Source organism: Okeania sp. KiyG1 (assembly GCF_014132355.1).
Taxonomy (GTDB): domain Bacteria; phylum Cyanobacteriota; class Cyanobacteriia; order Cyanobacteriales; family Microcoleaceae; genus Okeania.
In genome coordinates, this window is sequence record NZ_BLZO01000188.1 from 1 (window position 1) to 57,671 (window position 57,671).

The window sequence follows — 57,671 nt, forward strand, 5'->3', positions numbered from 1 at the left end:
AGTTCAAATTCACCCTAGACAATGCCTATAACAAAATGCCATGTAGAAAATAATTCATATATTAAAACTGGCATGAGTCCTGAAGAGTATTGTCAAATATGGGTCCCTGTACTTTACAACACTTTACCAGAACAGCGAGGATACAAAGCTCGCTGTATCGAAGAGTTAGCAAAAGTCACAGGTTTTACCGAGCAATCTATAAAAAACTGGGGAGCTGATTTCAAAGGGCATCCAGACTATGTCAAGGTCATGCTAAAACAGGCCAACATCATCAACGAATTCCGTCAGTTATTCAAAAAACACTTTGTTGATGGTACTTGACTTAATAGTAATACCTGGTTACTTTTAAGCTAAATAAAAACTACAAGGAAGTTACAAGCTTCCCTATAGCCAAAAAAGATAATTAAAAAATTCTTGAACCATGAATATAGCACATTTCGAGGATATAAATCCAGCCTCCCTACTTTTGCAATTCCAGTGGCTATCCCAAACGCAACTAGCAAAAGCCCTGGGAGTCAATCCATCTGCCGTATCGAGATGGATGTGTGGCGCAACAAACCCAAGCCGGACTATTCAACGACTAGCCTGGGAACTTTTACAGATTTTAAATAAGTGGCCACTGCCGTTCCCTCCAAAAATCGAAACAGCAGAATTGGACCCACTACAACTGCTAACAAAATTTAATATTTCCCGTTTTACATTAGCTGAAGCTCTAGGAGTTTCGGTTCGAGCTATTGGCCACTGGATTAATGGCCAGAACAAACCATCTCGAAAAGTACGCCGATTGGCCCATCAACTGAATCAAAAGTGGGTTGTACTAACCGGATAGGATGTAGTGATCGCTCCCCCGTGTAATCAAGTGCAGTTAGTTGCACTTGAGCCGAGCATCACTCCATCCGTACTTCCGTTGCATCATAGTAATATTGCATTCATGTTAAAAATCTTGAACTGCGATCGATCGTTCAAAAAATACCAAACTATACTGTATATAGCTGCAGTTGTGTTATTTCAGATCGCGAATCGTATATACAAGATTTTCAATTAACCCCCGCAACCCACCACTCTCTGATGTACACGGAATTCCCACTGTCTGCAACCAGGAAATTCTGTAAACGATATCAATAAAATTCATTATGATACATCTACAAAGCCAACAAGAGCTGGTGAGAATTCTTCAAGTCCAGCTACAGCAAGAACAAGAACGTCTAGAAGACATGAGTAATGCGGATACAAAAATTTCCGCATTAACAGGAGAGTTGGCTCCAATACTCGAAAAGTATCCCGTATATCGAGCCGATGTTGCCGAGCAACTCGGATTAATCTTACCAACATTACCGTCACCAACACTGCGAGTAATTGAAATAGTTGATGGCGATTATCGAAAAGACGAACAAAAAATGTAGTCTCGGACACAAAACCCTCAAAATATACCGAAAGTAGTAATTGTCTAGATGATAATAGTCTAGACAATCAGACAGAACTGCCTGCAACAGAGAACGCATCAAAAGATGTTGATGTAACTTGGTACAACTCCATCAGTGGAGAAGTAAGTGCAGGGAACGAACGAAGGTATTTTCGGGTACTTTGGAACAACAAACAAAATCAACATCAAGTAGGTCTCAAAAAATCTGAATCCGCCAAGAGGTGGAGTAAAGATATCAATCCCACTACTCAACCCTTAATAGATAGGGTGGAGAAAGAATTCAAACTAGGAAAACCTGCTGAAAATTTTCGACAGAAATTGTACGAAGCAGCAGAGGAAGTAGGAGGTAAGTTTACTGCTTCTTTATGTAATTTAGGTACTTCCGGCACTTTCCATCTAAATGAAACTTTTGGCGTTTTTCAGATCGAGAATGAAGATATCGAGGTAGGTCATAACGACGGTAACTTTTGGTATATCCGTCCTGGTCGCAACAAAGTTTACTGTTCTGGCGACCTTCTTGCCTTTGCTGAAATATTGAAAGGTATAAAAACGGATATAGTTTTAGCGGAGCAGAAATCAAAAGATAGCATAACTCCTCAGCTTAAGGCAGCAGAAAATACCCAAATAGACACTGCTGAGATAGTAGATGTAGCTACGGTTCCTACTGTCACTTGGTACAACAGCAGTACCGGAGAAGTAAAAAAAGGTTCTTTTAAAAGGTATTTCCGGATAATTCCGGACGATATCAAAGATGAGCATGAAATCAAGTTTAAACAAAAAACCAACTCAGGAAACTGGATTCAACCAGATAACTCTACTAAACTATTTGCGGAGGCTATCTGGGAAGAATTCAAAGCAGGTAAACCCGATGCAGTAGAAGCCATTCTACAGAGATTGTACAATGTGCCAGAAAAAGTAGGAGGTAAGTTTGTCAAAAGTCATTCAAGCTGTACTGTAGGTAAGTTGGGCACTTCTTATATCCCAAATCAAGAAAGTATTGAAGTAGGCTATAACGACGGTAGTTATTGGTATTTTCGTCCTGGGTATGAAAAAGTTTACTATTCGGGAGATGTTCATGAGTTTGCTGAAATCTTAACAGGTTTAGTAAAAAAAGAGCCACCAATATCCAATTCTTCAAAAATAGAAACAGCTAAACCAAAATCCTCAGACTGTTGGTACACACCACCAGAGATTGTTGAATTAGTAGAACTTGTGTTAGGAAAAATAGACCTAGACCCCTGTTCTGACGACGGAAAACACATACCAGCAAAATACCACAAAACCATAAGAGAAGATGGACTTGCTTGTGTATGGTTTGGGAAAGTATTCATCAACCCACCCTATAGCTGTCCTGGTAAATGGATAGAGAAACTGATTTCAGAAGTTAATGACAGTAACGTCACAGAAGCGATCGCTCTCTTGCCAGCATCAACAGATACTAAATGGTTTAAACCACTGTGGAATCAACCCATCTGTTTTTGGAAAGGAAGGATTAAATTCCTAGACGTTAATTACCAACCAAAACTACCCGCACGTCAGTCACATTGTCTAGTCTATTGGGGAGAAAATATAGAGAAATTTAGACAAGTATTTTCTCAGTTTGGAGAAGTAAAGTTACCAACAAAAAACGAATCTACACAGGTTGAAGTTGAAGTTGACCCCAAAGAAGTAGAAAAACATTAACACTCACAGAAAGAATCACACCATTACTATTAGAAAATTGGGTAATAAAAACCATAGATAATAATCAAATATTTATCTACTCATCAGACACACAAAACAGTAGTAATTGGGTAAAAGTAACTGATATTTCTCACACAGAACATGGGAAAACCTTCCCCTTCCTAGTCTCCCACGAAACCCGATTTATCAACGATGTCAAGACGATAGAAGAAGCGATCGAAAGAGCAACTTGGTGGTTTGACTGCCCTATCATTGACAACCTTGAATTGTTGATGGACACCATTAACAGTTACGACACGGACTTACTTAAAATAACTAGGGAAGAAAACTCAAACACAGCTCATATCCTGTCGGGAGAAAATCAATTAGGCACAATCTTTCTCAAAAGCAATGATACGTTAGAAATTCCAGAACGCGAATACCACCTACTCGAAGACTTGTACAGCATCGACATAGGTACTTTAATCGAAGACATCGAAAAACAAAAGCTAGGTAATTATCGTGATTATCTAACAGGAGTAAGTAGTTTAGAACAAGAATTGAACCATCTAGACACTCTCCAAAATGCACTCCACTGCCTCTCTAATCATTTGAATTTCATCGTCATCCGTCAAGGAGAAATATTTAAAGCTTACAACGGTAAAGAATGGTTAGAAAATTACTTAGGCTCCGTCAAAGTTAATGATTTAGAAATCAAACCAGACGAAGAGTTGATTAATAATCTATTAGAACAATATTCATTTCTACTCAATCAACTAACCATTGATATTATCAAAGGTGAACAATCAATTGAAATAGAAAATTACATCATCACTTCGGAACCCATCAAAGAATTACTAATTAAAGAAACCTGGAATGAACAAGACTTGGAAACTGCCAATAATCTACTCAATAAACTTGTAGAATCAACTCCACCCTGGAACGAATTGACAGAAACTATACGCCATAAACATCAAAAAATATTTGAAAAGGACCCCGAACAAACTGATGATAATGACACTAATAATGGAGGCTCCATTACTCCGACTCCCTCTCCCAAAAACCCTAACAATAATGGCAGTCAGACAATTGAATCAACAAAAGAAGAATTAGACACATTATTTTCAGCAATCCAATCATACCAAACCGACTTAAACATTCAAAAAAACAACAACAAATTAACCTTCTATCAACAGAAATACAGACTAGGTTCTGTCGAACTAAATCCAAATAAATTAGTAGCAGAAGAAGGCTTAATAGCAAACCTCAAAATCTCCTACGGAATCGACATCAAAGGTTTAATTGAATCGATAGAATTCGCATCACTTGATAATTGCTTTGAACTAGACCCATTCGAGCATATTGGCAAAAGTAATCCAGCCATCTTTATCCCTGGATGCGTCGTCGCTCCCACTTGGAAAGAGGGACGCGGACTACAAGGAGTACTACAGTTAGTCAATGGACAAGTAGCCACTATTCAATGGCTGAACTCCTTAGACCACGGGGATAATGTGCCAGAACAAGTAAACATTGGTTTGCTCCGTTATATTGCAGCTCAACAGACAGCTAAAAATGACAGCCTTCACACTGAAGCATTAAGCGATGAACCCACAGCAGAAAACTTTGCTGCACTGAAATTTGGCGGTCTGATAGCAGCAACTACTGTTAACAACACTAATACCAACAAAGAAAACTCAGAAGTCGTTGAAAATACTACTGCTTCTAGCTTTCCTGATGACAACGAAGACCTAATCTGGGAAGACCTGACCTGGATGGATGCCATCAAAGTAAAACTCGAAAAGCTCGAAGGTTTTACGGTAAGCCATGATGAGGTAGACCTCACTGCATGGCATTACGGTACAAAAGTAGGTAGCATCCACCACAACGAGGAAAACGAACTAGAAATAGAACAAAAATTAATTGGTGAACTGGCTAAATATAACTTCGACCTAGAAGCATTTTTAGTAAATCTTAATATCCCCTATAAGTTCTATCACCTCAAACCAGTCGTCATCACACCAACAACCGAACGCTCTGATCTTCAAACCTCTGAACAGGAATCTAGCAGTGAGCAAAAAATGACAAAAAAGCCTCCAGTAGAGGAATTAAACTATCAAGTAAATGGCAAAAGTATCAGCTTCGGTTTAACCCTACCACAGCTACTATCAGAACAAAAAACAGTCACGCGGAGGATGTGGAAAGATAGCTACGCCAAACGCTTCCTTAATGACTGGAATGCCAGACCGGGAGAGTTTCTCTACCCTGCACTAACGAAAAGCTATCGAGTTGGTGGTAAGCAAGTTGGTTACATCAAACTCACCCATCAACCTTACCAAGAAAAATTAGCCGATATACCCACTTCTGACTTAGCAGCAGAAGGTTTTCCAGAACTATCACGCGCAGAATTCATCAACAAATTCTTTGATGGTAACGACCAACAAATAGCATGGGTAATTCGGTTTGATTTTATCCCTAATAAGGAAAAGCCTGAAAATAACGCAGAGCAAATAGGTGAAAACTCACCATTACCATTAGACCTGCTCGACCAAATGACTGCTGTATTTGATGGGTTAGAGAGCATCCGTACCTCTCGCTCTGGAAACGTACTTTGGTTTTACCGTGGGTCTGAAAACCTCTATCCCTGTTCAATGAAAACCTTTGATGATAATACTTCCACACTTTTCCCTACTGTCAAGTTGAACGACAAAATGAAAGAACTATATGGTATTGATATAGATCGAGTCTGTTATGACTTAGAAACAGGTAAAGAGGTTAATATCAATAATTATATTGACCATAGCGTTTTGGAGCAAACAATTAAAGACAGCCACAAAAACAATGATACTATCACTTGGCAAGACTTATTAAATAATGCTGCCTACTTAGATATTACTGATAGTCAAACTTCTGATGAGTTGAACACATCCACAACCACAGAACAGTCACAGACCAATACAGAAGAACATCCTGAAAGACTACATTGGCTCAAAGACACATCAATGTTTAACCGTAGTGAGACTTACATAGTTTGGAACGGAACGCAGAAATGCGGGAAAATCAACCTTTGCAATAAAAGCAAAAACAAAGCAGGATTTGGCAAATGGTACGTCAGTCCCAACGTTTTCGGACCATACTACGACACCATCGAAAAAGCAGCGACAGCGTGTTGGCAAGACTTTATTTCCCAAAATGCTGAACAGACGGCAACACAAGAAGACTTAATACCTTTCTAAAACAATTAATAATTAACAATTAATAATTAATAATTAGGAATTAAAAATCATGGAAAAAATAATGTAATCCAAAACAAATCTTTCAAATTTGCACTACGAATAGTTAAGTTATCACAATATCTAAACCAGGATAAAAAAGAGTATGTTTTATCAAAACAAATACTTCGGAGTGGTACAGCAATTGGTGCTTTAGTGCGTGAATCTGAATATGCGGAAAGCCGTGCTGACTTTGTGCATCAACTGCGGATTGCCATCAAAGAAGCTAACGAAACGCAATATTGGTTAGAGCTATTACATCAAGCTGATTACATTAATAAAAAAGGTTTTAAATCAATTAATCAAGACTGTATTGAAGTCATAAAAATCTTAATCGCAATCATCAAATCAACAACAAAAAATAATTATTAATTGTTAATTACTAATTGTTAATTATTAACAGGAGTGCCAAAGTCAAATGAATCCACATTTTATTAACAATACCAACGTCAACAACAATTCCGACAACACGACAGAAACAGAATCACAACAATGTATGAGTGATAGCGTTACCAAATCTTATAACACCTTTTCCGGTGACGAGCATCTACCCGAAGGCCATATAACAACCCATCCCTTTAGTCTTACTCTAGAGGAACTTTCAAGCTTGCTTAACAATGGCCAGGAATCCAGTGAAAGTGTAACTACGAAACCAGAGGCAATTTCTCAAAACCTACGAGTCACCCACCATCAGGATTGTAGCGGTTCCACAGAGGACTCTAGGGAACTGTCACAGTCCAAACCAGCAGAAAACAGTGAATGCCTCAATCAATCAACAATCCCTGGCCTAATTCAAGATGGCCTACCAAAACAAAAAAAATCTGAAACTCTACAAACCAGACTTAATCAGGACTCTAGGGTTTCTACTGAGTACTCTATAGAAAAATCTCCCAACAAACCAGTTGGGGGCAGTAGAAAAAACAACAAATCCACATCTGTTGGCCAATTATCTGATAGTCCAATTAATTGTGAAAAAGCTCAACTTCTGAAAACTTTACCAAACAAAGACTCTAGGGTTTCTACTGAGTACTCTATAGAAAAATCTCCCAACAAACCAGTTGGGGGCAGTAGAAAAACAACAAATCCACATCTGTTGGCCAATTATCTGATAGTCCAATTAATTGTGAAAAAGCTCAACTTCTGAAAACTTTACCAAACAAAGACTCTAGGGTTTCTACTGAGTACTCTATAGAAAAATCTCCCAACAAACCAGTTGGGGGCAGTGGATGGCTTCATAAATACACAAAATTAATCGAAACAAAGACTGGAGTTGTTGAATATCCCCGTGTCAAAGAAGGTCAACGTTCTCAATACAATCCTAAACACTGGTATTGGAACTACTGCTGGCATAAGAAAGGGAAAAACGGTAAACCTTTGTACAAAAAGGGCAAAGCAGTAGTCTCCTCAGTCGGATGTCCGATCAAAAGGTAAGAGCAGCTAGTAGTGCGATCGCTGCCAAACTACCACATCGCCAAATTTTAGAAATAATCAAAGGCGACAACTCCCCACCCACATAGACTTTCACCATTATACATCTTAATACAACAACCCATCACTTCTGAAAATTTTTTAATCACTGAAAACTTATGAATTTACCATCAGTAGCATCTCAAACAAAACTGCTGCAACCCTCATTGTTACAGCAGCATACTCAAAAACCTGGAAGAAGATCAACAATTATCTCTAAACCTCATTATAGCATCATCACAAATTCCCCAACTCAGAGATTACCAGCTCCAAGTTATTGACGATCTATACAAGTTCATCAAGCACAACCACCGCCGAATATTAATTGTCGCCCCTACTGGAGCAGGGAAAACTATAATTGCTGCTTCCTTCATACATCAAGAATATTCCAGTGGTAAAACTATATTGTTCATCGTTCATCGTGATGTGCTTATCAAGCAAACACTAAATAAATTTGCTAACTTCGGCATTGAATGTGGAGTCATTGCTGGAGGCTACAAAGAAACTCGCTCTGCCAAAGTTCAGATAGCCAGCGCACAAACTCTCAGTCGAAGGAAAATCAATTGGTTTGCTCCTGACATTGTATTAATAGATGAAGCACATCAAACCGCCTGGAACAAAGTAGTAAAGAGACAATTAGAAAATTACCAAGGTGAATTTGGCAATACCACCTTTATAGGTCTCACCGCTACTCCCTGGAGACTTTCAAAACGAGAAGCAATGTCAGACCTATTCGATACCCTCATTGCAGCTCCAACTCCAGGCGAACTTATCCTCAAAGGATACTTGACACCCCCAATTTACTACAGTGTTGATGGTGCTGACCTCAAAGGAGTGCGGACTGTAGCAGGTGATTATGATAACTCTGAGTTAGTAGTACGTTGCAATGTGCCAAAGGTCGTCGAAACTCTAGTCTCCGAATGGAAGCGATTAGCCAACGGTAGATTAACCATTGGCTTTGCTGTAAATGTAGCACACGCAAAAGCGATCGCCACTGCCTTCAATCAAGCTGGCATCCCCGCAGCAAGTGTAGACGGCACCATGCCCACAAAAATGCGAGAAGTAATTTATTCACAATTACAATCAGGACTCATCAAAGTCTTAGCAAGTTGTGAGGCATTGGGAGAAGGTTTTGATGTCCCTGCCATTTCTTGCGTTTTATTATGTCGTCCCACTAAATCTAAGGCTAAGGCATGGCAACAGATAGGCCGTGCAGCAAGACGCTTTAAGGGTAAACATGACTTCTTAATTCTAGACCAAGCAGGGATAATCGCACGATTTGGTTTCATTGAGGATACCACAATATTTACCCTGGGGAAATCCGACAACACCCCCACTGGTGTAGCTCCCACAAAAATTTGTCCGAGTTGTAACGCCATAAATCGCAATTTCGACAAGGTGTGTAGCTGTTGTGGCTATCAATATCCAGCAGCACCATTACCTAAACTTTTACCTACTCAAGAGTTCAAACTATTACGCTGCACGGCAGATAAGGTCAAGCAATATCGCCATTACCATGAACTGCTCACAGAAGCTTACCATCGAGGACTAAAATCTAATTGGGCAGATAAACAATACCAAATTCATTATGGATACTGGCCTCCCTACAAATGGATGCACGGTGCCATATTTGGTTCGCAACCTACTGTGGCTGACAAAGTTGCGTATCAAAAATATTTACTCCGCCTGATGAAAGCCGACGGTCAGTGCATAGGTTGGGTTGAACACCACATGAAGATGATTTTTGGCGATCAAACATCCGTTCCGCTCCGCGATAACTATGTTTAGCTACGCTATCGCGTGTGAAGATAAGGCTTGAAAAGAAAAAAAACTACGGGACTAACACCCCCGTAGAGAAAACAAACAAAAATGAAAAAACTTATGAACAAATTATTGCACAAACATCAAAATTCTGCAACTACTACCCTAATCTCCGCTGTCAAAACTTCTTTACAGGAGGAAGTGTAAAATGGATTGGAAAATATTTAATCGCCACCCCAGAGCCTCAGAAATAGCAGAAGGTTTAGGAATTATCCCTCCTAACTTGGCATTAACACCAGTAAGAGAAAAACGCCCCTATAGAAGTAACTGGCAACATGAAGAGCCAGTTAGTAGGGAAGCGATCACTACTGCCATAACCCAAGGGCAAGATTTAGTCAGTAAAAAAGGTAAACCATATACAGCTTTTGATTCTGGATATGGGGTAAGACTAGGTGAGATATCCGATGGACTGCTGGCCATAGATGTAGATGGCGCTAGTGCCGAACCTATTCTCAAGGCTATTTGTCCAGATTTACCTAAATCTGTAAGTTGGACATCAGGAAAACCAGGACGGTATCAAATAGCATTTCAAATCCCGCCGGAGTATAGGGAAAAATTAGCCAACTTTACCCGAGCTGTAGTCCGAGAGTGGAAGGGCTTAAAAACTGACACAGACGAACTTTTAGAATTTCGTTATAATTATTGCCAGTCCGTTCTGCCGCCCTCCTACCATCCAACAACTGGTAGATATAGCTGGGTAAATTCCCCAGCAGATACAGAAGTAGCGATTGCCCCACAACCTATCCTAGATGTACTCCTAGAACTAGCCGACAAGGAAGCTAAGGCCACCACTGAAGCTGAGGTGAAAAAGGCAGAACGCGCGCGGTACTTAGAGCAACGTAAACTAGAAAGACAAGCCTTACCTACTCTCAGCACTGCTGACTCCTTAGCCGATATCCTAGAGCTGGACATCCTCCCCAGGCTAAATACAGAAGATATATATAATTGGAGCGAGCATCAATTTAAAAAGCATGGGCCCAATAAATTAGTTGGTTACTGTCCACAACACAACGGGTCTAGCGGTACGGCATTTCAAGTAAATACAAAAGACAATTCCTGGTATTGTCATGGTTGTCAGGAAGGCGGTCATCCTGTTCAATATCGTTGGTTTTTGAAAGGTGAGCATGGCACACCTACAGGCAAGGATTTTGTGGAGATAGTTGAAGAGTTGGCTGACGATGCTGGCGTAGAACTGCCGGAGTGGAAACCACCGCAGAAACAAAGTCAGTCTAAATTAATACCTGAAACTGAATACAACTTCAAACACAAGTTCCCACGTCTACTAAAAGATACAGTCAGTAATCTGGCTCAAGATCTTAAAGATAAGGTAGCCAGACCTGCTTATAAGTATTTCCGTCGGAATGGCAAACTACCACCCGCGCCAGAGCTACACCCCAAAGAAAAACAACGTATTCGTCAAGCGAATGTTGCAGAAGCAAAACATTTAGCAGAAACTACTACAGCAATAGTTAAATGGGAACCGCCTTTACTATTAGGTAAAATTCAAATTAGATTAGGAGATGATCCTAATAACTGGAATGTACCAACAGACTTTGAAGATTGGAAAAATCAAGGTAGTCCAGCTTATGTAGTTCCTCCAGGGATGAGGAATATTTTTGAAGCTCTTATGGTCAAACGCGGTATCAAAAATTTGTTTGACTCTAGTGGTACTGGTACTGGCAAAAGCCATGACACAGGTAATTTACCACCTTATTTGGGAATCAATCCCCATACACAAAAAAAATCTGAAGACGACCCTACTCTCTACTATATTTGTGACGACCCGCGTAACCCCACTACAGAAAGCATTGAGAGTAATTCGGTTGTTTTGCCATCTCGTCATAGTGGTTTAGTTGAAGATACTACCAAGCAAACGCCTTTGGGATACCCTCATATCCGCCGACCTAAAGGTAAGGAAGAGCCTACTATAGAAGCATCTTGCATCAGAGAAGCTATATTTAGATATTTCCCCGAATTTAAAAATCGGACTCTATTCGGCGGTAAAGCTTCTGCTGGATGCCAAGGATGTCCCAAGTTGTTGAATGAGGACGGTAAAGTAGTTTGTCCACTGCTGGTTGGGCGCTGGAAAACTAAACAATACGCACCATTTATCCGTTCTCATCCTCAACAGCTCTCTACACTATCTGAAACAGATATTGCAGTAGTAGATGAAGCTGCCAAGATTCTTAAATCAACAAAGGACATATTTGTAGGTAGTGAATCATTAAATGAAGCTTTCTATGAATTAGGAACTAACCTCATAAAGCATCAAGTAGATGGCCTGCATTATGGCAATGCTATCTTCCGCGCTCTCTCTCCTTTAATCCAAATAATGAAGGAAATGATGGTATTTATAGATTCCACTCCCAACATTAAGAAAAATGGATTGAATCATAATGAGTTTATTAATTTAATGTTTGAGAAGTTAGCCGATCTTTATTGTAGTCATGGTCTAATTACAGAGCAAGAAAAAACGCTTTTTTTAGAAGCTAAATCAGGCAATTCTAATTCCAGTGATGTACTTCAATTAAAAAGTATTAAAGGTTCATGGATAGAAAAATTAATTAATCGTGCTTTGTGGAATTTATCTGCTGTTGAATTTTTAACTAAAACTGATACAAATATTTGGGGAGAAGTTCGGGTATTTGGAAATAAGGATATTAGGGTTGTCAATGTAAGTCCTACTGTTGAAGATGTAGTTCAAATCCTCAAAGAAGTATATAAACCAAACTTAGAAAATTTGATTGAGGATGATAATTTGCCTTGGGAAATCCAACGAAAACGGATTGATGAAAAGTGTAAATTAAACTTTGTTACTCCACTACTAAATGTTCTGACTGGAAGTAGGGGATATATCCAAGCTAAAAGCTATGGGTTTTATATAACTCAGTCAGATAACCATGTAAAGCGGAGTCTTTTCAATGCTCAGAGTATTATCTATAAGGACGCAACAGCACGACCTGAAGATATAGCTATGCGTATAGGTGTTGATTCTGAGGATATCCTGGAATATAAAGTCGCTACACCTGCTGCTACTAATTTAGTTATTAAATTAGTAGGTGGTTTCGGTAGTTGTGGAGCACAACGGGATAGTAAGGAACAGAGAGAAAAGGGATTGAGTGAAGCTTCGCTACCAAAACGATTAATCAAAGGTGTAGAAAAAATTATAGCGGATTCCATATCTCTTACAGCACAGCTTGGTAAAAAGGCGAAAATAGCTTTGATTGATTTTCAGGGGCAACTCTCTAATTATAAAGATATACAAGGGATTGATTATTTTGGTTATTGGTGGCGAGATAACCGAGGAACTAATATACTCCAGGACTATGACGTAATCATCGCTATAGGCAACCCTACGGCAAATCTAGGTGCTAAGGCGGCTTCCTTTAGAACTTTGACTGGTAAGTATGCTAATCCTGCTAACCCTACTGAGGAGTTTAAGGAGTATATCCAGCATTCTGTGGTCAGTGAAAAATTACAGTTAGTCGGTCGTCTCAGAGCGCATTTACAGCCTCACAAACAGAAGGAAGTTCATCTACTGGGGGATTATTCGGAACATTTGATTTGGCAGCTAAAAGATAAATTTCCCGGATGCCAAATCAATAAAATGATGGCTTATGATTTATGTCCCGAAGCTGCAACCCGACGAGACCTTGACACTAAGATGGCCATTGAACTGGGTATGAAGTTACTACGTTTTGGTCAAAAAGTAACCCAGGAGAAAATAGCTAAGGAGATGGGATGTAGTCAAAGTTGGGTGAGTAAGATTTTTAAGAAGTTGTCTCCTGAAGGGGGGTATAAGGAGACAATTAAATTATTCCACTCCCTTAATAATCTATTTTTAAGGAAGTGGAATAATTCTGATAATCCCATGGATGGGTTATCTGATGAAGTTAGGTGGATAGCTGAGACTTATTTTCCAGCGTTGGTATCTGACTTGATAAATGGTGATGAACTACCGTCAGATTTGATTGAGGTGGTGGACATAGCTAGGGAGGATTTTGGAGCTGATTTGTTCAAGTTGTTGGATATTGATACAGTTTTTGATTTTATTATGGGGTTGGTGGGGCAACTTCCTGGGGATTTGAGGCAGTTGTTTGAGGATATATTGGGGCCACCACCAGATTTTGCTTCTGGGTGACTAGATTTTATAGCAAAAATTAACAAATTAACCTACTTTGGAAGTAGGCAGGGCGGAGCTATGCTCTTAATCGTTAATCGCTATACCAAGCGGGTTCATTGTAGTGGCGCATACGAGTGGGTTTTTTTGTAGAGATGACGTGTTCTGATTCATCACCTACAACTTCATTCATTTGGTTTTCTTCAATTTGGTCTAATATCTGGGCATATTTAATGCCTAATTTAGAGTATCCTGAGTTCCATAATTTCCACTCTTCATAAGTTTTATAGGGTCTGTCTTCTACAATTTTTCTGCACTCATCCAGTGTAGAACATCCTTTAGCACCAGGAAAAGAACGATGCCTGACTCTAGGATACCATTTCCCATTTTTCTTATATGCTGTAGCTTCATAGGACTTGGGAGCTTTCATGATTAAAGCTGCTTCATTACCTTTTTTAGAAGTAAAATATACATATCCTTTTCCTGTACTCCAAGCTTTCCAGTTATCTGAGGCTAAAATTTTATCGCAGCGTTTTTTTAAATATAAGAAAGTGCATTTATCTTTGGCATCGTAGTCACCAATCCAGTTTAAGACTTCATCTGAACTCATCCCTAATTCTTTTAATTGTTTCCGAGTATAATAAACGTCTCGATTTATTACTTTTTTTCCCATATTATTTACCTCCAAAATATAATGTGACCGCACAGGCCATTAGGTTTAACTAGCTATTAATAGTACCATCCATCCTATCAAAAATAGGAATTGTTCTATTTTAGACTATTTATATAGTATAACAAAAAATCTAAGAACTAATCAAATAAAAGTGAAGATGTCTTTACCATTCTAGACATGGATGGCACCATTCGTAAATCTAAGTATACTTCATATTGATATTAACTATTTATATTTTTAATTGATAATTTAGTAGTAGATATATCCAGATACAGTAGACTATTAATTGTTAATTAGCTAATTGATATTGTCGGACATTTTCTCCTAAAGTTGTCTCTAAAAAATTGTAACATATACCACTTAAAAATGTTATAATTATAGTCGAAAGCAGACAAATAAAGATGGCAGTCAATATAAAATCCGTACATCACTATTTTACATTGTTAATTATTAATTGAGGATATAAACACTATGAAATTTGTAAGTCCTAAGATAGATTATGCTTTTAAAAAAAATCTTCGGTTCACAACAAAGTCAAGATATCTTAATTAGCTTTCTCAATGCCATAATTTATGGGGGGAAAAAAAATATTCAGTCTTTGACAATTGTTAATCCTTTTAATCCTGGTCAATTGCTCAGTTTGAAAGATACATATTTAGATGTAAAAGCTGTTTTAGTTGATGGTTCTGTTGTAGTGATTGAAATGCAGGTTGCTAGAATGGCTGGTTTTAATAAACGAGTAGCTTATAACCTAGCTAAAGCTTATGCAAATCAATTAGAAACAGGAGAAGATTATCTCTTACTTAATCCAGCTATAGCAGTAACAATTACGGATTTTATTTTGTTTGAAAATAATGAGGATGTAATTAATAAGTTTGTTTTTCAACAAGAGACTAAAAAAATTAAATTTTTGGAAAAAGAGTTACAACTATTTTTTGTAGAATTGCCCAAGTTTAAGAAAGATTTGTCTGAGTTACATAGTTTAAGTGATAAGTGGATTTATTTTCTCAAAGGTGCTAGCCGCTTAGATGAGATACCGGATAATTTAAGAGAAGTTTCGGAAATAGAAAAAGCTTTAAATATTGCTAATAAAATTAACATGACAGCGGAGGAGTTAGACATAGTTGAGCGTCGAGCAATAGCAATGCAAGATGAGAGAGGACGGATAACTTATGCGGAATAACAAGGGGAGCAAAGAGGGGAACAAAAAGGCCAACAAAAAGGGAGAGCGCAATTAATAATACGTCAATTAAAAAAGCGTTTTGGAGAAATTCCAGAGGCAATAAGTAGTCAAATTGAGGATTTATCAGTTGCAGATTTGGATAATTTAGGGGAAGATTTTTTAGACTTCAATAATTTGGAAGATTTGTTGAGTTGGTTGCAGGAACGCTCCTAAATCAATAGACTTGTCGCTTTATAACTTAAAAAATCCCCAAAAGCCTTGTTCTATAAGGGTTGTAATCATTTGCTACTAAAATGCCAGGGAATGATTGCTCTGTCTAGGTTGGAGCGATTTTTTTCCTCTATTTAGCGACAAGTCTAATATTTATCAGATTGTTGACATTTATACCAGCACCATAATTTGAATTTGGTGTCATATGGGAATGCCAACTAACTAATATGCTATCATTATAATATAAACCTGCTACTTAGTTAGGCTTTAGTATTGTTCGTACAATGTGCCATGTGTAACCGTATTATTCAAATAGGTAAACCCAAAAGCTACAAACTTGAAATCTAGTTCACTCCACTCAGGGGAGTTGTCGCGATCGCTCCTTTCATGCAACAAAGCCCCTGTTAAATATATTAATAGTAGATAGGAAGCGATTATGAAGTATGCAGAATCAATTTTACTAGCAGGTGAATTAATACCTGCTGACAAAGCAGATCACAACACTTATAAAGAATTGCTTTGCAGATGCCCAGAGTGTGGCCATGAGGTATTCTTGAGCAGGGAACATGAACGAAATTACAAATCAGGTAAAACTGCTCAAATACCTAATACCTGGAAGCATTTTAAAGAAGTGCCTGAATTATCTGCCTCACGTTGTGAGGCTAGGGTAGGGAGATATAGCTATAAATCAATTCAAAGGAAAAATAGTGTGGCGCGAAAACAGCGGGTTAAATTCTACCAGGAAAAATTGTTTTACATAGTTCTTAATCACTGTCTTCAAGAAGCAGGCACTAGCAGACAAGAATTTGAAAATCACAACAAAGCAATATGGTCAACTCCGGCTCATGTGTCAATAGCTACTGTGGTCAAAAGTAACTTGAAAGAAAACCAGTTGAGATTGAATTTATTGGTAGATAACATCATTGACTCTGAGAGCTTTGTAAATGACAACCCGAATCTTTTTGAACTGTATCAAAAGGGCTTGACCTCAGTAGTTAATGTTTTTATTGTCAAAGTGGCAAAAGAAGCTATTCAATACGCTATTACCAGGTTAGACAAAAACCTTCTGAATAAGTTAATTACTATTTGCATTGCTCGTACCAATGCAATTTTAAACCTAGATTTATTGGTAAGGGTATTTAATGAGGAGATATGTTCCCTTGAGTATGAAAAAAATCAACTCTATATATCCTATGATGCAGATTATAAGGATTCTGTCCTTAAATTATTGGAAGAACTCCAGATTTTAGCTGCCGTTAATTTCTGCAAGATGTTCCTGGAAATATCTTGGATTGATGAGCTTGGCATATATAAGCAACGTCACAGTTTATCAGACGTAGGGTTTGGTTGATTTATCTAACTCTTGGCGACAAAATTAACGCTAATTGATCATTTCTGATACCAATTTCGAGATGTTTTTGTTGCAACTCTAATAACTCTACTAAAACTTTAAACTGGTAGTAGTATCGGCTCTAATGACCCTCGTCCGGAATCAATTTTTGTTGGTATAGCTTGGTTATTGATGATGTTCAAACTATGACATACAAGGTTATTTATTTTAAATATTAACTCTCGATCTGAATTAGTAAGGCTTACTAATTCATGTCTTTCATCAAGTACATAATTTCGATATTTGATGCACGAACACCAATTCTGACCAATTGTATCAAAAAAAGCAATTTGAATCATAATATCATAATCATTTTGATCTTCCCAGTCCTCATTAATACCACTAATACGTAGAACATATTCTCCCTGTTTTTTAAAATATTCGCGAGAAGTATTTTCGTACCCTCTTAAAAAACAATTTACAACACAGTAATCTGCGTAACCTATTCCATATCCAGTAGATAAAGCATGATTTTTTCAAACAATAATATAAATTTTTCAACGGGGATTTGTTGATTTTGAAATAATTTCACTTCTTTTGTTAATGGTTGATTTTGATAGCGGGCCATCAATTTATTATCTACATAATAAATTGGCGCTGCTTTAGTCAAGCACCATGAATTATGTGCATGACTGTTATTCATAAAAACAGGATCGGCTATTTTTTGATACTTAAATAATTCATACGACCTGCACCAATAGTAGTGTAATAGACAATTATATTTGCTAGTTCATCCCAAGATATATAATTGTTATTTATCTTGTATGGGCGTTTTGTTTTTAAAGTGTTTAAGCTTGTTAGTGCATCTCTTTTTATAGAACTGTTTTGTTGCCACAACTTATTAATATGTTCAAGTCTCAAAGTTTGTATAGACTTTTTTGAAAATTTATAGTCTGCATCGGTTATTAATTGCTGTTTAGGGATTTTGCCATAATTTTTGTCTAATGCTTTTCTACGTTTTGCTTCACCCATACAAAAATCCTCCTAAATGTATTGCGAACGCTCTCCACAAAACCTGATATTTTTAATAGGAATTGTTATAGTTATACTATATAAATAGTATAACAAAAAATCTAAGAACTAATCAAGGTGGAGTCAAAGCTGGCCATAAATTATTTGATGATTGTATTAAAGAGCAGCAAATTACTTTAGATATATTTCCAGAAATATCGAAAATACTTTTTTGCCTTTTGATGGAAATCAATTAGCGGTAGTTTATCCTAGCTTTTGTTCGAGTTTGATAATGCGAGGAAAAATCAAAAAAGGAGAGCTTGAGTATGGTGTCTATTCCAGACCTAGAAAAAATTTAGAAAAATGCAGCAGCTCCTTAATGCTGCACAAAATGAAGTACAAAAGAAAACTTTCCAAGATATTATTGATAATTTAACTAAGCAATTAGAGTCAGAAAAATCTAAATTAAATCCGACTAAAGCTGAGGATTTTAAAGTAGATAAACCTTCAGATAAAGACACAACATTTCAATCAATTCAGCAGTCAAAAACTGAAACTAAAAAACAGACAGAATCAAAGCCTAAATCTGAATCTCAAAAAGTAGCTACTTCAGAAGTGAAAGAAGAAGAGAAATTAGAAAATAAAGAAGAAGAAAGCCTACCACCAAAACAAGATTATGCTTTCCAAGGTATAGGAATTTTATATGGCAAAATAGTCAGGCGATATGAGGATAATGATGCTTACTACAATCTGATTTCAGAAGGAAAAACTTATGGATTAATTTATAATAGCCCCAAGGTAAAAGAGTTTCTCAGGCTAGACTACAATCCTGACAAAGATAGGTATTTGACTGTTTATCCTTACCTCACACATTTTCCTAACAAAAATACTCCCCCCAAACTAGGTTTTACAATAATTGCAGCCAATGATACTCCTCATTTAGATTTAAAGGTTAATGAGTTTAAACTATCAGGATTGTGGCAATTTATAGCGGTTTGTAAATGTCCTGTAATAAGTATTCATAGAAATAGAAAAGGTAAAGGCGATCGTGTCTCACGATTAAAGAAAAATTTGATAATGAGAAATTAAATAAGAAGTTAACTAGGGCAAATCACGTTCCTGTGCTGTGGAGGGATTCTCCAGTAAAACCGTTCAGATTTAATCCTAAGTTGGAGAAAGATCAACAAGGCGATCGCTACTTTGTGGAAATTAAAGCTAAATTTTTACCAGGTAGAGAGCAATGGGGATTTATGGAATTACTTGGAGAGCCAACTTTAGATGTTCCTAAGTATTATAAACCTGAGAAAATTTCTAATCCCCAAGTAGCATAATATATTTTTCCCGACTTCCAATTTTGGAAAAATAATCCCTACGAAATTGGAATCCGAACTCTATTTTTTAATTGTTTACTATATAAAAGTTTCAAATTGTGAAGATCGATTAAATTTAGATAATAAAATACATAACAATAAATGTCTGAATTAATATCAGCAACAGTTTTATTTTTGTGTAAAATAAATTTGAAATTAATACAAGGGAATTTAAAAATATTTATTCTCTTCAATATAAATATATTAAAAATATTGAAAATTGAGTCAGAAAATTTACAGTCAATGAAAATTTTGTAAACATCTTTTTTTCAACAATATTCAAGTATTTTAGTTCCCATTTAATAAAATTAAGGTTCATAGGAAATATCTTCTCAATAAAAAGTTGAATTGCAATAGCTTTCGTTGACTTACACATATTAGATGTAATTTTAATGGAAATTACATTGATATTTTATCATAAAAATATTGCTCAAATATATTGAGGATGAAAAAGGATATTCTGATGAATTTGCTACTTGTAAAAATTACTATGAATATCTAAGATATACAATAGTTTGAGTTGTGAATAATTATTGAGGAATCAATCACCACTATATAAGTGTCCTCTCTTTCAACTAGCTCGATAGGAGTCTCCCGCTATAATCTGCGATTTATCGGTAAGAGGAATATCGGGACAATGAAAGTATGAAGTTGTCCAATAATTATTATCGCATTCTTTTGTGCTAAAAGTTATTATTTGTTTCACCATTAAGCTAGAATTAAAGTAGTTAGTGAAAAAGCTAATGAAGCAAGTAATAACGGCAAAACTGAAGTTACATTTATCCTCAGAGCAAAAAGAGCTTTTGAGAGAAGTTTCATTGGCTTATAGAGATGCGCTAAATTACTCTTCTGAAATAGCATTCACTAATGGAAAAGTATCAAGTTCAAATAAGTTGCAAAAGCTTGTTTATCAGGATATTAGAACTAAATTTGGTTTACCATCTCAGATGAGTTGCAATGTCCCAAGACAAGTAGCTGCAACTTATAAAGGGTTGTGGACTAAAGTTAAACAAAATGCGAATCATCTTCAACTAGGCCAGACTAAAAAGCGATATCAAGGGTTGGACAAACCACCTAAGTATGCATCCAGAACTTGCAATTTAAACTACAAACGAGATTACTCTTTTGTGAAGCAAGGGGTGAGTTTAATTACTTTGCAAGGTCGAATTAAAGTTCCTTATTCTGGATACAACAAGCACATTAAACTAATTACTTCAGGTAAAAATACAGTTAAGTTTGGGGGAGCAAAAATTTATTACGCTCGTTCAACTAGAACTTATTATTTGCTGGTTTCTTTGGAATTGGAAATACCAAACATTGAACCTGATGCAATTAATCGTGTAGTCGGTGTTGATGTGGGACAGCGATACCATGCAGTAACTACAGACATCAGAAATCAAACTCATTTTTATTCGGGAAAACAGTGCAATCATAAAGCTACCTGCTACCAAAAAGCCAGGAAATCTTTACAGCAAAAAGGCACTCGTTCTGCTAAAAGACGCTTAGTTTCTTGATCAGGAAGAGAGAGACGGTTTGTTGCCGATCAAAACCACTGTTTATCCAAACAGATTGCTACTCCTAATACCTTAATTGGACTGGAGAACTTAACTAATATTCGGGAAAGAACCAAGCCTCGCAAAACTGGAAAAAAAGCGTCGATTAAACAGCGAAAAGCTAATAATAAGCAAGCTAAGTGGTCCTTTGCCAAATTGCATTCATTGATCGACTACAAAGCTGTTTTAAATAACTCGTTAGCTATAAAAGTTGATGCTGATTATACCTCTCAAGCTTGTCCTCATTGCGGGTATACCAGCAGAGGTAATCGTCCAAAGAAAGGGCTAATTTTCCGCTGTGAATCTTGCGGTTTTGAACTCCATGCCGACTTAATTGGCGCAAGGAATATAGCAATGCGAACGCTGCTTACCCGGCAAGACTGGGTAAGTACGGGGTCTTTGTCAGCGACCCCTAATGGTTCGTCGGCTGAAGCCAAAGCTGCGCGCCTTTCAAGGTTTGCAGAACTGCGGTGGACGGCAGAATCAAGCCAACATCATAATCTTTGATTTGATGTTTGGTAGTTGACTTGCCTACGTTCCCAAACAGTTGCTTAGGTTCCTTGTACTTCCGTTTTTTAGTGTCTATATTTCAATTATAGACATCAAACAGACAAGGAGAGACAAACTGATGTACACATCTAAAATGCCTATTAGCTATGGATTACAGGGAAATGAAGAAAATTATGGAGACAATGTAATAGACTTCCATATAGACGACGAAGTAGAAGGACAGACAGACATTCCTGCTACTGAAACAGTTCGTTACACTCTTGAACAATTAGCTCAGGAACTAAGTATTTCTACCAAAACTATCTACCGTGCTGGCACTGGCTACTATCCCCGGATTTGCGAATGTTGGTATTGGTTAACAGAAGGATTCAAGGTAGGTGAAAGGTATACCCCTCTGGCCTTGGAGAAAATGCAAGAACTACAAGAGGCGATCGCTCTCAAGCTCCCAGATGGTACTAAAAATCCAGGCAAAATGCAGTATGAGGATTTCAAGCAGCAAGTATGGGCTTCCTATTCTCAATCTGAGCCAGTAGCTAATATTGTTCCCGCACCTAAATACGATTCTTCTAGAGCCACAGCTAATATGGCTCAAATATTCAGAATTAAAAACGAAGCAAGCAATGTCGGGAATGCGCTCGACCAACTTACCAGTTCTCTAGAGTCTTTTTATGGGCAAGTAGGGACAGAAATGTCGGCGCGTTGTGGAGCAGCGCTGGTGGGTAATTTCAATGATGGGATGGCACAAATACTAGAGCAGCTAGGTCACACTTCAAAATAAAGGAGGTTTAAAAGTGGTAAAAGTTACGGTTGACATTGGTGATTGTTATTGGCTGGCGAAGCCGTTGACGGCTATTGAGAAATTGGCTAGTGAAGACGACACCAATATTGATGATATAAGTAGTCTTACTGAGGCTGCTGAAGATGCGGGTTGTAAGTGCAACCAAAATATTCCACCTATGGATGATGAGAATTTAGTTGATAAGACTCTGCAGAGAATTAAAAGTTTGGAGGATAGAGTAAATAACTTAAAGTCAAGCCAGCAAAGCTAATAGTATAGGATATTTCAAAATGATTGCTGATATTGTCAAAATCACCGCTGCTGCTTTTGTTGGTTTTGTGGGAGCGATAGCTCCCATCTGAATATTCTGATAATGCCTATTTTTCAGAGTTTCAGAAGTTACAGCAACAATATTCTAACTGTAGAAACCAACAGCAAAAACAGTTTCGTTTGGTTGAAAAATTTTATAAGGAGTACAAAAACAAATGACCTATACTTTAGGTTCTTCGTTACAGCCTAAGTTTTCATCTGCTCGTCAAAAGCTTACTAACGTTAGCTTTGATGGGACTGAGTCAATCACAGAGCATGAGTATAATCTTCAGAAGCAGCACAAAGAAGGTCAAATGCGCTCTCTTGATTTGCAGATTATGGATAATAACCTGCTGGCTAAATCTTGGGATGTGGCTGCTTCTGGTGAGAAAGTAAAGCAAAGGCAAATTAACTACAACATCGAAAGCACTAACGCTGATATTGCTGATGTTAAACAGTTAATAGCAGATGTAAATTATGAGCAAGAGCAGACTCGCCTTTCCCTGAGCCAAGAAAAGCATTCTCAGCTTGAGGACAGATTGTTGTTTGAACAAGCTTCTTCCATACAGGAAAGAGAAATGATGACAATTCAGGGCAACACCCGGCATCTGCAAATAGAGGAATCTAGGTTGAATCTTACTCAATTGGAAGCTAGTTTAAAATCCCGATATGCCGCCGATTTTGATGTGTTGGATGCAATTCCAATATTTATTGAAGATTCAACTGGTTTAACTTAGGATATCAAAAATATGAAGTTTAACTTCATTCCGCTGGTTATTATCGTTAATTTCTTGGGTTTTTTGCTGTTTTTTGCTGCTTGTGCATTGACTGTCAAGCTTGTTTTTAACTAGCTATCAGCTTTCAGCTATCAGCTCTCAGCTAAAAATCCAAGGGTATAAGTCCCCCACTATATTTAGAAAAAATTAGTGGTGTGTGTTAATGGGGGTTTGAATCCCCCATTATACAAAGTGAAAAGCTGATTGCTGATTGCTGACTGCTGACTGCTACTTTAACCTTTAGTGGAATCTTTCGTTCTTTAGTTTTATAGGGGGTTGCTCCCCTATTTTTTCTATTATGAAGTTCAAAATTGCAGTGGCAGGGATTATTGTTTCTACAGGAATATTCGTTTTTTCATCAATGAATGTGTACCTGGAGAAAAAGATTAAATTAGTATTGTTAGGTAGCTCTTTTCTGGGAATTATAGTCAGTACCTCGACTCTGGCAAATACTATTAATTCCTCTCAAGAAAAAATCGATAAAATTTCAAAGGATGCTGATTTAGAATTAGCAACTTTACAGCAGCAAAATGAAGAATTAATAAACTCTCTACAAAATAAAATTGTTGAAGTTACGCAAAAAAAGGATATTAAAATATCTGAGTTGGCTCAAGATCTAGATAAGTTAACTCGTAAGTTAAAAACCTGTGATGTTCGTGTAAAAGAAGCTTCGATAGAAATTGCTAATAGGTATGAAGCTGAAATAGTAGTTATCAAACAACAATTAAATGATGAGTTTACCACTGAATTAAATCAGGCGCTCGCTGTATCAGATGAACTTAGGAATCAGTTAGACTTATCTCAGCATAAACTAGAGCAGTTTTATAGTAGAGAAAATAATATAATTGCTGAAGAAAGAAGGTTAGACGATATAAAGAAACAGTTGAACTTGTACAAAGAACAACTGAAAATAAATCAAGAGAAATCAGCCTTGGAAGTAGAAAAAGCTTTATTGGCAGAAAAAGAAAAGTTTGATGAGTTAGTAAGGACTAATGAGCTTTACAAGCATCAGCTTTTAAAATATCAAGATGCACTAAACTCTCTACAATCTGAGAATACTAATTTAAAGAATAGTAGTAAGCTAAGAATTGCTCATGGTGCAAGTTACGAAGCTTATCTCTCTCAAATAATTCAGAATACTTATTTAGAGAACGAAATTAACGTTTCCTTTGCTGAATTTAATCGCTATGGAGATACTTTAGCTTTTAAGTTTTACCTAGTAGATTCTACCAAAGCTTCTAAAGCTTTAAAAATTAATCATTCCTTGGAATTATCAACAGGCAAATTTTGTAATACTGAGATAAAAGGAGGATACTTATTAGTCAAAACAGAGAATGAAAAATCTAGAGATGTTAGCCCAATTGTTGTCACTTCTGGTACTACTAAAAAGCGTGATACTTGTTGGTTAGATGATACCTTTGTTAAATCTCACCACGACTTAATTCTTGGCGCAACTGGTAGGGGAAAATCTACTTTAGTAGATAATATTGCAGCTTTAGCTAATATTCATTTTGGAGGGAACGCAGAAATCTTTGTAATTGACCCCAAATATCCTTATACAGAGTGGAAGTTTGCAGGTAAAAAATTTAAACCACAATACAAGGGTTTAAATGCCATTAATGAGGATTTTCGTACCAGTTTTGATGGTCTTAAAGATATGGTAAACTCTCTACAAAATAGATTAGATGCTGCGACTATTGCTGCGGAGAATGGAGATGAATTACCAGAAATAAAACCTCAAATCTGGGTAGTAGATGAATCTTTAATGCTGAGAGAGTATGATAAAGAATTACATAGCAAAGCTATTAAATTATTATCTACAGTTGGTCGGGCTTTAAAAATAAGAATTATTTTATTGACTCAAGAATCAAATGTTAATACAAACGGCTTAACTGTTAGTGGTAGCTTCAACTTCACCAGGTATTATTTAGGCGACTCTGCCAAGGTTCCTAGTGTGATAAATCGGGAGATAAAATCAGCTACAGAGTAAAATGAAATAGTAGCTAAAACTTCAGATTTAATCGAACGGGGTGAGAAGTATTTTGGGTTGATTTGTCCCGGTGAAGAGAAGGCGTTTGTGGAGGTTTTGCTTCCTCCCGGATTCTACGCCGAACAGCAAAATCCTCCACAGAAGGATGAGTCTGAAATCCAGTTAGGACAATCAACAGAGCATCTTAATCCTCCCGAACCGCCAAAGGTCGAAATGGAGGATAACCGCCGAAATAGTGCTAATAATAGCTGCCCTAAATGTGGAGGAAAAACCTCCTTAAAAATGGTGTGCGCTCCTTAAAAAGTGGTAAAGTACAGCGGTATAAATGTGGGGATTGTGGTAAACAATTCTCTGTAAAGTTATCGGATGCAGTAGAGGTTTTAAGATAAAAAAAGTCATTTTGGAATTTAAATAATTAAATTGTAATTTGATAAATTGGAAAGATTTGATACTGTTTCCATGCGATGAAGAATACTGGGATTTGTGGCACTACTATAAATTTTTATGGGACAATTTACCTGCTGATACTTCGGGACATGATGAGTGGTTTAAGAGAGTAATGGCCGATGAAAAAGGAAAGAAGGTTTATGATAAAAGTAATTTTCTATAAACCAATAAAAATATTATTCAGAATCATCAGATTATTATTAATGACAACAGCAAAAATAATAATCTATTTCCTGGATAGGCCAGTAGAAATCCAGGGAAAACCAAAGGTAAATTATCATACTTATATCCAATCTCCAGAGTGGAAAGCCAAAGGAAAAATATTCAAGAAAAAAGTAGGCGATCGCTGCCAAGTATTTCCTTGGATAAAATTAAAAAACTACGCTATTTATCACTGTTTTTACAGTAATTTAGGCAATGAAAAGTGGAATATTGATTGTGTAGTTTTGTCAAAATCTGCTCATGCCATTGTGCATAGTTGGTTGGCTGGTTCTATCTATCCCATAGGAGTAAGTGAGCAAGAAAAAAAAGGTAGTAAATATCCTAATTTCTTTCAAAGAGTTTTTCATTTGTATGCTCGTTTAATCGGCTTACTTCTGTATCTCTTGAGGTAGGATTTATTTCAGCACGAAGGGCTTTGTTGCTCATTTTATATAAAACCTTTACAAAGGTAGTTCGAGTTGTTGCGCTTGGTTCCAGTACTTATTCCAATAGTTCCAATCCGGCTCCCACCAGATTAGAGTATACCTGGACTGCGGGAGTGGAGGTACTTCATGTGTCTTTTTGGTTTCAAACCTATAAATAGTACCAGCTTTGCAAGAATGCGGTGTACCATCATGCTTGAACATAAAATCGGTGGTACTCAAGGAATAACCAATTTTCCCGTATCCTGTTGCGTCCCGATGTGGTTTAATCCCGCCACCCTTCTCGTAGTAGCACAGCAAGGATATTTTCCAGTTGGGACAATATTTACTTGCCAGTCTGTTCATTCGCTCATCCTTGTGTGCGGGCAGATACAGAGGTGGTTTATCTAGGGTGACAGCCCACCCTAAAGTCAAAAATATTCTTTTAAAATCTAACTTGTATCGACCCCGACGCATCAGGTGGTGCTTGCTTTTGCACCAACTCTCAAAAGAGTGAATATTACTAATTTTGCCAATATCTGTAACCATTTTTTTTATAGTAACTGCCAATGTGGGCTATCAAGGGGGTTTGTACCCCCCCCGAACAAAACTAGAAATCAGTCCCGACTAATAATTTATCTTGCTGTCCCCCACTGATAATTTGCTGGATTTCAGGGGCAGACAGGCCATCCAAGCACTGCATCTTACCAGTACTTTGAGGATCGACAAATTTGCCAGAATCGTCCAATGTTGCACAAAGCTGTTCTATGGAATTGTCTTCCTTTTTCCGGTTTCGCCAGCTCCACTCTATCGAGTAATAATGGATAGGTTTGATAACTCCGGTATCATCGGGTTTCTGCCCAGAGTGCTTAATAAAAGAGGCGATGAATACTCCCTCAGCAGCTTCGACCCCTTGACATTGTAATTTAGTAACCAAATTTAAGAAGCTACTCAGCGAGCGCGTTTTTTGGTATGTAACCATAAGGCACTCCCGGAATATATCAGGGCTAGTTCCGGAGTTCTCAGCAATCATAAATATTTGTCCCCAAAGTGTATGTTTTGTTTGGCCAAGAGTGCCAAACCACTTGGAGAATTTAAGGATGCTACATTCTAATTTATTACCTAGAGCCTCTTCTCCTAGCTTCCACTGACCCTCTTGGCAGTTACAGCGAAGGTTAGGAATGTCGTCTGCAACTAGGATTGCATTTTTTGGCTTAGTTCCGAATACCTTAAATGTTGTCATAATAAATGCCCGTTAAGTTATTTGTTGTGTTTATGGGTCTTGTCCCATTCTGAGGAAGAATCAATTAATTGCAGAGCAATCTTCAGGGCTTGAAACAAATCTGGCGCGACCTGTGTTTGTGATTGCCAATCCTCTGTAGGGCTGATGTAATACTGATCCTCATGTTTCTTGAGGTAGCAGTACTTTGTAACAGTTCTCTGGATTTTGCACTGAAAGCGATCGCCAACTACACGATAAGCTTTGAAACCATCAGGCAAATAATTTGCTACCTTACTACCTAAGCGAACTTCCTTGGGATGACGAAATATCTCTTTTGACTGGATTTCTTTCCAGATGGCGTCAAAGTAAGGTTTTAGGTAGTCTGGGGAGTGTCCCCAGTAGGAATGATAAATCTGATTGCGATATACTAATTCGATATAGTCGCCGTGATAGTCATTGCGATGGTATCCGAAATAATGCCCGTTGATGTACCCGTCATTGGGGTGCAAATCTTTTGACCACTGGATACTGAGATGTAGGTCTGGCCTGATTTTTGGATGCAAGATGTGTTTTGATTTAATGACCTCATAATTGATATCATTCTTCACCATGAAAGCTTCTAGATTGAGGTCGTACTTTGCTAGTTCATTTATCAAAGTGGGAGTGATGTCAATATAACTACCATGATGGTATGCGACTCCCACTTTTGTTCCCCAGTGCCAAACCTTGAGAATTATGTCGTTATGGTCAACTTTGAACCCTTCTAATTTCTCAATCTCAGTTTTTATGCACTCAAGCCAAGAGGGTTCATCATAGTCATAGAGTGAAGCATATTCAAGATATTCAGGGTTGTAAATAAAGTCATCCAAGGTATCCGCCCCGTATAGGGTAGAGGCGGAATCATTACACGCCTCAGATGACTTGATTATTTTTTTAGGTTCAGTCCTTTGGAAAATATCGTGTATCCGCTTGCTGGAATATATACATTTTTACCATCCCAGACAACGTGTACTGTCCCATCTTCTTTGACGAAATTAACCTCAACAGTTTTACCGTTAGCGATGCTATCTTTGGTATGTACTTCAATGATGTCGCCTGCTTCTACCCTTGGTTTGGATGCTTGCTCCTCTGCCAGTTTTCCAGTGGGTGAGCCACTTTGAGCATTTTTGGCGGGACCTAGTCCTGTGAAGTTATTATTGGCTATTTCCTGGGCTGTAGGTTGCTCTGGTTCTGGTTGTGCTTCTAATGCAGCTTCTAACTTAATCACAAGGTCAGTCGGGCAAGGTTTTTGAGACTTTGCATCTACTCCTTTAAGCGATCGCTTATCTACTATCTTGAATGTGTCATGCTTTACTAAGTAGATAACCCGCTTGGAATCCTCTACTTGCTTGCCATATAAGTAAAAACCTACATACCGGGCAATTTCTAGCTTTCCTAGAGCGTTGTGCCAACCAACTAAGTCAAAGGGTAAGGCAGCTCGCTTGGAATCCGCGACGACGTTGATGCACTTTATGAGATTCCGCTCGGCATGGGTGCAGCTTTCCCAAATCTCAAGAGCCATAGGTGCACCTATAGATGCTTTAAATTCCTCTAATTCTGATTTGTTCTTTTTGCTCAACAATTGTTGCTTCAGTTGCGAGAGCGTGGGTTCAGGTTTTTGAACCATTGACTCATCTTCTACTTGCTCAACATCAGCTTTTAAAGTTTCGACAGTAGCCTTAGCTGTAGGCTTGTGTTGCTGCTGAACTTTGCCTACTTCTGATTTTTTAGATAAGCAATAATTATCAAGAGTGATAGATTTACCTTCGTTCACATCCTTTAGGAGTAAAGGTAAATCTAATGCGTAAGTCCTAATCAAGTTTTCTTCAAGCTCGATAGTGCTTACTAAATCTTTTTTGTCGGTAAAAATCATCCCTAAAGATTTGCCTTTAATTTCTATGTACATAGCTATCTTAGGAATGCCTCGGGTCTTTGAAAATTCAAAAGTATCCAGTTCTGACAATACTTTTTCAACCAGAGCAATTTTTTGTTCTTCGTCGTCGGATTGAATCGGCAATACTACGGATTGTACCTGCTCATGTCCAGAATCCCATGCGGAAATTTCTTGCTCCTGCCGTGGCTGATTTCTTTGAGAGAGTTGGTCATGTGCTTCAATTAATTGAGCTATTTCTGCTTCAGATGAGTATGGTGATTCAATAGGTTCATTCAGATTTTCTAAATCCCATGCGGATTTCTCAGTAATTATTTCCTCAGTTTGGGGTGCGGTTTGTGGTGGCCCGTCACCGAATAAACTATCATAAGCTTCTATTTCAGATTCAGTATATTCGGCTGTTTTGCCTACTGATTCAATTTCAATTCGCACTGGCCCTGTTTGGTCTGCTTCACTCTCTCCGAGCTTGAGGCGATCGCTTACCAGCAGTTTGTAATCTGGATGCTCAGTCAGTAATGATTCTAGTTCTGCAACAACTGACTTAATCTTGGTATCAGCTTTTGTTAGCTCAGTCAGTCTGGATTTTGCTTTCTTGAGTTGAGCTTCTAAGATAGAGACCAACTCTTCTTGCTTGATAATTGTTTGGGATTTTAGTAACATAATGTTTGCCTTCCCGGTTCTTTCTTTACGGACTATGAAGGACATTTAAAGGACATTGCCTCAACTTTGCTAGGAGCGGGCGGTGTCCTTTTTTTTGTCCTATAGCTAGTTATATATCCAGCTACATTTATTATTATAGACCGTTAACAAGTCTATGTCAAGTCTTTACATAAAAAAAATAATTGTGTTATTGTTAGGCCATAGTCCGTTAACATGACAAAGGAAGTAGTCAAAATGTCAGCCCCACTAGGAAATAAAAATGCAGAATCAGCTTGGTTCCCGCCCGTCGATCCAGAAGAGCGCACGGTATTTGTTGCGGGCCGGATAATCGAAAGTCAGAACGAAGCCCTTGAACGCATAATCAAGCAGAGAGGTATAACAAAATCAGCTATAATTAGAGAAGCTATAGGGTTTTGGTTAGAATGTCAGGAGAAGGGGGCAGGTAGTGTTTCTGCTGGTAAATAGTGTTCAATAAAAAGTATTAAGAATAAGCGATCACTCTTTTTTTTGCATCTATTTTTCCGATAGCATTTGCTATCGGAAAAAGCTTGTGGGTAAATTTTCGTCGTTAACTTATTTCTGATAGAAAGGAACTAGAGCAAATATTTTAGTTGCCATATTATCGACTAAGGCCACGGTTGAGCGGTATACTGTAGATGTAGATAATGCAGGAGGAAGGTATGGCCAAAAAGACTAAAAATATAGGATACGAGACAGTAGCTAAGACCAGAAATAATGGTAAATTCGCCAGTCCTAACCACAAACCTTTAGCTGGTACTTTGGGTGTCAGATTACCTGTGGACTTGAATGAGTGGGTGGTGGAAGAAGCAAAGCGTAGAGGTTGCACAAAAAATGAGTTAATCAGAGAAGCAGTGCGGTTAATGTCACAGCAACAAGTCAGTTAGTAAAAAAAAGCGATCGCGATGTACAGAACTCAAGCAGAAGATACGACAATTGAAGCCGAGCAAATCTTGTTTCAACTGATAGGCAATATTCCTGTTGAAACCAGAATAATGCAATATCACAGGGCTTCTATTCAGTCACAACAAATATGGTGGGATTTATTCAAAAAACATAATAATTTCACCAATAAACAGCTAAAAAGAGAGTACATAAACTTAAAATTTGGAGCGCAATATTGCTCAATAAATAAACTTGTTGATATAGATTTTATGATTGCTTCGGAAATAGATTTAGCTATTACACTTGGTGAAAAGTTAGATGGCTTGAATATCCCATATTATTTAGGAGGTGGTCTTGCTAGTTCTTTCTGGGGGGAACGCAGACAAACTGAAGATGCTGATATTGCAGTTATTTTAGAACCATATAAAGTAGAGGAATTAGTGTCAGCTTTATCAAATGAATTCTATCTGAGCGAAACTGCTATAGATGATGCCATGAGAGGTCGTGCTAATACTTTTAATGTGATTCATCTAGCCTCAGTTATTAAAGCTGATATTTATCCTATCAAACAATCTAATAATTTTGAAATGTCAGCTATGTCGCGCCGGAAACAAGTGCAACTATTTTCGACAAATAAAAGTATTTATATTGCTTCTGCTGAAGATATAATTTTGCAGAAATTAAGGTGGTATAACATCGCCAAGAATCATTCCGAGAAACAATGGCGTGATATTTTGGGTGTTCTTAAAGCTAGAAGGAAAGAACTAGATTATGACTACCTAAAGCACTGGGGAAATCAACTTAACGTCTCTCCAGAGTTAGAAAGGGCTATTGATCAAACGACATTACCTGGATAGCTAGCTCGCGCTAACTAAAATCAGGCCACAAAAGTCTTCTCCAGATTGGGGAGGATTTTTTTTGCACGTCAAGAGCGATCGCCTCACACAAACCAAGAAAAAGGGACTGTTAATTGAAGCCTTAGTAGGGACTGGAAAAAGCACGATGCTAGCTGAAATTGCTAAGGTTTTGAGGGATAAAAAATTATCTCTTTTAGAATGTCGTTTTGTTGTATTTGGCAGAAAAAATAAAGCAGATTTAGCCAGCAAACTAAGTGAAATAAATCTGTACAAACTCTCAATAGCTTAGGTTATAAAATACTCAGAGAAGTACTAGAAAAGTATCACAATCAATTCAGATTAAATAATGGTAAGTATGAAAAAAATGCAGAAACAAAAAGATATATTGATAGCTATAAAAAATGGGGAGATAAAATAGCAGGTAGCCTTCAAATAGCAAATCAATATCGGGAAATAGCTATTAAGTCTAAGAAAGATTTTGTTGATTAAAATGGCTGAAATATTCCGAACAATACTCAACATTTCAGGCAAACTTTTTAGCGCAGCGACCCAACCGACTACGCACTAACTTGTTTTTGTATTTTGGCAATTATGTTTTCTTGCGGTCGTGTTGGGTAAAAAGTTTAGCTTGCGGCCTGAAATGTGTTCGCCGACTATACTATTTCAAAGGGTAAAAAGAGTAGAATGCTGAAATTTTTATCTAAAAAGGCTTCCTTAATAATTAATAATTACTGAGATATCTATTATGATTTTAGCCAGGGGATATTGTGTGGGTTTTCAAAGTAAATATTACCCCTCCATTAATCATTAATTATTAATTATTAATTATTGAACACTCACATTTTATTCACAATAATTCCCCATTGAAGTGAACTAGGCACAATTGGAAATTTGAGTGGAAAAAGATTCACACCACTCACCCGAAACAGTCTACATAACTACTAACTATTTCCATTACAATAGATTCTTTTAGCTAAAGTTGAATCTAACACAAAAGGATTTTCATTGCCTTGATATTTAGCAATTAAATGAGAACGAGTTATCTCTAAATCATCAACAGGGTCAGCAATATTCCACTGACAAAGTATTTCTTTTTGCTGTGGAAAAAAGTTAGAGTCTTTGGCATTAGCTTGCTTTCTATATACCGTGTAGAAATAGAACATAGCACGAGCTACATCACCCTTTTTATTTTCTCTGGGTTCAAATTCACTTCCTGTTAATGATTCACTATAATTATCAATTTCTGTAATGGGTTGATTAAGTAAAATTTGATTATTTATCCACCATTTATCTGTGAATGAATCATTAATTTCTGCGAAAGGATTATTGCTCCGTTCACTATTGACCCGTTTATAAGCAGGAAAAAGACTATGCAAATCACTTTTACCCGCACCTATAGCTCCCTTACTTTGAGGATAAATATGCTCGGCATTAATATCATTTTGATATGCTATTTGTCTGGGATTAGATGAATTAGGGTCTAAATCAATACTATAACCAGTGTATATACCCTGAACTACACCATCATGGTTATCAATTTTTGTATACATGATATCTCTAGCCATCTTATAACTAAAAGTTTTTTTTGGAGCATATTCTTTAGCTACTTTTTTCAATAGTTCTATACCATTAAGCTCTGGCATAATTGATTCTAGTTGACTACTTTCTAAGTTAAAAGCTATTCCATTAGACGAAAAGTTGACTAGAAAAAAGCAACTTAAACAGACACATAATAAGATTTTTTTAACTAATTGCATAAGTATTTTTTCCTTTTACACAAATTTTCACGCTCCCAAAATTCCAACTTCTGCACAGCTCGTTTCGAGCATCTCCTCACCCTGTCTATCATAACGAAGTAGTAGTCATGGGTGAAGCAGCCACCCGCCAATTTCTGCACAGTCACAATATCTTTGTATCCAGCAAGTCAGAACACTCGTGTCCAGAATCAGGACACACCCATAGCGCATCTGTCCGAGGCCACTTCATAATTATTAATTTTGAATTTTTAATTACTGAAAGCCATCTGCCTTAATTAATGAAACAAAAGTCTTTTCACCAACCTGCTCACTTCAACTATTTTTTTTTAGCTCTCCAGTTGCAAGGGAAACGTTTTTTCCTGTATTGTGGACTGTAAAGTATGATAATGCGGTTTTCCTTACCTAAGTATATGTCTGATATTGTTGTTCAATCTTCTCTACCTCTGGCCTCTCACTCTGACCTCCTGGAGGAGTTGTTGGCTGATAAGCGTAGTCCTAATACTCGGCACGCTTATGCTAAGGATTTGAAAGATTTTTTCCGCTTTATTGCAGGGTGTGACCCCACTCCGGAGTTGGTAGAGCAGTTTCTTTCCTTGGAGAGAATGCAGGCGATCGCTTGGGTATTAAAATATCGGCAACATCTTTATGGCCGTGGGTTGAAAAGTGCCACGGTTAATCGTCGGATATCTGCAATCAAGTCTTTGGTTAATTATGCTCGGAAAGTGGGGCAATGTAATTTTACTCTGGCTGATATCCAGAGCGATAAAGTTCGGCCTTATCGGGACACGACTGGCATTCCTGCTGCTGAATATAAAAAGATTTTAGCTGTGCCGGATCGTTCTTGTTTTGGGGGGAAGAGAGATTATGCGATTCTTAGGTTATTATGGGATAATGCTTTGCGCCGTTCGGAAGTGTCGAAGTTGGATATACTGGATGTTGATTTGAGCGGACGCTCGCTTTGGGTATTGAGCAAGGGGTGGGGGGATGAAAAACAGCGGGTAAGCTTGACGCTCAAGAGTGTGGAGGCTTTGCAGGATTGGTTGACGGCAAGAAAGGAGTGGGATGTTAATCAACCTTTGTTTATTAGGCTTGACCATTCTACTTGGGGAAAAAGGTTGGGAGACCATGCTATTTATATGATGGTACGACGGTTGGCGACTAGAGCGGGTATTGAGAAGTTGATGAGTCCCCATAGGGTGAGGCATAGTAGTATTACGACGGCTTTGGATAAGACTAATGGGGATGTGAGAAGGGTGCAGAAGTTATCACGTCATTCTAATTTGAATACTTTGCTTATTTATGATGATAATCGTCAGGATTTACAGAAGGAAATTTCTGATATTTTGTCTATGGAAGTTTGAGTTTATAATTAACAATTAATAATTAACAATTAATAATTAACAATTAATAATTATCGGTCGCGTCACGCGTCTGGGGAGTTCTATTGCTGGAGCATCAATAATTAAGCGCCTGACACTCATTAATTACTGAAAAATTCAGGTAACAACTCTATCCTTAGCTGTGCCACGAGCTGTCGCCCTACAGGGATAAAAAAAGGAAAAAATTCCTTTTCAACAATTCTTTTATTAGAGAAGAGGTAATTATTAATTATCGCTTACTGGAGCAAGCCCTAATTAACAAGAAAGTATCTTCCTAGATATACGCTCTGAAATTATTAATTATTCATTATTCATTATTAATTACAAGGGGAGACTATCTCACTAGCTTTATGTTCTTCAATTATTAATTATTCATTATTAATTATTCATTATTCGGTAAAGCATAATTCTTGACAACAGTCTGAACGATTGATAAAGTTGCTCTTAGCAACTTATGGCAATATGTAGTCTTTTGGTAATTTTTCCTAGACAAAAGTTATAGTTTCCTCGACTACAAGACTCAATCTATAACAGTGCGAGAGTGATTCCGGGTAAGAGCGTTATAGAACTCCGTTCCGCTTACGCGACCGAAAATTTCATTCTTTTCCTTCTGCTTTCCCCTCATAAATTTCAACAATATCTAACCCAACCTCATAAACAGTATCAATTAATCCATCTGGTTTAACTACTTTCACATGACCGCCAAACCCAATAACCCAACTTAAAAAACTCACATCTTTTAAACACCAACCAGGTAATTCCACTTGAAACCGATGGAGAAAACGTCGATCTGTGGGAGATGTCACTCAATACAATCTGTCTGTATTAAGTGTGGAAGTTATCAACAACCATCCTGAACCGTTCGGGAGAATTAGCTGCTTCATATAAATCAGTCGTATCCTTGCACGAATCTTCTATTTCTGCCAATTAATAATAATGTCGGTATTTTTTCCGAGCCATCCGTTTCGCTTTTTTTGTATTCCATCGAGGTACAGCAATTATATCATCAACTTTTTTCAACTTCTCAGGAATAGGTTCTCCTACCAATAAATCAATTGTTTGCGCAATAAACTTACAGCAGTTTATAGGAAATCTTAAAACTTGTTCCTCTGCGAATCTAATAACAACCCAATCATTCTGCTCAAAAAAAATGTCTCTATTAATCTCTGTTTGATCGTCTGTGCAGTGAGTTGTTTTTTTACCTTTGCCACTACAAGTATAAGGCTCGTCAATTTCTATATCTACATATAAATTCCAGTCTTTAAGATAATAAATAAAATCAGGAGTGTAGGGATATTCAACATACTTGATAACCCGATAATCCACCATTATTTCGCCAGGTAGGTAATGACTAAGAGTTTGGTGAAATATTTCTTCACTCCTTCCTTTGGGAGCATTGCTCCCTTGAATAGGTTTCAGTGGCTTAATTTGCTGAAATTTTTGTCGAGCTAATTCTATTTTTTGACTGCGCTCTGTGGATTGTGTTCTGTAATTTTCCACTCTATTTTGATAATCACGCATACTAGAATGCTGGCTAGTTTGGGATTTTTGCCATTGCTCTAAATGCTGCTGATAGGCATCCAATTCTGCTCTATAATTAAGCATTATCATATCGAATTTTGCTTTCTTTACCCCATAGCCATTTTTTTCTCTATAGAAAATATAGCTAGCTACAATTACAGCTATTACCAACATAAATCCACCACCTGGACCAATGGCTTTAACCCAAAATGCAGAGACAAAAATAACTAATCCTATCATTGCTAAAAAAATATATATATTAGGTTTTTTTGGTTCTATTAATTTAGGTTTAATAGGTAATTTTGGTTTCTCTATAAATTGTGGTTCTTGAAATTGAGGGACTTCAATTTCAGGCATCGCTACAGCAATGTTTAAAATTTTTTTGGGGATTTTAAAAACAGGGTATACTTGATTAAACATTGTTAAATAATTATTGGACTTTGGACAAAAAGAAAACAGTTAGCGTAATATTTACGCTAACTATATTAGAGAAATATTTCTCTGTCTCCAGTGAATTTAATCACTGAAAAATGGCAATAATTAAGAGTTGTCGCCCACTACTAAGAAACTTTTCGTTGTTTTTTGGATTTTTTTTTGCCTTTGATGATAACTTGATGACGAGTTCGTGGTGTTGTTTTATATCCTTTAATCCGTCCGGTAGAATAACCTCGACGTTTAGGAGATGTCGTCATTGTACCCAAAGTCGAAATTATTCGATAAAAATCTCTTTGAACTAAACTGGGAGTGATTTTAACTGATTTATTAGTCTTCAAATAATGTTCCCAAGGACGGGGTAAAACAATGGCTAAATTCCTAGCAGCCCATAAATTAACATAAGCAATTAATGTTAATTTGAACCAATTTTCTTCATGTTCAACATCAGGGGTTGAATAAGCTGTCATTAATAATCTTTGTTTACCAAATCGGAACAGATGTTCTATGTCATAACGTTGCCGATAAGATTCATAGCAATCAATCAAACTTAACTCTTGACGTCGAGAACCAATAACAATTAACCACATCGGTTTCCCAATCTGATTACCTACTTCATCAGTAATATTAATTTGTAGTAAAGTAAAAGGATAACGATTCATTTTATAGTTCTGAGTTCCTTTCATTAACATCTGGTTCCAACCCGAAATTGTTACTGTCAATTGACGACCTTTTCTAGTAGTAAAAATGGATTGACTAACCTCCGTAGGTTCATGCCAAGTATTCTCATCTTTCAGGTCAAATTTATCTCCATACCAACGGGGATGTCCTGAAGTAATTGCTTGGTGTTCTTTCCTGATAAATTGACGGTAAAAGACTCGATTGCTTCTCACTCGTGTCACGGTAATTAAGTTTTTATGCTTGACTTGTTCTCCAATAAAATTTCTTTGGCTGTAGAAACTGTCAGCAACTAAAACTGATAACTTCTCTCCAGAGAAAGAAGCAGTTTTAAAGATTTTTTCCAGTTGTTTATTACCAATGTTAGTAGCCTTTTCTGACGAGGGAACCCTTTCTCCTAATAAGGGAACAGCCCAAGGTACATTACCTGTTGCTATTCTCTCTGGTAAAGCGCATATAACTGAATAATAATGGCCAATACTAATGGGTTTATTTCCTTTAATTGGATTGGGATAATTGATAAAAGTTTTGTCGGCCAATGTAGCTGAAAAAGGACGTGGACAAGGAGTTGTATCAATTCCAAATAAATGAAAATGTCGGGAAACTGGAGTAGGAATTGTTTGAGACGCAGCCTCTAATAAGTAATTAACTTGTTGTGAGTAATTATCATCATTTTTATCAGGTAAAAATTCTTGAATTCCTTTATATAAACTGTTATAATTTCGTCGAAATAAAGGATGTTCAGACAATTCTACTACCGAACTTGCGATGGAGTTTGATGAAAGGGCATCTACTAATTCTATAATAGTTTCAATTCTTGCATTAACTCCATGATAAAGGTTTTGCCTCCAGGATAAGAACTCCTTGATTGATTGACTGTTTTCTTGATTTTCCATGGTTGTGAATAATACACCTCTGAATGTTAGTGTATATTTTACGCCAACATAAATCCTTTCTTAACTATTCAGTCTCATGTCTACACCGAAATCCAAGCAAACCACTCAACCTGCAGCCATTAGAGGGAAACAAATTCAGGGTTTAATCCGTCAGATGAAGCAGAAAATTAAGAAAATTGAACGAGAAGGAGAGGTGATTCCTCGTGAAGTTCATATCATCCGTTATCAAGTCAATAGAAATCAGAAACTTTACTATTATTATAAATTACAATCTGCTTCACCGATTTTTCCTATGGCTACTGATAGTCAGAAAAAAACTAAATATAAATATTTAGGCAAAGCGGGTAGTGAAGCTCATATTGATGCAGTTGAAAAAATGAGTCGAAGGAATCTTATTGATGAGTTGGAGAGAGTTGTTCATTCCCTTCAAGAAAGTTATTTAGATATTTGTTTTGGTGGAGAAATTGAACCAGACCCATCCTATGATCTTCGGGATGATAAATAATGTCAAAAACAAAGATAATTCCAGTATGAATTCGGTCTTTAAACCTTAATTTTGGTAGTTAGTGTAACTATTACGCTAACTACTTTTTTTTGTCCAAAGTCCAATAATTAATTACTAATTATTATATTTGATAAGTTTTAAAGTAATTTCAACCCATGCCAAAAAATAATAATATTCAAATATTTCTAATTTTTAGTGCTTTAGTAATATATGTTAGTTTTGGTGTCTATACAAATAGAGTAAGAAGTATTTCTAGACCTCAATACTTGCCAGTTACAGCAGAAGTTATTATTAATGATTTAAAAATAGACTTAGAAGTCGCTGACACCCAAAAAGAAAGAAAAATCGGGCTTATGTTTAGACCTTCTTTACCCGACGATCGCGGGATGCTGTTTGAGTTTAAACCTCCTCAAAGAGTAAAACTGTGGATGAAGAATTGCTTAATCAGTCTGGATATTATCTTTATTAGGAATAGTATTGTGCAAGGGTTAGTCCCCAACGCGCCTCCTTGTTATACAGATAAATGTTCTATATATGATTCTGGAGTGATTGTGGATAGCGTAATTGAATTGAAAGGTGGACGTGCGAATGAGTTGGGCTTAAAGATAGGCGATCGCTTGACAGTAACTACATATTGAAAATAATTAATTATTAACAATTAGTAATTTATCAATGCCGGAGTATTGATTATTAAAGTTGTTGCAATTGAAATTTAACAACTTCTTGATAATTTGCTTTATTGTGTGGAAAACCGCTTAAATTTTTCCCTGTCTCGGGTATCCAGACTATTAAGAAGTATTTTCTTAAGCGTAAAGCCAGTTCAATTAATTCAGCACTAGCTTTGCTTTTCTCTAAAATTAAATAAATTTTAGGGCAGTTAATTATATTAGTTATTTGAGTTATTTCTTTGATCAAAGACTCGATTGTTTTCACTTTTGGACAGAAATATTCAGGAAAAGCTTTACTCACATCTTGCACCTGACAAGACAAAGTTCCAAACCGTGTTTATAAAACCAAGGATTTAGTAACTTTAATTTTTTGATAAGGGAAAGGAGTAAAATCTGAGGTAAGAGCAAAACTAAGGCTTTTTCGGCTGAATCATACCAATCTAAATCATCAAAATAACCATTATGTAAATAAATCCAATAAGCTAATAAATAAGAGACGAGAGAAAGAATTAACCAACGATAAACCCCTAATAAAGTTTTTTGTCCAAAACGATGGAGACTAAATTGATGTTTGGCCGTTTTAAAGAAACCTTCAATCTGCCATCTACGTTTTCCCCAACGGACGATAGTTTTTCCCTTCATAGGTTTAGTTGAAATAACAAATCGCTTAACTCTTTTTCCATCTCGTTTTAGCCAAACCCATGATAAGAAGACAGGAAAATTTAAGCCGTTTAGATAAACTTGTTGTCCACGAGTTTTTAGTTCAGACACTTTACGTCCATCAGTTAATTTTCTGGTATTAGGGATGCCAAGAATTCCATGATGATTAAAAGAACTGTCACGGAGTTTTTCAATGAATTTAATTGTCCCAAAGGCTGTATCTCCTAAAACATAAATTGGGAAAGATTTTGTCAAAATAGAAGGCAATGTATTCAGTAATTTTAAAGCCAGTTGAGAAGGTGATGAGGTTCCTTTGCCTCTATATACACGAAAACTCCAAGGAAATCGCCAATTACCTATAACTAAGTAAAGAACAACGATGTGTAAACCTTTTTATGATTATAAACTCTAACTAATTCTTTTAGATGAACAAACTTCCCTACTTTTTCAAGAGTTGTTAAATCTAGAATAACTTGTAAAATGAGTTTTCGTCCTTTTATTCTTTCAGATAAAACTAAGTTGAGAATGAAAGAACGAACAGTGCGTATCAGAGAACGAGTTGACCAATTATAATGATTTAAGAAGCGACTAATAGCACTTTCTGATTTGGTTTGACAATGATGAGGAACAGCATTTCCTTGACTATGTAGAAACAAGCCTAAAACAGATTCTAGAGTTTCTTTTGATAAATTGTGGGCATTAATTCTTTTAAAGAGCAGAGTAATTCGTCAACTTGGGATAAAATGGGGTGAGGCAACATAGTTCTCTGTTTAAAATAGAGAACTATAATAACATATTCCATAATCAAAAAGCTCAAAAAATGGCTAAAATCAACAGTAATCTAGAAATAGCAGAGCGAGCAGACCGTATTAGAGAAGCTATAGCTGCTTTAAAACGTGAAAAATCAGAAATTGAAGCTTCAGGATGGGTTGCTCCTGCTGATTGTTATGTAGCACGGTATCAAGCCAAAGGGCAAAAATATCATTATTGGTATTATCAACTCAAAGGGTCTAGATCTGTTTTCCCAAAAAGTAATAAAAAAGGGGAATTTTCGCGTTTTAAACATTTAGGAAAAGCAGGAAGTCAAGCACATATAGATGGAGTGAATGCTGTGATTAGAAGAGGTAAAATTGAGCAATTAACTTCAGCTATCGAAGCACTTTATGAAAGTTGGTTAGATTTATATCCCGATGAAGAAAAAGCAGGTCATCGGGTAGAGTAAGATTAATTTACCCTCTGGTTTTTATTACTTCTTCATTATAGTTCTCTATTGAGAAGAGATAACTAACTCCCACCTCCGATCAGATAAGTATTTCAGTTATTGTTCTTCATATCAACTTTTGTTGGTGCAAGATGTGAGTTTAGCAAAAATTTGATGGCAAATTTCTCCGAGCAAATATTCTTTACTACTACTTGGTTTTGCCAGTTTAATATTGATTTCAATCATCTTAATTTGACGCTATCCTTAAATTTAATTGCTTGCACTACGTTCCTGTGGAGGCTTAACCCAAAGAGTACAAAAACCATCTTTGACTGGTCGATTATTATAACTCATCTTAATTTTGAGATTTTTAGCATCATTCAGACATTGGCCTGAATTAATGTAATCCTTATTCCAATCTAATATATTTTTAGCTTGTTTCCCCTCTGGACTCATAGCCCAAGCAAGAGCATTTGCCTGCACGCGAGTTAATTTGACAGGACTACTAGGATCTATTCCTCCTTGTAAGTAAGGTGGCACTGTCATCCCACTGAGAAATCCGATTGCTATCCCTCCCAGCACACAAGCTCCAGCAGTAACACTAGCCCAGGGTACGGCATTGAGATATTGCTTGGTGGTTTCAGTTTTGGCAGTATTCAGAGAAGAGGCCACGGCAGATGCGATCGCTGCCTGTTGTTCAAGCACGGAAGTTCTTTGTGCTAGCTCCATGCTCACTTTTAGTTTATCTCGCCAAGTTTCTAATTCTAAAGTCCAGCAATCAAGAATATGTCCGAAAGTTTGAGGAGCTTCGTCTAATAATAATTCTAGTCTCCCTGAAGCCACTAAGATGAGAAATATAGGGTCGTCAACAGTAACTCCTGTTGTCCTCACCAATCCTTCTAACTTAGCTTTGTAAGCATCGGGTTTTCCTTCTAGTAGTTCATCTAGTAAGTTTTTCCCCTGGAAATTATTAAAGGAATGTGGATCGGGGGTCGTCGCTTGGCTATGGACTTCCTCTACAACTCTAACTTCTTCGAGTTTACTACTTACTTGATTTACTGGATTTTTGTGATTTTGTAGCGGTATATCTGGCATTGGTTTTTTCATTACTTACCTGTTCTACAGTGTTGTTGGCTGTGATAGTATTTTCAGGACTGATAGACAAAGGGCTGGTAGAAAATCCTGAAAGATTGTTATCATAGAGATTGTGCCCTAATTCCTCTAAGTTTTTGAATTGTTCGGTTTGTTTAAAAATAGCTGAAAATTTATCAATAAAAACTTTAACAACATGGCGATCGACTACTTTGTTTCTAAAATAACCTTCTCCATTTAACGCCCGTTCATAAGACATTTCCGAACCTCTAATTTCAGTAGCACAAGATTCTTTAAGTGTAGGAAAATCTATAGTTAAAGCTTTTGAAATAGCTGTTGCATATACAGGTTCTTCCAATAAATTCCAATCATCACTAAAGTGGTGGTTTTTCACTAAAACGTGAGTCATTTTGTGGGAATACTTGTTAATAGAATCAACAAATAAATTCATACTGTTATGTTCGCCATTAGTAACAAACCACCTGACAAATTTTACTGGAGTAGGTAAAGATTCTGCTAGGCCGAATAAGTCATTTATGGAAAACCAAGAATCTATTGCGCGTTTTGCTGCTGATGGAACATTTACGATAGCGATTTTACCAATAGAAGCATCAAAAATAGAATCAGCAGTTTTTTGTTCCCGAAGGTTTTCAGTAAAAAAACCTTCTACTAACAATTATGAATACTGTTGAGCGTAAACTCTTTTGACATCAGGATTAGTTCGATCTGCATCAATCAAAATCAAGGGGATATATTGACAGTTTTCTCTAGTTTCATCATTGAAAATATCAACCTCCTTTGTCAAGCCAGTAAGCTCGTTCTTTAATAAAGAATTTACTCGTTCTTTTTCGAGAGAATTTGACCCGATTAACCTTAAAGTTTGAAGGCAATAGTAAAACATAGCTTGAGCAACAACGGATTTTCCTACTCCGCCTTTCTCCCCATCAACTAAATGTATACAATTCATGTTAATCCTCCTTTTAAAAATTTATAGTTTCTCCATTTTGAAATATTTCTCGATCTTTATCTAATTGTTGTTCATCATCTAATTCTTCTTCTTCGTCTACCTTCTCTCCTTTTGCTCCATTAGGAAATTGTGCTTGATTTGTTACTGCTAGAGGTTGCTGTAAAGACTTACACCCAAGCATTAAGCACATTAGCTGAAAATGGTTGATAAATTTTTGATAAGATAGTTCAACCTCATTATGTATAGTTTCTGGAGAAGATTCTACAGATGTTAAGGCGTAGGGCAACCAAAGTATTTCTAGAGCTTCTAAAATGATACTTTTTAAAGGCTTATCTTTCTGTTTTAAATAATTAAAAAGTATCTCATCTGTGCCCCCAGTTTTATATTTGATGCGAACATAAGAATACTTACTGTTATTGTCGATCATCTTCTGCGAGTTGCGTTCTGATTTACACTTCGATAGCACATTGTAAATCACTGGTGTCAAGTTGGTAGATAATATAAATAGTAACAATAGAGGTCATATATTCGTTCTTTCAATGAATATCTGTCTATCCTGTTAGGAGGTTTTATACCATCAAAAATAAACATCTCATTATTCCGTGTCCCATTAAAATAATGTATCTCACTTCTTAGAAATTCAGCAGTACCTCCACAGAAGACGACGATATTATTATCAAACGGTATAAATTCTAATAGCCAATTTTTTAAAGCTTCAAAATATTCGGCGCGAGAAAGATGAAGACCATCTTTCAATCTCTGTAATTGGGATACGGTATTGTTTATAAAAGTAGTATCTATTAATTTATTAAGATATGTATTCGCATTTTCCAAATCAGAGTTGGCAGCTACAATTATTGGTAATAATTCCGATACAGGGTTTTTTTTGCAGGTAAAATTTCTGAATTTTTCAATCATAAAATTCATCCCTAAATCAGAAGAGTATTTGTTGATAGGTTGCCCACGTTTGAAAGTAATCAAGCTGGCATTTCTGTAACCTAGCATGACTACAGAAAAGTTTTGCTGATTGAACCTATATTTAGGGTTGTTTTTTAGATAGAGCGTAATTCCTGCGCTTTCTGGTTTGCAATCAAAATCTTCAAGCGTAACAGACATCTCTCCAGAAGGAGTATTAAAACTTTGACAAGCTTGTTTTAACAATTTTTCTAATTCAAATCTATCATTGTACTCCCCAGGAGGTATGAGTAGGCCAAAATAAATGGCAAACTTTGATGGTAGATTCCATTTCTCCTTGATCACCCACAAAAGGGCTAAAGTTTTGAATATCGCTAATTCATACTTTGGAGGTTTTAACAAAGTAAATCCACTAAATTTTTCTGCTAAACTACCAATAACTTTGTAATGTGCGTCCTTCACACCACACCATGCTCTATGCTCTGGTTCACCATAATTACTAAATGTTTCTTTTTCCAATATTTCGATTGAACTACGACTGACATTAGCAATTTCAGAACCCATAAATATAGGTAAAATTATATTTTTATCCTTTTATTTGCAGAAGCAATAGCTTTAGTCCCCATACCTCCAAAATCAGCCACAACAACAATTTTATCAAATTTTTTCGGTATGGAATCTTGTACATCTACATCATTTTCATCTATTTTTTTTGGTATGGAATCTTGTACATTTACATCTTGAGTTTGAACCATTATTGCATTTATCTCTTGTCTACAAAAATATATTAGTCAAAAATATTCTCCAAATATTGTGTTTGATTTACAGTTCGGTCACAAGTAGGTCACAAGTCGGTCACGAGTTAATCACAATAAATTTTCTTGTACAGTTTATGTATATTTAAAGTGCATTATGTCAAATTTCATAAAAATTATTGGATTCAACACTAGCAAATAGAGTAATTACCAATTATTTTTTTATTGTAATAAGAGTCTGAAACAGAATCTGGAAGGCTATTTTTAAGATATTAAAACGCTTTGAATTACCTTCACTGTTTTACGGATAATTAAACCCATCTACTAGCTAAAGCAACCCCTTAGATGCAATAAACTTTAATTAAATATAAAGAACAGAATAATATCAAAAAATTTGAGATATTTTTGTATAAAAAATATTGTATATTATGAAGCTTTTTCTTAATAAAACTTTACAAAAACAGGAGTAATAATGACTGTAAAAAGAGTTGTGATTATCGAAGATAATTCAAATCAATTGATAATTTTAAAGACTATTTTGGAAACAAAAATCCCTAACTGGGAAATCAAAACATCTTCTACAGGTGAAGAAGGTATATTGCTAATAAATGCATACAAACCTGATTTGATATTATTAGATCGATGTTTACCAGACATAAGTGGCGATACCATCTGTGAGTATGTCCGCACCAAAATAAATGAGTATGACCCTTATATTTGTATGCTGACAGGATTGATCAGTACTCAAAGTAAAATTCAAGGATACAAAATAGGGATAGATGATTATATCTGTAAGCCTATTGATTATGAAGAACTCCCTATTCGGTTGGCACTAATGTCTACCAGAGGGCATCGCGATCTTCCTGTGTCACGGAATCAATTTGATTTAGAAATACAAACTAAATATTTACGCATCTTGCCTAATGGGCGGGTATATATAAATCTTCCTGATGAGGAAGAAAAAGAAACTTATCTCACTGAAACAGAATTACGCTTGTTTAAACTTTTAATTCAATCCGCCGGACGTTTTGTAAATAGAAGAGATATAGGCTTACATTTATGGGGTGCTTGCTGTTCGTACAGTGTAGTGAGTACAAACATACATAGAATCAAGAAAAAATTAGGTGCAGCCAATATTTTAATTGAAAGTAATAGACACTTGGGTTATTCTTATAATGATAATGCTTTCATAAAAGACGATGCTCATATACGACATTTGGCTTAATGTAACAAAAGGTATCATACTTTTTGTGTCGTTATTACTATCTGTCTATCCTGAAAAAGAATATTATACCGAGCAAGAATATTATTCAGTACCAGAGGTCTACAAGCCTGAGTTATCAGAGTTATATTGCCCAGTTCGTGTTAATATTATTTCTTTTGTAATGGGTTGTAAAATAGCAGCAATATCAGATAAAACAGATAGAAAAAATCAAGATACTTGTCGATTTTTAAAGCACGAACTGCTTACACCTATATCAGTTCTCAAAGGCTTTTTTTGTGAAAAAAAAACGGATGAATTTAAGATTGTTGTTGATGAAATAGAGCGAATTGAGGAAATAATAGTCAATTTTGATCCTGAAAAAGCTTCTTTTTTCAGAAAAACATCAGATAATTCTCCTTTTTTATCCATGATTTAATAAACAATATAGTCCTACAGCTAAGATTTTTGAACAATAATGGTATAGATATTATTGTGGAAGTTCGTGATTCTTTGCCTCCTCTCAACATAGATAAAAATGTGCTGCATCAGATATTAACTAATCTGCTAACCAATTCTTTAAAATATACGGTTGCGGGTTCTATTTTGATATTGGCTGAGTACGAACACACAAGTATCAAAATAATTATTGAAGATACAGGGATAGGCATGGATAGTGAGAAGGAAGTCCCATATATATTTGATTGTTGTTGGCGTTCTCAAAAAGTTCAGCATAATATAGCAGGGCATGGTCTGGGGATGACTGTAGTCAAAAAATTAGTTGGGGATTTAGAAGGCAAAATAGAGGTATTTTCTCAAGTGAATGTCGGTACAGTTGTAACTTTATCCTTACCACTAACCTAAAACAGAGGTTGATAGGAGATAGTACAATAAGATGAAAGGCTACTTATATTTTCATCACAAAAAATTCGGGAAGCGGGAAACCTGCCAGTTTTAACGGCTGGATGCAAACGATGCGACGGGTTTGAACCCGTAGTCACATTGACAACTTGAGGTTATTTCGCTAATGCTAATATAGTTATTATACAGCGACAAATGAAGTATGTACCTAACCCAAAAGAACAAAATTAGAAATTTGTCTAGCCAGGAATTTAAAGCATTAAGACAATTGTGCAGATTATCCAAAAATATGTACAATGTCGGTCTTTATTCGGTACGACAATTCTATTTTTCTAAGGGCGGATATCTGAGGTATGAATCAAACTATCATTATTGTAAAGACAATGAAAATTATCAGCTACTTCAAACCGATATTGCACAGCAAATTTTAAAAGTTGTCGATCGGTCTTTTAAGTCATTTTTCAACTTAATCCAAAAGGCCAAAGAAAGTCTATATAGGTTTGAACAAATACGAATGCCTAGATATCTCAATAAAGAGGGGTACTTCCCTTTAATAATACCTCGAATTAGGGTGAAAGATGGATATTTTAATATTCCAATGTCTAGGAAATTCAAGGCTGAATATGGTGCAGTAAAAATACCTTTTCCTGAAAGATTAGCAGATAAGAATCTCAAATAAGTTAGAATAATACCTAGATTTAATGCTAGTTTTTTTGAAGTAGAATTTATTACGGAATAGGAGTCACAACCAGCAGTAAAGACAGATAATATAGTAGCAATAGACTTAGGTTTAGACAATCTAGCTACTTGTGTATCAAATACTAGGTCATCGTTTATTCTAGACGGTAGAAAACTTAAATCAATCAACCAGTGGTACAACAAAGAAAATTCTAGATTGCAGTCTATAAAAGACAAACAGGGCATTAAAGGTTTAACAAAGAGACAAATTAGCATTACGGTAAATCGGAATAATAAAGTCAGAGATTACTTGAATAAAGCTGCTAGGTATTTAATCAACTGGTGTATTGAAAATAGAATATCTACTCTAGTTTTAGGTGTAAATCCTGGCATGAAGCAAAATATCAATTTAGGCAAAAAAACTAACCAAAATTTTGTACAAATACCACACCATAATTTTAGATTTAAACTAAAAGCTATGTGTGATAGGTATGGTTTGACCTACACTGAACAGGAAGAATCCTATACTTCTAAAGCTAGCTTTTTAGATGGTGATTTAATACCTGTGTATAATGCTGATAATCCCACGGAATATAGTTTTAGTGGTAAACGAATAAAGCGTGGTTTGTACAAGACTAGGAAAGGAAAATTGATAAATGCTGATGCTAACGGTGCTGCCAACATTGGAGTCAAAAGCAACCTGAATGGGTTTATCCCGGACAGATTAGAGGCATCTTTGGCTATGCCATTAAGGGTAAAATTTGACGTGACTTCAGTCCGGCAAATTTGTTCCGCTTAAGAATCCACGCGACTTTCAGTCCGTGGAGTGTCAATTCTGATTAATTTCTGAGGGTATTCTTAAGGGTTGCCGAAGGCAACTCTTAAAAATGCTCTGTTTTTTCCGATAGCAAATGCTATCGAAAAACTTCTTTGTCCTAAAATGGTTGATTATAGCGGTTTTCAAATAGATAGACTACAGTGGCAAAAGCATTCTCCTACTCCCTACTCCCGCGCACCAAAAGAATTTTGTAGTCTACTTATAGCGGTTTTCAAATAGATAGACTTACAGTGGCCAAAGTATTCTCCTACTGTCTGCTCCCCACTCCCTACTCCCTACTCCCGCGCACCAAAAGAATTTTGTAGTCTACTCAAATGAAAAGCGCTGTAAAAGTAGCCATACCCTTGAAACTTATTTATACTAAAGATGGCCTATGGCTACCAAGCCTTATTATCTATACTTTTTTGGCTTTAGGATCGCCATATAAAGATCGCCAATGATTTAATTCTGTTTCCAGTTTAGTATTAACTATACCTAAGTTGATGATGCTTTCTTTGCAGTCATTCAATTCAGCACGATATATTTCTGTATTATTCTCATGCACATAAGATAAAAATAATTCGGATATGATGTTTGTACAAAATGATAGTAGTTGACTGCAACTTAGTTTAATATTTAATATTTTCAAGGCATCCTTGAAAATAAGTAAATTTAGGTTGTTAAACTGGTATATAGTAAAACGATGCGTAGGTATATTGTCCCCAGTGTATTTTTTGATTGTTTTGGATAAATCAGAAACAGATATATATTCATTTTTATCCTGACAAAATAGGGTTATATCTAGAGTAGAAATATATATAGGTTTTAGTGCATATAAAGTTGTGTTTGAATTATTCATAGTTCTATTTCGCTTTTTTTCGTCTGACGTTTCTGAAATTGCTGTGTTTTCAAGTAATTTTGTATTTCTTTGTCCAATTGCTGGAATATTAGAAGTTCTTGCTGAGTATTCTTATGTTCTATTAGCCATCTATCTGTGGTAAAATGCGCAGATATCAAAGGTATTGTATTAGAATTACTGCCATAAACACCTAGATGATTATTGTTTAGAATTAATCTATAATCCCCTACGAAAAGGTCGTTTAGATTGAAATCTTCAAGAAACAAACGATACTTCCGGAAGTGATTATTAAGATGTTCTTGTATGTGTGATAAGTTCGATGAGGTTGTACGCAGCCAATGATTTTTACTCCAGGTCTCTTCTAAATTAAACTCTTTTTCTATTTCTTTTAACGCAGCTTGATTCTGATAGTAATTATTGTGTAGGTGCGATATTTTGCCATTGCGATTGATGAGATTAAAGACACAGTGTAAATGGGGGCGACCTGTATCCTCATGGATTACATATACTCTTTGATTGTCTTCAAGTCCTATTTTTTGAGTAAAAGATTCTGATATATCTATCCACTTTCTGTGGGAGATCCCTATCTGTATATCTTTGTCGGCTGGAGATATAGAAACATGGTAACAACTTTTTTTTGCTCCCCTGTTTTGACTTCGTGCGGTCATATATTTAATGATTTCATTAGTGACTTCTTTGGTCTCTACAGATCGAACAGGGATATTAGTGGCGATTAGTGTAGATTCTTTCTTTCCCAGTACATAAGACAGGGTAGTTCTAAAGGATGTAGCACAACTGCATTTAGTACGCATGGTAAACAAGTGAGGATGATGAGGATGATAATGGGAATCCCTCTTTCTGTATGATAATCTGTCTGGTTTTATGCCAAAATTCCTCTCGGTTTCATGTAATAAGTAAAAAATATGGCGTTGGTGAAGCGCGGGTATGATTTGAGAAAAGAGCGATCGCTGTGAATGTCTATAAGGAACTGGAACATCCAAAAAATTTAGATAATGAATCAGTAAGCGAATTGAATGCTTTAACATCTCTAAAGATTTTGAGTAGCAAAGAGTTTTTCGATGTAATCTGGCAAGATAGTGGCGAAGTCTAGTATTTTCTCCTTCTACTCTGGTCATATAGGTTTTGCTGATAATTTGATCCCCATCATTAATAAAATTGGCATATACTTTCCATCCATCTGTCACATAAAAATAACATTCCCATTTTTTGACTTTTTCCCATAAAGGATAAAATGTTTCTCCACTACGATTTCCAATAACCCATTCTAAAATTCCTTTTTCAAAATGATCTACTGCCGTCCATAGCCAAATTTTGTTTTTTTTGAGCCTACAAATGTCTGTAATTCGTCTAGCTCTCCTACTTGAGGAATTTTTCAGGAGAGTAAGAATCGGGTAATAGTTTTCCTACTTGTTTAACCCAGTTGATAATTGTAGTATGGTGTACCTTTTTGACTCTTGATATTGCTCTTAAGCCCATACCATTAACATACATTTTTAAGCATTCATCTCTGAGTTCATCACTATAACCTCTATAAGTTTCATAGCAATCAATAAATTGACGACCACATTCTACACACATATAGTTTTGCTTTCCTTTTTTTTGGCCATTTTTATTGATGTGAGTTGATTGACATTCTGGACATTCCATAATTTTTCTGCCTAATTTAGCGTTGGCGGAGCAAGTGCGGCAGCTATATCGCTCTTTTCTCAAATCATACCCGCGCTTCACCAACGCCTGGAATTTTGCCCGAAATATGTAATATGTTATTAACCTTATTATTTTCAGTAATACCCTTATTTTCAATATATTGTTTTGCTTCTAGTTCTGTAAAAGGCTGTAAACAAATACGTTCTATTTTATCTTCATAATTTGCCCATTGAAAAAGATTGATTTCTTTCCTGCAAGCAATAGCAAAAATCAAAGTTTGAGGGATTTTACCATAATCTTCATCCAAGCAATTTCTTAACCATATACCTACATTCTCTGTTACTCTTTCATAATTATCAAAACAAATAACGACTAATTTTTCTTGAGTTAAGTTTTTCAATCCTTCCCAAAATAAAGGAGTAAGAATGCTAAGAGGATCGCGCATTAAACTCTTTTCATCTTTACTGTTAAACTTTTTTGCTATAAAAGCAGCCCACTCCTCTGCTTGTTTACTTAATTCTTCATCATCGAAAAACTCTAAAACAGTATCAATTCCTGGAACTTTTTTACCGAAACTCAATCCTACTTTAGCCGTTGTTTTACCAACAAAATTAGATAACCCTTGAGGTTTTTCTGGGTCGTTGTCTATCTTTGAGCGACATTGAAGATAGAGTTTATATTGATCGTTAAACTTCTTAAAATTTTGGTCAACAAATAATTGAGGATTGGCCGAAGATAACTTTTTCAACGGAGAAATAAATCTAGAAAAAGTAGGAAAATTAGTTAAAATATATTTTTCAATATCCCTTAAATTACAATCAATTTCTCCTAACTTTTTTACTACAGTTCCCATGATGGTAGGAATATCAGTTTCATCTCCATCAAGATAAACTGATAAATTCCCAGACTCCAATGCTAAATGCCGAAACTGTTGCAAAAGATAGGTCTTACCCATCCCACTTTGTCCATGAATATTAATAATCAACAAAGGATTTTGAGGGGCTTCAGGCGACTGGGTTAAATATTGGAGAAATTGCTCAATCTCTTTTTCTCGTCCGATAAATTTTTGAGAACACATTTTTGATACAGATAAGGAGATACGATCAAAACTTACGCAAAGACGCTATATATATCACTTAAAATCATTAGGAATTAGGTAAAACACTATATGTAGTGAGTAACATAAAATCATTTACCATCAGAGAATATTACTGGAGCGCTCGCTAAATCCACTCAGCGCTCGCTTCCCACAAAATTCAACCTATGCCACAGGCCACCTTACATCATTAGGAGTAGCTGTTGGTTCAGCATACAGATTTCGGTTGAAACTATAAGATTTATGATTTATGTTATTGATTCCTTCCGATAGCGTTTGCTATCGGAAAATTTCATGCTATTGAACGACGGGACTTGCTATTTCCCTAGATCCTAAATTTCTAAGCAAGTCTATTTCCTGCATCGTCGATTATTTCATCCCATTGCAGATGAAAATCACTATTCAAAAGCTTGGCTGTTTTCAACAAATCTATCCCCCAATTTTCAAGAATAGAATCAACTTCAGCAGCAGAAGTTAATCTCAAGTAATCAATTCCGAACTCCAGGTGGCTTTGAATCGCCATTTTCAATAACTGCATTCTGAATATTGAACAAGCTTTCTACAGGAATATTTAACTTACGAGCCAACAAGAGTACCTGCTCCGGAGGCAATTGCTGCTTGTTATACAAAGATTTCAAAAAATCAAACGAGAGTTTTTCTGCTTTTTTTAGCCTCTGCGGGAAAGGCAAACCAGGGATAACTTGGCCTTCTTGAGAGAGATTTATAACTCTTTCAACAATATATTCTGTTAAGTTTGCTTCTGTCCTTTTTTCTTCTTTGGCCCACTCCTGTAATATTTCATAAGTTTCATCAGAAAAAGTCGGCGTCGTCCGTGGCATATTTCTATATATCTATAATTTATTTGGACTTATATATGAAATTTATACCATTTTTCTACGAGAAATGCTCAAACTCGACAACTGTAAGGCTTAGAGCATATATCGTTTATTTTTCTATACAAATATATACAAAATATACTTGGCGTATACAAGTATTGTTATTAATATACAAGCATAACAAAAAAAAAGCCTAGACGCAATGCCGTGCATCAAGGCTGAAACATCAACTGTGCAAAGTCTCAAGGCTGAAAATGCACTCTAGAAAATAGTTTTCAAAAGCTATTGTTCTTGAATTAATTTAGCTGTGTAGCGATCGTTTAATCATCAAAACTTCGAGCATACAACTCATGCAGTTCATCAATATCAACTCGCAAAGTAGTTGCTAACCTTAGTAAATTCAGCTCGTTAGGTTTCTTACCCTTGAGCATTGCGTCTATATGATCTTGCGTGATTTTTGAATTTTTCAATAAGTCTAAATTATCCCTAACAAAATCAGCAAGCGTATCGTAGTTTTGAACTGGCTTTGCTCTATAGTATCCCGTTTCGCGCACAGCTTCTTCAACTTTTTCTGCAATCCATTCAGTCATAGATACTTCCGAGTCCAAGCACAGTGTACGAAAAGCACGATGTATGGGAGTTGGAAGATAAACAGAAAGTTGCGTGTAACCTTTGCGAGTCCGAGACATAAGTTAATTGTAATGTACTTACTCTATTATTGCCTCACATCAAACTTTTTTTGCTTATATCCTGTAAAAATAGATTGACATAATAAAACAAGTACGTTACATTAATGGTAATAGCTATTTTTATAGAATGAGTTGAGTTTTATGGCGATCGCCAGAGACATTAAACAAATCAGTCCTGTGAACTTAAGGTAACTATTGATTACTATAGATATAGATATAGTTCAAATTCACCCTAGACAATGCCTATAACAAAATGCCATGTAGAAAATATTCATATATCAAAACTGGCATGAGTCCTGAAGAGTATTGTCAAATATGGGTCCCTGTGCTTTACAAGACTTTACCTGAACAGCGAGGCTATAAAGCTCGTTGTATCGAAGAGCTAGCAAAAGTCACAGGCTTTACCGAGCAATCTATAAAAAACTGGGGAGCTGATTTCAAAGGGCATCCAGACTATGTCAAGGTCATACTTAAACAGGCCAACATCATCAACGAATTCCGTCAGTTATTCAAAAAACATTTTGTGGATGGTGCTTGACTGTATAGTAATACTTGGTTACTTTTAAGCTAAATAAAAAGCTACAAGGAAGGTTACAAGCTTCCCTATAGCCAAAAACGATAATTAAAAAATTCTTGAACCATGAATATAGCACATTTCGAGGATATAAATCCAGCCTCCCTACTTTTGCAATTCCAGTGGCTATCCCAAACGCAACTAGCAAAAGCCCTGGGAGTCAATCCATCTGCCGTATCGAGATGGATGTGTGGCGCAACAAACCCAAGCCGGACTATTCAACGACTAGCCTGGGAACTTTTACAGATTTTAAATAAGTGGCCACTGCCGTTCCCTCCAAAAATCGAAACAGCAGAATTGGACCCACTACAACTGCTAACAAAATTTAATATTTCCCGTTTTACATTAGCTGAAGCTCTAGGAGTTTCGGTTCGAGCTATTGGCCACTGGATTAATGGCCAGAACAAACCATCTCGAAAAGTACGCCGATTGGCCCATCAACTGAATCAAAAGTGGGTTGTACTAACCGGATAGGATGTAGTGATCGCTCCCCGTGTAATCAAGTGCAGTTAGTTGCACTTGAGCCGAGCATCACTCCATCCGTACTTCCGTTGCATCATAGTAATATTGCATTCATGTTAAAAATCTTGAACTGCGATCGATCGTTCAAAAAATACCAAACTATACTGTATATAGCTGCAGTTGTGTTATTTCAGATCGCGAATCGTATATACAAGATTTTCAATTAACCCCCGCAACCCACCACTCTCTGATGTACACGGAATTCCCACTGTCTGCAACCAGGAAATTCTGTAAACGATATCAATAAAATTCATTATGATACATCTACAAAGCCAACAAGAGCTGGTGAGAATTCTTCAAGTCCAGCTACAGCAAGAACAAGAACGTCTAGAAGACATGAGTAATGCGGATACAAAAATTTCCGCATTAACAGGAGAGTTGGCTCCAATACTCGAAAAGTATCCCGTATATCGAGCCGATGTTGCCGAGCAACTCGGATTAATCTTACCAACATTACCGTCACCAACACTGCGAGTAATTGAAATAGTTGATGGCGATTATCGAAAAGACGAACAAAAAAATGTAGTCTCGGACACAAAACCCTCAAAATATACCGAAAGTAGTAATTGTCTAGATGATAATAGTCTAGACAATCAGACAGAACTGCCTGCAACAGAGAACGCATCAAAAGATGTTGATGTAACTTGGTACAACTCCATCAGTGGAGAAGTAAGTGCAGGGAACGAACGAAGGTATTTTCGGGTACTTTGGAACAACAAACAAAATCAACATCAAGTAGGTCTCAAAAAATCTGAATCCGCCAAGAGGTGGAGTAAAGATATCAATCCCACTACTCAACCCTTAATAGATAGGGTGGAGAAAGAATTCAAACTAGGAAAACCTGCTGAAAATTTTCGACAGAAATTGTACGAAGCAGCAGAGGAAGTAGGAGGTAAGTTTACTGCTTCTTTATGTAATTTAGGTACTTCCGGCACTTTCCATCTAAATGAAACTTTTGGCGTTTTTCAGATCGAGAATGAAGATATCGAGGTAGGTCATAACGACGGTAACTTTTGGTATATCCGTCCTGGTCGCAACAAAGTTTACTGTTCTGGCGACCTTCTTGCCTTTGCTGAAATATTGAAAGGTATAAAAACGGATATAGTTTTAGCGGAGCAGAAATCAAAAGATAGCATAACTCCTCAGCTTAAGGCAGCAGAAAATACCCAAATAGACACTGCTGAGATAGTAGATGTAGCTACGGTTCCTACTGTCACTTGGTACAACAGCAGTACCGGAGAAGTAAAAAAAGGTTCTTTTAAAAGGTATTTCCGGATAATTCCGGACGATATCAAAGATGAGCATGAAATCAAGTTTAAACAAAAAACCAACTCAGGAAACTGGATTCAACCAGATAACTCTACTAAACTATTTGCGGAGGCTATCTGGGAAGAATTCAAAGCAGGTAAACCCGATGCAGTAGAAGCCATTCTACAGAGATTGTACAATGTGCCAGAAAAAGTAGGAGGTAAGTTTGTCAAAAGTCATTCAAGCTGTACTGTAGGTAAGTTGGGCACTTCTTATATCCCAAATCAAGAAAGTATTGAAGTAGGCTATAACGACGGTAGTTATTGGTATTTTCGTCCTGGGTATGAAAAAGTTTACTATTCGGGAGATGTTCATGAGTTTGCTGAAATCTTAACAGGTTTAGTAAAAAAAGAGCCACCAATATCCAATTCTTCAAAAATAGAAACAGCTAAACCAAAATCCTCAGACTGTTGGTACACACCACCAGAGATTGTTGAATTAGTAGAACTTGTGTTAGGAAAAATAGACCTAGACCCCTGTTCTGACGACGGAAAACACATACCAGCAAAATACCACAAAACCATAAGAGAAGATGGACTTGCTTGTGTATGGTTTGGGAAAGTATTCATCAACCCACCCTATAGCTGTCCTGGTAAATGGATAGAGAAACTGATTTCAGAAGTTAATGACAGTAACGTCACAGAAGCGATCGCTCTCTTGCCAGCATCAACAGATACTAAATGGTTTAAACCACTGTGGAATCAACCCATCTGTTTTTGGAAAGGAAGGATTAAATTCCTAGACGTTAATTACCAACCAAAACTACCCGCACGTCAGTCACATTGTCTAGTCTATTGGGGAGAAAATATAGAGAAATTTAGACAAGTATTTTCTCAGTTTGGAGAAGTAAAGTTACCAACAAAAAACGAATCTACACAGGTTGAAGTTGAAGTTGACCCCAAAGAAGTAGAAAAACATTAACACTCACAGAAAGAATCACACCATTACTATTAGAAAATTGGGTAATAAAAACCATAGATAATAATCAAATATTTATCTACTCATCAGACACACAAAACAGTAGTAATTGGGTAAAAGT

General features: G+C 36.4%; 64 protein-coding genes and 2 pseudogenes. 39 read left to right on the plus strand and 27 right to left on the minus strand.

From position 1 onward, the window contains the following. The first annotated feature begins 21 nt into the window (after nt 1–21). The 9 genes from SAGCYANO_RS42105 (at nt 22) to SAGCYANO_RS42145 (ending at nt 13,783) form a co-directional block, all read left to right on the plus strand. Entirely contained in the window at nt 22–321 is a 300-nt protein-coding gene (locus tag SAGCYANO_RS42105) for a hypothetical protein (RefSeq protein ID WP_202219500.1), read from the plus strand. A gap of 100 nt (nt 322–421) precedes the next feature. Further along, entirely contained in the window at nt 422–829 is a 408-nt protein-coding gene (locus SAGCYANO_RS42110) for a helix-turn-helix transcriptional regulator (RefSeq protein ID WP_202219499.1), read from the plus strand. A gap of 304 nt (nt 830–1,133) precedes the next feature. Continuing rightward, nucleotides 1,134–1,403, plus strand: coding sequence for a hypothetical protein (locus SAGCYANO_RS42115; protein ID WP_202219498.1), 270 nt, complete (start codon nt 1,134–1,136; stop codon nt 1,401–1,403). A gap of 287 nt (nt 1,404–1,690) precedes the next feature. Beyond that, entirely contained in the window at nt 1,691–3,106 is a 1,416-nt protein-coding gene (locus tag SAGCYANO_RS42120) for a DNA N-6-adenine-methyltransferase (protein ID WP_202219497.1), read from the plus strand. Nucleotides 3,107–3,378: 272 nt separating this feature from the next. Then, nucleotides 3,379–6,318: a hypothetical protein gene (locus SAGCYANO_RS42125; protein ID WP_202219496.1), complete on the plus strand. Its 2,940-nt coding sequence runs from the start codon at nt 3,379–3,381 to the stop codon at nt 6,316–6,318. Nucleotides 6,319–6,384: 66 nt separating this feature from the next. Beyond that, nucleotides 6,385–6,726 carry a four helix bundle protein gene (locus SAGCYANO_RS42130; protein WP_255502901.1) on the plus strand — a complete coding sequence of 114 codons (342 nt, stop codon included), beginning with the start codon at nt 6,385–6,387 and terminating at the stop codon, nt 6,724–6,726. Between the two features lie 46 nt (nt 6,727–6,772). Further along, a complete protein-coding gene (locus SAGCYANO_RS42135; RefSeq protein WP_202225459.1) occupies nt 6,773–7,498 on the plus strand; it encodes a hypothetical protein in 726 nt (241 codons plus the stop codon). Between the two features lie 566 nt (nt 7,499–8,064). Beyond that, complete coding sequence (locus SAGCYANO_RS42140) at nt 8,065–9,609, plus strand: DEAD/DEAH box helicase (protein ID WP_255502487.1); 1,545 nt, start codon at nt 8,065–8,067, stop codon at nt 9,607–9,609. A gap of 181 nt (nt 9,610–9,790) precedes the next feature. After that, a complete protein-coding gene (locus SAGCYANO_RS42145) occupies nt 9,791–13,783 on the plus strand; it encodes a bifunctional DNA primase/polymerase (RefSeq protein WP_202225460.1) in 3,993 nt (1,330 codons plus the stop codon). 73 nt (nt 13,784–13,856) lie between these two features. On the opposite strand, the gene SAGCYANO_RS42150 is transcribed toward SAGCYANO_RS42145, so the two are convergent. After that, on the minus strand, nt 13,857–14,435 hold the full coding sequence (locus SAGCYANO_RS42150) for a hypothetical protein (protein ID WP_202225461.1): 579 nt from the start codon (nt 14,433–14,435) through the stop codon (nt 13,857–13,859). A gap of 499 nt (nt 14,436–14,934) precedes the next feature. Here SAGCYANO_RS42150 and SAGCYANO_RS42155 point away from each other — a divergent pair, with 499 nt between their 5' ends. The 3 genes from SAGCYANO_RS42155 to SAGCYANO_RS42160 all read left to right on the plus strand — a co-directional run bounded on the left by SAGCYANO_RS42155 (nt 14,935) and on the right by SAGCYANO_RS42160 (nt 17,179). Continuing rightward, nucleotides 14,935–15,618 (plus strand): Rpn family recombination-promoting nuclease/putative transposase, encoded by a 684-nt coding sequence (locus SAGCYANO_RS42155; protein ID WP_375340102.1) that lies wholly within the window; start codon nt 14,935–14,937, stop codon nt 15,616–15,618. Between the two features lie 57 nt (nt 15,619–15,675). Further along, a complete protein-coding gene (locus SAGCYANO_RS51205) occupies nt 15,676–15,831 on the plus strand; it encodes a DUF4351 domain-containing protein (protein WP_375340103.1) in 156 nt (51 codons plus the stop codon). A gap of 433 nt (nt 15,832–16,264) precedes the next feature. After that, nucleotides 16,265–17,179: a hypothetical protein gene (locus SAGCYANO_RS42160; RefSeq protein ID WP_202225462.1), complete on the plus strand. Its 915-nt coding sequence runs from the start codon at nt 16,265–16,267 to the stop codon at nt 17,177–17,179. A 481-nt stretch (nt 17,180–17,660) separates the two neighbouring features. Here the strand turns inward: SAGCYANO_RS42160 and SAGCYANO_RS42165 are convergent, their stop codons facing one another. Next, entirely contained in the window at nt 17,661–17,861 is a 201-nt protein-coding gene (locus tag SAGCYANO_RS42165) for a hypothetical protein (protein ID WP_202225463.1), read from the minus strand. A 14-nt stretch (nt 17,862–17,875) separates the two neighbouring features. Continuing rightward, entirely contained in the window at nt 17,876–18,190 is a 315-nt protein-coding gene (locus SAGCYANO_RS42170; RefSeq protein WP_202225464.1) for a hypothetical protein, read from the minus strand. Between the two features lie 342 nt (nt 18,191–18,532). On the opposite strand from SAGCYANO_RS42170, the gene SAGCYANO_RS42175 reads away from it, so the two are divergent. The 11 genes from SAGCYANO_RS42175 (at nt 18,533) to SAGCYANO_RS42215 (ending at nt 26,516) form a co-directional block, all read left to right on the plus strand. Beyond that, the gene (locus tag SAGCYANO_RS42175) at nt 18,533–19,258 is read left to right on the plus strand and encodes a hypothetical protein (protein ID WP_237397231.1); all 726 of its coding nucleotides are present in this window, start codon (nt 18,533–18,535) and stop codon (nt 19,256–19,258) included. 32 nt (nt 19,259–19,290) lie between these two features. Continuing rightward, on the plus strand, nt 19,291–19,500 hold the full coding sequence (locus SAGCYANO_RS46990; RefSeq protein ID WP_237397232.1) for a hypothetical protein: 210 nt from the start codon (nt 19,291–19,293) through the stop codon (nt 19,498–19,500). A gap of 782 nt (nt 19,501–20,282) precedes the next feature. After that, entirely contained in the window at nt 20,283–21,053 is a 771-nt protein-coding gene (locus SAGCYANO_RS46995; protein ID WP_237397233.1) for a hypothetical protein, read from the plus strand. A 195-nt stretch (nt 21,054–21,248) separates the two neighbouring features. Continuing rightward, nucleotides 21,249–21,599, plus strand: a complete 351-nt coding sequence (locus SAGCYANO_RS47000) for a transposase (RefSeq protein ID WP_255502900.1) — start codon at nt 21,249–21,251, stop codon at nt 21,597–21,599. A gap of 121 nt (nt 21,600–21,720) precedes the next feature. Further along, complete coding sequence (locus tag SAGCYANO_RS42185) at nt 21,721–22,380, plus strand: hypothetical protein (protein WP_202225465.1); 660 nt, start codon at nt 21,721–21,723, stop codon at nt 22,378–22,380. A 13-nt stretch (nt 22,381–22,393) separates the two neighbouring features. Then, nucleotides 22,394–22,651 (plus strand): hypothetical protein, encoded by a 258-nt coding sequence (locus tag SAGCYANO_RS42190; protein ID WP_202225466.1) that lies wholly within the window; start codon nt 22,394–22,396, stop codon nt 22,649–22,651. A 214-nt stretch (nt 22,652–22,865) separates the two neighbouring features. Beyond that, complete coding sequence (locus SAGCYANO_RS42195) at nt 22,866–23,426, plus strand: hypothetical protein (RefSeq protein ID WP_202225467.1); 561 nt, start codon at nt 22,866–22,868, stop codon at nt 23,424–23,426. A 337-nt stretch (nt 23,427–23,763) separates the two neighbouring features. Continuing rightward, nucleotides 23,764–25,455 carry a hypothetical protein gene (locus SAGCYANO_RS42200; protein ID WP_202218482.1) on the plus strand — a complete coding sequence of 564 codons (1,692 nt, stop codon included), beginning with the start codon at nt 23,764–23,766 and terminating at the stop codon, nt 25,453–25,455. Between the two features lie 57 nt (nt 25,456–25,512). Further along, nucleotides 25,513–25,755, plus strand: coding sequence for a hypothetical protein (locus tag SAGCYANO_RS42205; protein ID WP_202225468.1), 243 nt, complete (start codon nt 25,513–25,515; stop codon nt 25,753–25,755). 145 nt (nt 25,756–25,900) lie between these two features. After that, nucleotides 25,901–26,065, plus strand: coding sequence for a hypothetical protein (locus SAGCYANO_RS42210; protein ID WP_202218480.1), 165 nt, complete (start codon nt 25,901–25,903; stop codon nt 26,063–26,065). A 40-nt stretch (nt 26,066–26,105) separates the two neighbouring features. Continuing rightward, the gene (locus SAGCYANO_RS42215; RefSeq protein WP_202225469.1) at nt 26,106–26,516 is read left to right on the plus strand and encodes a hypothetical protein; all 411 of its coding nucleotides are present in this window, start codon (nt 26,106–26,108) and stop codon (nt 26,514–26,516) included. 48 nt (nt 26,517–26,564) lie between these two features. Here the strand turns inward: SAGCYANO_RS42215 and SAGCYANO_RS42220 are convergent, their stop codons facing one another. The 4 genes from SAGCYANO_RS42220 to SAGCYANO_RS42235 all read right to left on the minus strand — a co-directional run bounded on the left by SAGCYANO_RS42220 (nt 26,565) and on the right by SAGCYANO_RS42235 (nt 30,337). Then, nucleotides 26,565–27,095: a hypothetical protein gene (locus tag SAGCYANO_RS42220; RefSeq protein WP_202225470.1), complete on the minus strand. Its 531-nt coding sequence runs from the start codon at nt 27,093–27,095 to the stop codon at nt 26,565–26,567. A 40-nt stretch (nt 27,096–27,135) separates the two neighbouring features. After that, entirely contained in the window at nt 27,136–27,462 is a 327-nt protein-coding gene (locus SAGCYANO_RS47005; protein ID WP_237397235.1) for a hypothetical protein, read from the minus strand. A 323-nt stretch (nt 27,463–27,785) separates the two neighbouring features. After that, a complete protein-coding gene (locus tag SAGCYANO_RS42230) occupies nt 27,786–28,616 on the minus strand; it encodes a hypothetical protein (RefSeq protein WP_202225472.1) in 831 nt (276 codons plus the stop codon). A gap of 56 nt (nt 28,617–28,672) precedes the next feature. After that, nucleotides 28,673–30,337, minus strand: a complete 1,665-nt coding sequence (locus SAGCYANO_RS42235; RefSeq protein ID WP_202225473.1) for a hypothetical protein — start codon at nt 30,335–30,337, stop codon at nt 28,673–28,675. A gap of 234 nt (nt 30,338–30,571) precedes the next feature. On the opposite strand from SAGCYANO_RS42235, the gene SAGCYANO_RS42240 reads away from it, so the two are divergent. From SAGCYANO_RS42240 to SAGCYANO_RS42255, 4 genes are all read left to right on the plus strand, one after another. After that, nucleotides 30,572–30,802 carry a ribbon-helix-helix domain-containing protein gene (locus SAGCYANO_RS42240; protein WP_202225474.1) on the plus strand — a complete coding sequence of 77 codons (231 nt, stop codon included), beginning with the start codon at nt 30,572–30,574 and terminating at the stop codon, nt 30,800–30,802. A 215-nt stretch (nt 30,803–31,017) separates the two neighbouring features. Further along, a complete protein-coding gene (locus SAGCYANO_RS42245; RefSeq protein WP_202225475.1) occupies nt 31,018–31,242 on the plus strand; it encodes a CopG family transcriptional regulator in 225 nt (74 codons plus the stop codon). Nucleotides 31,243–31,260: 18 nt separating this feature from the next. Then, nucleotides 31,261–32,097, plus strand: a complete 837-nt coding sequence (locus tag SAGCYANO_RS42250; protein ID WP_202225476.1) for a hypothetical protein — start codon at nt 31,261–31,263, stop codon at nt 32,095–32,097. A gap of 61 nt (nt 32,098–32,158) precedes the next feature. Continuing rightward, complete coding sequence (locus SAGCYANO_RS42255) at nt 32,159–32,386, plus strand: hypothetical protein (protein ID WP_202225477.1); 228 nt, start codon at nt 32,159–32,161, stop codon at nt 32,384–32,386. A gap of 652 nt (nt 32,387–33,038) precedes the next feature. Here SAGCYANO_RS42255 and SAGCYANO_RS42260 read toward each other — a convergent pair. Beyond that, nucleotides 33,039–33,854 carry an endonuclease I family protein gene (locus SAGCYANO_RS42260; RefSeq protein ID WP_202225478.1) on the minus strand — a complete coding sequence of 272 codons (816 nt, stop codon included), beginning with the start codon at nt 33,852–33,854 and terminating at the stop codon, nt 33,039–33,041. A gap of 410 nt (nt 33,855–34,264) precedes the next feature. Between SAGCYANO_RS42260 and SAGCYANO_RS42265 the strand changes: the two genes are divergently transcribed. Continuing rightward, nucleotides 34,265–35,215: a tyrosine-type recombinase/integrase gene (locus tag SAGCYANO_RS42265; protein WP_202225502.1), complete on the plus strand. Its 951-nt coding sequence runs from the start codon at nt 34,265–34,267 to the stop codon at nt 35,213–35,215. Nucleotides 35,216–35,829: 614 nt separating this feature from the next. Here the strand turns inward: SAGCYANO_RS42265 and SAGCYANO_RS42270 are convergent. The 3 genes from SAGCYANO_RS42270 to SAGCYANO_RS42280 all read right to left on the minus strand — a co-directional run bounded on the left by SAGCYANO_RS42270 (nt 35,830) and on the right by SAGCYANO_RS42280 (nt 38,760). Further along, nucleotides 35,830–36,039: a WYL domain-containing protein gene (locus SAGCYANO_RS42270; protein WP_202225479.1), complete on the minus strand. Its 210-nt coding sequence runs from the start codon at nt 36,037–36,039 to the stop codon at nt 35,830–35,832. Between the two features lie 121 nt (nt 36,040–36,160). After that, on the minus strand, nt 36,161–37,111 hold the full coding sequence (locus SAGCYANO_RS42275) for a hypothetical protein (protein WP_237397236.1): 951 nt from the start codon (nt 37,109–37,111) through the stop codon (nt 36,161–36,163). Nucleotides 37,112–37,314: 203 nt separating this feature from the next. Beyond that, a complete protein-coding gene (locus SAGCYANO_RS42280) occupies nt 37,315–38,760 on the minus strand; it encodes an NF041680 family putative transposase (protein WP_202218496.1) in 1,446 nt (481 codons plus the stop codon). 76 nt (nt 38,761–38,836) lie between these two features. Between SAGCYANO_RS42280 and SAGCYANO_RS42285 the strand changes: the two genes are divergently transcribed. Both SAGCYANO_RS42285 and SAGCYANO_RS42290 read left to right on the plus strand, forming a co-directional pair. Then, entirely contained in the window at nt 38,837–39,265 is a 429-nt protein-coding gene (locus SAGCYANO_RS42285) for a hypothetical protein (RefSeq protein ID WP_202219552.1), read from the plus strand. A gap of 155 nt (nt 39,266–39,420) precedes the next feature. Then, nucleotides 39,421–39,903: a DUF192 domain-containing protein gene (locus SAGCYANO_RS42290; RefSeq protein ID WP_202225481.1), complete on the plus strand. Its 483-nt coding sequence runs from the start codon at nt 39,421–39,423 to the stop codon at nt 39,901–39,903. 52 nt (nt 39,904–39,955) lie between these two features. On the opposite strand, the gene SAGCYANO_RS42295 is transcribed toward SAGCYANO_RS42290, so the two are convergent. Genes SAGCYANO_RS42295 through SAGCYANO_RS42305 form a run of 3 tightly spaced genes read right to left on the minus strand, consistent with a single transcriptional unit; the run spans nt 39,956 to nt 41,249 of the window. Next, nucleotides 39,956–40,234, minus strand: coding sequence for a hypothetical protein (locus SAGCYANO_RS42295; protein ID WP_202225482.1), 279 nt, complete (start codon nt 40,232–40,234; stop codon nt 39,956–39,958). Next, on the minus strand, nt 40,231–40,974 hold the full coding sequence (locus SAGCYANO_RS42300; RefSeq protein WP_202219557.1) for a transposase: 744 nt from the start codon (nt 40,972–40,974) through the stop codon (nt 40,231–40,233). The genes SAGCYANO_RS42295 and SAGCYANO_RS42300 overlap by 4 nt, the downstream gene beginning before the upstream one ends. Beyond that, on the minus strand, nt 40,956–41,249 hold the full coding sequence (locus tag SAGCYANO_RS42305) for a hypothetical protein (protein WP_202219534.1): 294 nt from the start codon (nt 41,247–41,249) through the stop codon (nt 40,956–40,958). Before SAGCYANO_RS42305 ends, SAGCYANO_RS42300 begins: the two co-directional genes overlap by 19 nt. A 164-nt stretch (nt 41,250–41,413) precedes the next feature. Between SAGCYANO_RS42305 and SAGCYANO_RS42310 the strand changes: the two genes are divergently transcribed. Further along, on the plus strand, nt 41,414–41,815 hold the full coding sequence (locus SAGCYANO_RS42310; RefSeq protein WP_202218494.1) for a hypothetical protein: 402 nt from the start codon (nt 41,414–41,416) through the stop codon (nt 41,813–41,815). A 249-nt stretch (nt 41,816–42,064) separates the two neighbouring features. Here the strand turns inward: SAGCYANO_RS42310 and SAGCYANO_RS42315 are convergent, their stop codons facing one another. From SAGCYANO_RS42315 to SAGCYANO_RS42340, 6 genes are read right to left on the minus strand one after another with little or no spacing between them, the layout of a single operon-like run. Beyond that, nucleotides 42,065–42,889: a DUF6753 family protein gene (locus SAGCYANO_RS42315; RefSeq protein WP_202225483.1), complete on the minus strand. Its 825-nt coding sequence runs from the start codon at nt 42,887–42,889 to the stop codon at nt 42,065–42,067. Next, nucleotides 42,837–43,562: a hypothetical protein gene (locus SAGCYANO_RS42320; protein WP_202225484.1), complete on the minus strand. Its 726-nt coding sequence runs from the start codon at nt 43,560–43,562 to the stop codon at nt 42,837–42,839. The genes SAGCYANO_RS42315 and SAGCYANO_RS42320 overlap by 53 nt, the downstream gene beginning before the upstream one ends. Continuing rightward, on the minus strand, nt 43,563–43,853 hold the full coding sequence (locus SAGCYANO_RS42325; RefSeq protein WP_202225485.1) for a hypothetical protein: 291 nt from the start codon (nt 43,851–43,853) through the stop codon (nt 43,563–43,565). Nucleotides 43,854–43,866: 13 nt separating this feature from the next. Continuing rightward, complete coding sequence (locus SAGCYANO_RS42330) at nt 43,867–44,280, minus strand: hypothetical protein (protein ID WP_202225486.1); 414 nt, start codon at nt 44,278–44,280, stop codon at nt 43,867–43,869. Between the two features lie 56 nt (nt 44,281–44,336). After that, the gene (locus tag SAGCYANO_RS42335) at nt 44,337–45,332 is read right to left on the minus strand and encodes a ParM/StbA family protein (protein ID WP_202225487.1); all 996 of its coding nucleotides are present in this window, start codon (nt 45,330–45,332) and stop codon (nt 44,337–44,339) included. Between the two features lie 14 nt (nt 45,333–45,346). Further along, complete coding sequence (locus tag SAGCYANO_RS42340; protein WP_202225488.1) at nt 45,347–45,523, minus strand: hypothetical protein; 177 nt, start codon at nt 45,521–45,523, stop codon at nt 45,347–45,349. Nucleotides 45,524–45,995: 472 nt separating this feature from the next. Here SAGCYANO_RS42340 and SAGCYANO_RS42345 point away from each other — a divergent pair, with 472 nt between their 5' ends. From SAGCYANO_RS42345 to SAGCYANO_RS47015, 5 genes and pseudogenes are all read left to right on the plus strand, one after another. Continuing rightward, nucleotides 45,996–46,748 carry a response regulator transcription factor gene (locus SAGCYANO_RS42345; RefSeq protein ID WP_202225489.1) on the plus strand — a complete coding sequence of 251 codons (753 nt, stop codon included), beginning with the start codon at nt 45,996–45,998 and terminating at the stop codon, nt 46,746–46,748. Nucleotides 46,749–46,773: 25 nt separating this feature from the next. Then, the gene (locus SAGCYANO_RS42350) at nt 46,774–47,163 is read left to right on the plus strand and encodes a hypothetical protein (protein ID WP_202225490.1); all 390 of its coding nucleotides are present in this window, start codon (nt 46,774–46,776) and stop codon (nt 47,161–47,163) included. A 29-nt stretch (nt 47,164–47,192) separates the two neighbouring features. Further along, nucleotides 47,193–47,588 (plus strand): HAMP domain-containing sensor histidine kinase, encoded by a 396-nt coding sequence (locus SAGCYANO_RS42355; RefSeq protein WP_202225491.1) that lies wholly within the window; start codon nt 47,193–47,195, stop codon nt 47,586–47,588. A 286-nt stretch (nt 47,589–47,874) separates the two neighbouring features. Continuing rightward, entirely contained in the window at nt 47,875–48,264 is a 390-nt protein-coding gene (locus SAGCYANO_RS47010; RefSeq protein ID WP_237397237.1) for a hypothetical protein, read from the plus strand. Between the two features lie 78 nt (nt 48,265–48,342). Next, nucleotides 48,343–49,062 (plus strand): annotated as a pseudogene (locus SAGCYANO_RS47015) (RNA-guided endonuclease InsQ/TnpB family protein); the annotation flags it as partial. Between the two features lie 433 nt (nt 49,063–49,495). Here SAGCYANO_RS47015 and SAGCYANO_RS42365 read toward each other — a convergent pair. The 7 genes and pseudogenes from SAGCYANO_RS42365 to SAGCYANO_RS42390 all read right to left on the minus strand — a co-directional run bounded on the left by SAGCYANO_RS42365 (nt 49,496) and on the right by SAGCYANO_RS42390 (nt 54,129). Then, entirely contained in the window at nt 49,496–49,939 is a 444-nt protein-coding gene (locus SAGCYANO_RS42365) for a hypothetical protein (protein WP_202225492.1), read from the minus strand. Continuing rightward, nucleotides 49,936–50,751: a relaxase/mobilization nuclease domain-containing protein gene (locus tag SAGCYANO_RS47020; protein ID WP_237397243.1), complete on the minus strand. Its 816-nt coding sequence runs from the start codon at nt 50,749–50,751 to the stop codon at nt 49,936–49,938. Before SAGCYANO_RS47020 ends, SAGCYANO_RS42365 begins: the two co-directional genes overlap by 4 nt. A gap of 171 nt (nt 50,752–50,922) precedes the next feature. Beyond that, a pseudogene (locus tag SAGCYANO_RS42370) lies at nt 50,923–51,607 on the minus strand (IS1 family transposase); the annotation flags it as partial. A 64-nt stretch (nt 51,608–51,671) separates the two neighbouring features. Further along, complete coding sequence (locus SAGCYANO_RS42375) at nt 51,672–52,685, minus strand: ATP-binding protein (RefSeq protein WP_202225493.1); 1,014 nt, start codon at nt 52,683–52,685, stop codon at nt 51,672–51,674. A gap of 358 nt (nt 52,686–53,043) precedes the next feature. Beyond that, nucleotides 53,044–53,187, minus strand: coding sequence for a hypothetical protein (locus SAGCYANO_RS42380; RefSeq protein WP_202225494.1), 144 nt, complete (start codon nt 53,185–53,187; stop codon nt 53,044–53,046). 4 nt (nt 53,188–53,191) lie between these two features. Continuing rightward, nucleotides 53,192–53,542, minus strand: coding sequence for a hypothetical protein (locus tag SAGCYANO_RS42385; protein ID WP_202225495.1), 351 nt, complete (start codon nt 53,540–53,542; stop codon nt 53,192–53,194). A gap of 317 nt (nt 53,543–53,859) precedes the next feature. Beyond that, the gene (locus tag SAGCYANO_RS42390) at nt 53,860–54,129 is read right to left on the minus strand and encodes a hypothetical protein (protein ID WP_237397238.1); all 270 of its coding nucleotides are present in this window, start codon (nt 54,127–54,129) and stop codon (nt 53,860–53,862) included. Between the two features lie 388 nt (nt 54,130–54,517). On the opposite strand from SAGCYANO_RS42390, the gene SAGCYANO_RS42395 reads away from it, so the two are divergent. The 3 genes from SAGCYANO_RS42395 to SAGCYANO_RS42405 all read left to right on the plus strand — a co-directional run bounded on the left by SAGCYANO_RS42395 (nt 54,518) and on the right by SAGCYANO_RS42405 (nt 57,553). Next, complete coding sequence (locus SAGCYANO_RS42395) at nt 54,518–54,766, plus strand: hypothetical protein (RefSeq protein WP_237397239.1); 249 nt, start codon at nt 54,518–54,520, stop codon at nt 54,764–54,766. Between the two features lie 102 nt (nt 54,767–54,868). Continuing rightward, nucleotides 54,869–55,276, plus strand: coding sequence for a helix-turn-helix transcriptional regulator (locus SAGCYANO_RS42400; RefSeq protein ID WP_202219499.1), 408 nt, complete (start codon nt 54,869–54,871; stop codon nt 55,274–55,276). 303 nt (nt 55,277–55,579) lie between these two features. Beyond that, entirely contained in the window at nt 55,580–57,553 is a 1,974-nt protein-coding gene (locus tag SAGCYANO_RS42405) for a DNA N-6-adenine-methyltransferase (protein WP_202225498.1), read from the plus strand. Nucleotides 57,554–57,671 lie beyond the last annotated feature (118 nt).

What these genes read in the sequence shown, in the direction of transcription:
- SAGCYANO_RS42105 (WP_202219500.1), top strand. Translation starts at nt 22, where the DNA reads ATGCCTATAACAAAATGCCATGTAGAAAATAATTCATATATTAAAACT.
- SAGCYANO_RS42110 (WP_202219499.1), top strand. Translation starts at nt 422, where the DNA reads ATGAATATAGCACATTTCGAGGATATAAATCCAGCCTCCCTACTTTTG.
- SAGCYANO_RS42115 (WP_202219498.1), top strand. Translation starts at nt 1,134, where the DNA reads ATGATACATCTACAAAGCCAACAAGAGCTGGTGAGAATTCTTCAAGTC.
- SAGCYANO_RS42125 (WP_202219496.1), top strand. Translation starts at nt 3,379, where the DNA reads ATGGACACCATTAACAGTTACGACACGGACTTACTTAAAATAACTAGG.
- SAGCYANO_RS42135 (WP_202225459.1), top strand. Translation starts at nt 6,773, where the DNA reads ATGAATCCACATTTTATTAACAATACCAACGTCAACAACAATTCCGAC.
- SAGCYANO_RS42145 (WP_202225460.1), top strand. Translation starts at nt 9,791, where the DNA reads ATGGATTGGAAAATATTTAATCGCCACCCCAGAGCCTCAGAAATAGCA.
- SAGCYANO_RS42150 (WP_202225461.1), bottom strand. Translation starts at nt 14,435, where the DNA reads ATGGGAAAAAAAGTAATAAATCGAGACGTTTATTATACTCGGAAACAA.
- SAGCYANO_RS42155 (WP_375340102.1), top strand. Translation starts at nt 14,935, where the DNA reads ATGCTTTTAAAAAAAATCTTCGGTTCACAACAAAGTCAAGATATCTTA.
- SAGCYANO_RS42160 (WP_202225462.1), top strand. Translation starts at nt 16,265, where the DNA reads ATGAAGTATGCAGAATCAATTTTACTAGCAGGTGAATTAATACCTGCT.
- SAGCYANO_RS42165 (WP_202225463.1), bottom strand. Translation starts at nt 17,861, where the DNA reads ATGAATAACAGTCATGCACATAATTCATGGTGCTTGACTAAAGCAGCG.
- SAGCYANO_RS42170 (WP_202225464.1), bottom strand. Translation starts at nt 18,190, where the DNA reads ATGGGTGAAGCAAAACGTAGAAAAGCATTAGACAAAAATTATGGCAAA.
- SAGCYANO_RS42175 (WP_237397231.1), top strand. Translation starts at nt 18,533, where the DNA reads ATGCAGCAGCTCCTTAATGCTGCACAAAATGAAGTACAAAAGAAAACT.
- SAGCYANO_RS46995 (WP_237397233.1), top strand. Translation starts at nt 20,283, where the DNA reads ATGAAGCAAGTAATAACGGCAAAACTGAAGTTACATTTATCCTCAGAG.
- SAGCYANO_RS42185 (WP_202225465.1), top strand. Translation starts at nt 21,721, where the DNA reads ATGTACACATCTAAAATGCCTATTAGCTATGGATTACAGGGAAATGAA.
- SAGCYANO_RS42195 (WP_202225467.1), top strand. Translation starts at nt 22,866, where the DNA reads ATGACCTATACTTTAGGTTCTTCGTTACAGCCTAAGTTTTCATCTGCT.
- SAGCYANO_RS42200 (WP_202218482.1), top strand. Translation starts at nt 23,764, where the DNA reads ATGAAGTTCAAAATTGCAGTGGCAGGGATTATTGTTTCTACAGGAATA.
- SAGCYANO_RS42215 (WP_202225469.1), top strand. Translation starts at nt 26,106, where the DNA reads ATGACAACAGCAAAAATAATAATCTATTTCCTGGATAGGCCAGTAGAA.
- SAGCYANO_RS42235 (WP_202225473.1), bottom strand. Translation starts at nt 30,337, where the DNA reads ATGTTACTAAAATCCCAAACAATTATCAAGCAAGAAGAGTTGGTCTCT.
- SAGCYANO_RS42240 (WP_202225474.1), top strand. Translation starts at nt 30,572, where the DNA reads ATGTCAGCCCCACTAGGAAATAAAAATGCAGAATCAGCTTGGTTCCCG.
- SAGCYANO_RS42245 (WP_202225475.1), top strand. Translation starts at nt 31,018, where the DNA reads ATGGCCAAAAAGACTAAAAATATAGGATACGAGACAGTAGCTAAGACC.
- SAGCYANO_RS42250 (WP_202225476.1), top strand. Translation starts at nt 31,261, where the DNA reads ATGTACAGAACTCAAGCAGAAGATACGACAATTGAAGCCGAGCAAATC.
- SAGCYANO_RS42260 (WP_202225478.1), bottom strand. Translation starts at nt 33,854, where the DNA reads ATGCAATTAGTTAAAAAAATCTTATTATGTGTCTGTTTAAGTTGCTTT.
- SAGCYANO_RS42265 (WP_202225502.1), top strand. Translation starts at nt 34,265, where the DNA reads ATGTCTGATATTGTTGTTCAATCTTCTCTACCTCTGGCCTCTCACTCT.
- SAGCYANO_RS42275 (WP_237397236.1), bottom strand. Translation starts at nt 37,111, where the DNA reads ATGCCTGAAATTGAAGTCCCTCAATTTCAAGAACCACAATTTATAGAG.
- SAGCYANO_RS42280 (WP_202218496.1), bottom strand. Translation starts at nt 38,760, where the DNA reads ATGGAAAATCAAGAAAACAGTCAATCAATCAAGGAGTTCTTATCCTGG.
- SAGCYANO_RS42285 (WP_202219552.1), top strand. Translation starts at nt 38,837, where the DNA reads ATGTCTACACCGAAATCCAAGCAAACCACTCAACCTGCAGCCATTAGA.
- SAGCYANO_RS42290 (WP_202225481.1), top strand. Translation starts at nt 39,421, where the DNA reads ATGCCAAAAAATAATAATATTCAAATATTTCTAATTTTTAGTGCTTTA.
- SAGCYANO_RS42310 (WP_202218494.1), top strand. Translation starts at nt 41,414, where the DNA reads ATGGCTAAAATCAACAGTAATCTAGAAATAGCAGAGCGAGCAGACCGT.
- SAGCYANO_RS42315 (WP_202225483.1), bottom strand. Translation starts at nt 42,889, where the DNA reads ATGCCAGATATACCGCTACAAAATCACAAAAATCCAGTAAATCAAGTA.
- SAGCYANO_RS42325 (WP_202225485.1), bottom strand. Translation starts at nt 43,853, where the DNA reads ATGAATTGTATACATTTAGTTGATGGGGAGAAAGGCGGAGTAGGAAAA.
- SAGCYANO_RS42330 (WP_202225486.1), bottom strand. Translation starts at nt 44,280, where the DNA reads ATGATCGACAATAACAGTAAGTATTCTTATGTTCGCATCAAATATAAA.
- SAGCYANO_RS42335 (WP_202225487.1), bottom strand. Translation starts at nt 45,332, where the DNA reads ATGGGTTCTGAAATTGCTAATGTCAGTCGTAGTTCAATCGAAATATTG.
- SAGCYANO_RS42340 (WP_202225488.1), bottom strand. Translation starts at nt 45,523, where the DNA reads ATGGTTCAAACTCAAGATGTAAATGTACAAGATTCCATACCAAAAAAA.
- SAGCYANO_RS42345 (WP_202225489.1), top strand. Translation starts at nt 45,996, where the DNA reads ATGACTGTAAAAAGAGTTGTGATTATCGAAGATAATTCAAATCAATTG.
- SAGCYANO_RS47010 (WP_237397237.1), top strand. Translation starts at nt 47,875, where the DNA reads ATGTACAATGTCGGTCTTTATTCGGTACGACAATTCTATTTTTCTAAG.
- SAGCYANO_RS42365 (WP_202225492.1), bottom strand. Translation starts at nt 49,939, where the DNA reads ATGAATAATTCAAACACAACTTTATATGCACTAAAACCTATATATATT.
- SAGCYANO_RS47020 (WP_237397243.1), bottom strand. Translation starts at nt 50,751, where the DNA reads ATGCGTACTAAATGCAGTTGTGCTACATCCTTTAGAACTACCCTGTCT.
- SAGCYANO_RS42375 (WP_202225493.1), bottom strand. Translation starts at nt 52,685, where the DNA reads ATGTGTTCTCAAAAATTTATCGGACGAGAAAAAGAGATTGAGCAATTT.
- SAGCYANO_RS42385 (WP_202225495.1), bottom strand. Translation starts at nt 53,542, where the DNA reads ATGCCACGGACGACGCCGACTTTTTCTGATGAAACTTATGAAATATTA.
- SAGCYANO_RS42390 (WP_237397238.1), bottom strand. Translation starts at nt 54,129, where the DNA reads ATGACTGAATGGATTGCAGAAAAAGTTGAAGAAGCTGTGCGCGAAACG.
- SAGCYANO_RS42395 (WP_237397239.1), top strand. Translation starts at nt 54,518, where the DNA reads ATGAGTCCTGAAGAGTATTGTCAAATATGGGTCCCTGTGCTTTACAAG.
- SAGCYANO_RS42400 (WP_202219499.1), top strand. Translation starts at nt 54,869, where the DNA reads ATGAATATAGCACATTTCGAGGATATAAATCCAGCCTCCCTACTTTTG.
- SAGCYANO_RS42405 (WP_202225498.1), top strand. Translation starts at nt 55,580, where the DNA reads ATGATACATCTACAAAGCCAACAAGAGCTGGTGAGAATTCTTCAAGTC.